This is a genomic window from Rhizobium sp. G21 (genome assembly GCF_014158035.1).
Lineage (GTDB): Bacteria > Pseudomonadota > Alphaproteobacteria > Rhizobiales > Rhizobiaceae > Rhizobium_E.
Window position 1 is genome coordinate 172,146 of record NZ_JACFXW010000003.1, and the last position, 56,080, is coordinate 228,225.

The 56,080-nt window shown below is 62.5% G+C and carries 52 protein-coding genes and 5 pseudogenes (2 of these 57 only partly in view); 29 read left to right on the forward strand and 28 right to left on the reverse strand.

What is annotated here, in order from left to right:
• Together H2O14_RS28205 and uxuA are read right to left on the reverse strand one after the other, a co-directional pair.
• Positions 1-1,404, reverse strand: the 5' portion of a protein-coding gene (locus H2O14_RS28205; RefSeq protein ID WP_246697814.1) for an agmatine deiminase family protein. It extends 696 nt beyond the left edge of the window; only the first 1,404 of its 2,100 coding nucleotides appear in the window; the start codon lies at positions 1,402-1,404; its stop codon lies off the left edge, out of view.
• Between the two features lie 141 nt (positions 1,405-1,545).
• Positions 1,546-2,727: a mannonate dehydratase gene (uxuA, locus tag H2O14_RS25115; RefSeq protein ID WP_182830059.1), complete on the reverse strand. Its 1,182-nt coding sequence runs from the start codon at positions 2,725-2,727 to the stop codon at positions 1,546-1,548.
• Between the two features lie 123 nt (positions 2,728-2,850).
• Here uxuA and H2O14_RS25120 point away from each other — a divergent pair, with 123 nt between their 5' ends.
• The 6 genes from H2O14_RS25120 to H2O14_RS25145 all read left to right on the forward strand — a co-directional run bounded on the left by H2O14_RS25120 (position 2,851) and on the right by H2O14_RS25145 (position 7,860).
• Positions 2,851-3,570: a FadR/GntR family transcriptional regulator gene (locus H2O14_RS25120; RefSeq protein ID WP_182830060.1), complete on the forward strand. Its 720-nt coding sequence runs from the start codon at positions 2,851-2,853 to the stop codon at positions 3,568-3,570.
• A gap of 2 nt (positions 3,571-3,572) precedes the next feature.
• Positions 3,573-4,355 carry an SDR family NAD(P)-dependent oxidoreductase gene (locus H2O14_RS25125; protein WP_182830061.1) on the forward strand — a complete coding sequence of 261 codons (783 nt, stop codon included), beginning with the start codon at positions 3,573-3,575 and terminating at the stop codon, positions 4,353-4,355.
• A gap of 94 nt (positions 4,356-4,449) precedes the next feature.
• Positions 4,450-5,523 carry a Gfo/Idh/MocA family protein gene (locus H2O14_RS25130; protein ID WP_182830062.1) on the forward strand — a complete coding sequence of 358 codons (1,074 nt, stop codon included), beginning with the start codon at positions 4,450-4,452 and terminating at the stop codon, positions 5,521-5,523.
• Positions 5,523-6,344: a sugar phosphate isomerase/epimerase gene (locus H2O14_RS25135; RefSeq protein ID WP_182830063.1), complete on the forward strand. Its 822-nt coding sequence runs from the start codon at positions 5,523-5,525 to the stop codon at positions 6,342-6,344. Before H2O14_RS25130 ends, H2O14_RS25135 begins: the two co-directional genes overlap by 1 nt.
• Entirely contained in the window at positions 6,344-7,162 is an 819-nt protein-coding gene (locus tag H2O14_RS25140; protein WP_182830064.1) for an alpha/beta fold hydrolase, read from the forward strand. The genes H2O14_RS25135 and H2O14_RS25140 overlap by 1 nt, the downstream gene beginning before the upstream one ends.
• The gene (locus tag H2O14_RS25145) at positions 7,159-7,860 is read left to right on the forward strand and encodes a ribulose-phosphate 3-epimerase (protein WP_182830065.1); all 702 of its coding nucleotides are present in this window, start codon (positions 7,159-7,161) and stop codon (positions 7,858-7,860) included. The genes H2O14_RS25140 and H2O14_RS25145 overlap by 4 nt, the downstream gene beginning before the upstream one ends.
• A 2-nt stretch (positions 7,861-7,862) precedes the next feature.
• Here H2O14_RS25145 and H2O14_RS25150 read toward each other — a convergent pair whose 3' ends face one another.
• From H2O14_RS25150 to H2O14_RS25170, 5 genes are all read right to left on the reverse strand, one after another.
• Positions 7,863-8,651 (reverse strand): DeoR/GlpR family DNA-binding transcription regulator, encoded by a 789-nt coding sequence (locus H2O14_RS25150; protein WP_182830066.1) that lies wholly within the window; start codon positions 8,649-8,651, stop codon positions 7,863-7,865.
• Positions 8,652-8,787: 136 nt separating this feature from the next.
• Entirely contained in the window at positions 8,788-9,534 is a 747-nt protein-coding gene (locus tag H2O14_RS25155) for an ATP-binding cassette domain-containing protein (protein ID WP_182830067.1), read from the reverse strand.
• Positions 9,527-10,591, reverse strand: a complete 1,065-nt coding sequence (locus tag H2O14_RS25160; protein WP_182830068.1) for an ABC transporter permease subunit — start codon at positions 10,589-10,591, stop codon at positions 9,527-9,529. Before H2O14_RS25160 ends, H2O14_RS25155 begins: the two co-directional genes overlap by 8 nt.
• A 115-nt stretch (positions 10,592-10,706) precedes the next feature.
• A complete protein-coding gene (locus H2O14_RS25165) occupies positions 10,707-11,696 on the reverse strand; it encodes an ABC transporter substrate-binding protein (RefSeq protein ID WP_182830069.1) in 990 nt (329 codons plus the stop codon).
• 140 nt (positions 11,697-11,836) lie between these two features.
• Entirely contained in the window at positions 11,837-12,754 is a 918-nt protein-coding gene (locus H2O14_RS25170) for a sugar-binding transcriptional regulator (protein WP_210275619.1), read from the reverse strand.
• Positions 12,755-13,012: 258 nt separating this feature from the next.
• Between H2O14_RS25170 and H2O14_RS25175 the strand changes: the two genes are divergently transcribed.
• The 3 genes and pseudogenes from H2O14_RS25175 to H2O14_RS28215 all read left to right on the forward strand — a co-directional run bounded on the left by H2O14_RS25175 (position 13,013) and on the right by H2O14_RS28215 (position 15,353).
• Complete coding sequence (locus H2O14_RS25175) at positions 13,013-13,930, forward strand: tagatose-bisphosphate aldolase (RefSeq protein ID WP_182830070.1); 918 nt, start codon at positions 13,013-13,015, stop codon at positions 13,928-13,930.
• Positions 13,931-13,983: 53 nt separating this feature from the next.
• Positions 13,984-14,723, forward strand: a pseudogene (locus tag H2O14_RS28210) (ROK family protein); the annotation flags it as partial.
• A 45-nt stretch (positions 14,724-14,768) separates the two neighbouring features.
• Positions 14,769-15,353, forward strand: a complete 585-nt coding sequence (locus H2O14_RS28215; protein WP_246697836.1) for an AAA family ATPase — start codon at positions 14,769-14,771, stop codon at positions 15,351-15,353.
• A gap of 36 nt (positions 15,354-15,389) precedes the next feature.
• Here H2O14_RS28215 and H2O14_RS25185 read toward each other — a convergent pair whose 3' ends face one another.
• Both H2O14_RS25185 and H2O14_RS25190 read right to left on the reverse strand, forming a co-directional pair.
• Positions 15,390-16,661 carry a D-tagatose-bisphosphate aldolase, class II, non-catalytic subunit gene (locus tag H2O14_RS25185; protein WP_182830071.1) on the reverse strand — a complete coding sequence of 424 codons (1,272 nt, stop codon included), beginning with the start codon at positions 16,659-16,661 and terminating at the stop codon, positions 15,390-15,392.
• Positions 16,658-17,658: pseudogene (locus H2O14_RS25190) on the reverse strand (sugar kinase). The gene H2O14_RS25185 and the pseudogene H2O14_RS25190 overlap by 4 nt, the downstream one beginning before the upstream one ends.
• 227 nt (positions 17,659-17,885) lie before the next feature.
• Between H2O14_RS25190 and H2O14_RS25195 the strand changes: the two are divergent.
• Positions 17,886-18,899, forward strand: a complete 1,014-nt coding sequence (locus H2O14_RS25195; protein ID WP_182830140.1) for a LacI family DNA-binding transcriptional regulator — start codon at positions 17,886-17,888, stop codon at positions 18,897-18,899.
• A gap of 309 nt (positions 18,900-19,208) precedes the next feature.
• Complete coding sequence (locus H2O14_RS25200; protein ID WP_182830072.1) at positions 19,209-22,229, forward strand: calcium-binding protein; 3,021 nt, start codon at positions 19,209-19,211, stop codon at positions 22,227-22,229.
• A 96-nt stretch (positions 22,230-22,325) separates the two neighbouring features.
• Here the strand turns inward: H2O14_RS25200 and H2O14_RS25205 are convergent, their stop codons facing one another.
• Positions 22,326-23,021, reverse strand: coding sequence for a GntR family transcriptional regulator (locus H2O14_RS25205; RefSeq protein WP_182830073.1), 696 nt, complete (start codon positions 23,019-23,021; stop codon positions 22,326-22,328).
• A gap of 97 nt (positions 23,022-23,118) precedes the next feature.
• On the opposite strand from H2O14_RS25205, the gene H2O14_RS25210 reads away from it, so the two are divergent.
• The 11 genes from H2O14_RS25210 (at position 23,119) to H2O14_RS25255 (ending at position 32,127) form a co-directional block, all read left to right on the forward strand.
• Positions 23,119-23,721: an amino acid synthesis family protein gene (locus tag H2O14_RS25210; RefSeq protein WP_182830074.1), complete on the forward strand. Its 603-nt coding sequence runs from the start codon at positions 23,119-23,121 to the stop codon at positions 23,719-23,721.
• Positions 23,603-23,920 (forward strand): alpha/beta fold hydrolase, encoded by a 318-nt coding sequence (locus tag H2O14_RS29130; protein ID WP_312858733.1) that lies wholly within the window; start codon positions 23,603-23,605, stop codon positions 23,918-23,920. The genes H2O14_RS25210 and H2O14_RS29130 overlap by 119 nt, the downstream gene beginning before the upstream one ends.
• The gene (locus tag H2O14_RS25215; RefSeq protein ID WP_312858739.1) at positions 23,806-24,507 is read left to right on the forward strand and encodes an alpha/beta hydrolase; all 702 of its coding nucleotides are present in this window, start codon (positions 23,806-23,808) and stop codon (positions 24,505-24,507) included. Before H2O14_RS29130 ends, H2O14_RS25215 begins: the two co-directional genes overlap by 115 nt.
• The gene (locus tag H2O14_RS25220; RefSeq protein WP_182830075.1) at positions 24,497-25,420 is read left to right on the forward strand and encodes a flavin reductase; all 924 of its coding nucleotides are present in this window, start codon (positions 24,497-24,499) and stop codon (positions 25,418-25,420) included. Before H2O14_RS25215 ends, H2O14_RS25220 begins: the two co-directional genes overlap by 11 nt.
• 3 nt (positions 25,421-25,423) lie before the next feature.
• Positions 25,424-26,461 carry an LLM class flavin-dependent oxidoreductase gene (locus H2O14_RS25225; RefSeq protein ID WP_182830076.1) on the forward strand — a complete coding sequence of 346 codons (1,038 nt, stop codon included), beginning with the start codon at positions 25,424-25,426 and terminating at the stop codon, positions 26,459-26,461.
• 10 nt (positions 26,462-26,471) lie between these two features.
• Entirely contained in the window at positions 26,472-27,935 is a 1,464-nt protein-coding gene (locus H2O14_RS25230; protein WP_182830077.1) for an aldehyde dehydrogenase, read from the forward strand.
• A 4-nt stretch (positions 27,936-27,939) separates the two neighbouring features.
• Complete coding sequence (locus H2O14_RS25235; protein WP_182830078.1) at positions 27,940-28,278, forward strand: NIPSNAP family protein; 339 nt, start codon at positions 27,940-27,942, stop codon at positions 28,276-28,278.
• Between the two features lie 30 nt (positions 28,279-28,308).
• A complete protein-coding gene (locus H2O14_RS25240) occupies positions 28,309-29,319 on the forward strand; it encodes an ABC transporter substrate-binding protein (protein WP_182830079.1) in 1,011 nt (336 codons plus the stop codon).
• 66 nt (positions 29,320-29,385) lie between these two features.
• A complete protein-coding gene (locus H2O14_RS25245) occupies positions 29,386-30,243 on the forward strand; it encodes an ABC transporter permease (RefSeq protein WP_182830080.1) in 858 nt (285 codons plus the stop codon).
• A 10-nt stretch (positions 30,244-30,253) separates the two neighbouring features.
• Complete coding sequence (locus H2O14_RS25250) at positions 30,254-31,054, forward strand: ABC transporter permease (RefSeq protein ID WP_182830081.1); 801 nt, start codon at positions 30,254-30,256, stop codon at positions 31,052-31,054.
• Entirely contained in the window at positions 31,051-32,127 is a 1,077-nt protein-coding gene (locus H2O14_RS25255; RefSeq protein ID WP_182830082.1) for an ABC transporter ATP-binding protein, read from the forward strand. Before H2O14_RS25250 ends, H2O14_RS25255 begins: the two co-directional genes overlap by 4 nt.
• 85 nt (positions 32,128-32,212) lie before the next feature.
• Here the strand turns inward: H2O14_RS25255 and H2O14_RS25260 are convergent.
• Positions 32,213-33,585: pseudogene (locus H2O14_RS25260) on the reverse strand (amidase).
• Between the two features lie 140 nt (positions 33,586-33,725).
• On the reverse strand, positions 33,726-34,184 hold the full coding sequence (locus tag H2O14_RS25265; RefSeq protein ID WP_182830083.1) for an Lrp/AsnC family transcriptional regulator: 459 nt from the start codon (positions 34,182-34,184) through the stop codon (positions 33,726-33,728).
• A 136-nt stretch (positions 34,185-34,320) separates the two neighbouring features.
• Here H2O14_RS25265 and H2O14_RS25270 point away from each other — a divergent pair, with 136 nt between their 5' ends.
• Entirely contained in the window at positions 34,321-35,076 is a 756-nt protein-coding gene (locus H2O14_RS25270; RefSeq protein ID WP_182830084.1) for a tryptophan 2,3-dioxygenase family protein, read from the forward strand.
• A 64-nt stretch (positions 35,077-35,140) separates the two neighbouring features.
• On the opposite strand, the gene H2O14_RS25275 is transcribed toward H2O14_RS25270, so the two are convergent.
• Positions 35,141-35,404, reverse strand: a complete 264-nt coding sequence (locus tag H2O14_RS25275; protein ID WP_182830141.1) for a WGR domain-containing protein — start codon at positions 35,402-35,404, stop codon at positions 35,141-35,143.
• Between the two features lie 249 nt (positions 35,405-35,653).
• On the opposite strand from H2O14_RS25275, the pseudogene repA reads away from it, so the two are divergent.
• The 5 genes and pseudogenes from repA (at position 35,654) to H2O14_RS28670 (ending at position 41,020) form a co-directional block, all read left to right on the forward strand.
• Positions 35,654-36,851 (forward strand): annotated as a pseudogene (repA, locus tag H2O14_RS25280) (plasmid partitioning protein RepA).
• Positions 36,848-37,834, forward strand: a complete 987-nt coding sequence (gene repB / locus H2O14_RS25285) for a plasmid partitioning protein RepB (RefSeq protein WP_182830085.1) — start codon at positions 36,848-36,850, stop codon at positions 37,832-37,834. Before repA ends, repB begins: the two are co-directional and overlap by 4 nt.
• A 152-nt stretch (positions 37,835-37,986) precedes the next feature.
• Positions 37,987-39,204 (forward strand): plasmid replication protein RepC, encoded by a 1,218-nt coding sequence (repC, locus tag H2O14_RS25290; protein WP_182830086.1) that lies wholly within the window; start codon positions 37,987-37,989, stop codon positions 39,202-39,204.
• A gap of 314 nt (positions 39,205-39,518) precedes the next feature.
• Positions 39,519-39,902, forward strand: a complete 384-nt coding sequence (locus H2O14_RS28665; RefSeq protein WP_281410066.1) for an FGGY family carbohydrate kinase — start codon at positions 39,519-39,521, stop codon at positions 39,900-39,902.
• On the forward strand, positions 39,902-41,020 hold the full coding sequence (locus H2O14_RS28670) for an FGGY-family carbohydrate kinase (RefSeq protein ID WP_182830088.1): 1,119 nt from the start codon (positions 39,902-39,904) through the stop codon (positions 41,018-41,020). Before H2O14_RS28665 ends, H2O14_RS28670 begins: the two co-directional genes overlap by 1 nt.
• A 54-nt stretch (positions 41,021-41,074) precedes the next feature.
• On the opposite strand, the gene H2O14_RS25305 is transcribed toward H2O14_RS28670, so the two are convergent.
• From H2O14_RS25305 to H2O14_RS25370, 14 genes are all read right to left on the reverse strand, one after another.
• Positions 41,075-41,881 carry a GntR family transcriptional regulator gene (locus H2O14_RS25305; RefSeq protein ID WP_182830089.1) on the reverse strand — a complete coding sequence of 269 codons (807 nt, stop codon included), beginning with the start codon at positions 41,879-41,881 and terminating at the stop codon, positions 41,075-41,077.
• A 22-nt stretch (positions 41,882-41,903) separates the two neighbouring features.
• Positions 41,904-42,659, reverse strand: coding sequence for a creatininase family protein (locus H2O14_RS25310; protein ID WP_182830090.1), 756 nt, complete (start codon positions 42,657-42,659; stop codon positions 41,904-41,906).
• A 5-nt stretch (positions 42,660-42,664) separates the two neighbouring features.
• Positions 42,665-43,639 carry a phosphotriesterase gene (locus H2O14_RS25315; protein WP_182830091.1) on the reverse strand — a complete coding sequence of 325 codons (975 nt, stop codon included), beginning with the start codon at positions 43,637-43,639 and terminating at the stop codon, positions 42,665-42,667.
• Position 43,640: 1 nt separating this feature from the next.
• Positions 43,641-44,594: an ABC transporter permease gene (locus H2O14_RS25320; RefSeq protein ID WP_182830092.1), complete on the reverse strand. Its 954-nt coding sequence runs from the start codon at positions 44,592-44,594 to the stop codon at positions 43,641-43,643.
• Position 44,595: 1 nt separating this feature from the next.
• Positions 44,596-45,534, reverse strand: coding sequence for an ABC transporter permease (locus H2O14_RS25325; RefSeq protein ID WP_182830093.1), 939 nt, complete (start codon positions 45,532-45,534; stop codon positions 44,596-44,598).
• Positions 45,527-45,790, reverse strand: a complete 264-nt coding sequence (locus H2O14_RS25330; protein ID WP_182830094.1) for a hypothetical protein — start codon at positions 45,788-45,790, stop codon at positions 45,527-45,529. The genes H2O14_RS25325 and H2O14_RS25330 overlap by 8 nt, the downstream gene beginning before the upstream one ends.
• Entirely contained in the window at positions 45,718-47,058 is a 1,341-nt protein-coding gene (locus tag H2O14_RS25335; protein WP_182830095.1) for a sugar ABC transporter ATP-binding protein, read from the reverse strand. The genes H2O14_RS25330 and H2O14_RS25335 overlap by 73 nt, the downstream gene beginning before the upstream one ends.
• Positions 47,059-47,166: 108 nt before the next feature.
• The gene (locus tag H2O14_RS25340; protein ID WP_182830096.1) at positions 47,167-48,162 is read right to left on the reverse strand and encodes an ABC transporter substrate-binding protein; all 996 of its coding nucleotides are present in this window, start codon (positions 48,160-48,162) and stop codon (positions 47,167-47,169) included.
• 79 nt (positions 48,163-48,241) lie between these two features.
• The gene (locus tag H2O14_RS25345; RefSeq protein ID WP_182830097.1) at positions 48,242-49,444 is read right to left on the reverse strand and encodes a hypothetical protein; all 1,203 of its coding nucleotides are present in this window, start codon (positions 49,442-49,444) and stop codon (positions 48,242-48,244) included.
• A 137-nt stretch (positions 49,445-49,581) separates the two neighbouring features.
• Positions 49,582-50,367: an ABC transporter permease gene (locus H2O14_RS25350; protein WP_182830098.1), complete on the reverse strand. Its 786-nt coding sequence runs from the start codon at positions 50,365-50,367 to the stop codon at positions 49,582-49,584.
• Entirely contained in the window at positions 50,364-51,545 is a 1,182-nt protein-coding gene (locus tag H2O14_RS25355; protein ID WP_182830099.1) for an ABC transporter permease, read from the reverse strand. The genes H2O14_RS25350 and H2O14_RS25355 overlap by 4 nt, the downstream gene beginning before the upstream one ends.
• Positions 51,542-52,606 (reverse strand): ABC transporter ATP-binding protein, encoded by a 1,065-nt coding sequence (locus H2O14_RS25360; protein WP_182830142.1) that lies wholly within the window; start codon positions 52,604-52,606, stop codon positions 51,542-51,544. The genes H2O14_RS25355 and H2O14_RS25360 overlap by 4 nt, the downstream gene beginning before the upstream one ends.
• Positions 52,607-52,687: 81 nt before the next feature.
• The gene (locus tag H2O14_RS25365) at positions 52,688-53,728 is read right to left on the reverse strand and encodes an ABC transporter substrate-binding protein (RefSeq protein ID WP_182830100.1); all 1,041 of its coding nucleotides are present in this window, start codon (positions 53,726-53,728) and stop codon (positions 52,688-52,690) included.
• A 116-nt stretch (positions 53,729-53,844) separates the two neighbouring features.
• A complete protein-coding gene (locus H2O14_RS25370) occupies positions 53,845-54,393 on the reverse strand; it encodes a cupin domain-containing protein (RefSeq protein WP_182830101.1) in 549 nt (182 codons plus the stop codon).
• Between the two features lie 164 nt (positions 54,394-54,557).
• On the opposite strand from H2O14_RS25370, the gene hisD reads away from it, so the two are divergent.
• Entirely contained in the window at positions 54,558-55,856 is a 1,299-nt protein-coding gene (hisD, locus tag H2O14_RS25375; RefSeq protein WP_182830102.1) for a histidinol dehydrogenase, read from the forward strand.
• A 159-nt stretch (positions 55,857-56,015) separates the two neighbouring features.
• Here the strand turns inward: hisD and H2O14_RS25380 are convergent.
• Positions 56,016-56,080 (reverse strand): annotated as a pseudogene (locus H2O14_RS25380) (aldose 1-epimerase); it runs 819 nt beyond the window's last position.

Sequence of the window (56,080 nt, forward strand, 5' to 3'; positions counted from 1 at the left end):
GCCGCGCAGTCGCTCGATGGTGAACGCGTCGCGCTGGGCGATCAGATGCTCGAAAGCGGGGCTGCCGGCGGCGGCCGTCAGCCCGCGCACCAGAAAGCTGTCCTTGGCGGTATAGGGAATCCCGTCGAGCGGCGACAGAACCTCGCCCATTTTGCGACGCGCGTCAGAGGCTTGCGCTTCCTCGATGGCGTCCGGGTTCATCACCACCATCGAATTGAGCGCCGTGGCCGTTCCAGGCGCGTCATAGGCCTCGATGCGGGCCAGATAGGCCTCGACGAGTTCGACGCTCGTCACCTCCCGCGCCTCCAGGGCCGCGCGCAGTTGGGCGATCGATTTTTCGACGACGTCGAAGCGGCTCATCGTGTCACATCCCGGCTGTGACGGCGGGCTGCTGCTGGGTGATGCAGTGAATGCCGCCGCCGCGGGCGAAGATGGCGCGGAATCCACCGTAACGACCTCGCGGCCAGGATAGGCCTGTTGCAGGACGTCTGCGGCGGCGGCGTCCGCCGTGTCGTCGCTGAAGCCGCAGGCGATCACGCCGCCATTCACGGCGAGGTGATTGACATAGCTGAAATCGACGAAACCGTCCTCGTCGCGGATTTGTGCGGGCGCATCGAGATCGAGAATGGTGAAGCGCCGACCGGCCGCGTCGGTGGCTTCGGTCAGCAGAGCGCGGAGATCGCGCATGATCTGATGGTCGGGATGCTCCGGATTGGGCTGATTGTGCAGAAGCAGAACCCCGGGCGAGGCGATCGTGGCGACGATGTCGACATGGCCGCTGGTGCCGAAGTTCTCGTAGTCGCGCGTCAGGCCGCGCGGCAGCCAGATCGCCTTGGTGGCTCCGATCGTGCGGGCGAGTTCGGCCTCGACGCGGGCGCGGTCGGCATAGGGGTTGCGGCGTGGATCGAGCTGCACGGTGTCGGTGACGAGAACCGTGCCCTCGCCATCGACGTGAATGCCGCCGCCTTCGTTGACCAGCACGCTGGAGATCAGTTCCGCGCCGGTATGGGCGGCGATCAAGCGCGCTATGTCAGCCGACTTTTTCCATTCGGACCATTCATGGTCGCCCCAGCCGTTGAAGATCCAGTCGACGGCGCCGAGTGCGCCGGGCCTCTCGTCGTCGAGAACGAAGGTCGGGCCGAAATCGCGCATCCAGAATTCGTCGAGCGGCGCTTCGACGATTTCGATATGGCTGCCCAGCATGCGGCGGGCGCGGTCGAGCTCGGACGGATCGACCACCATGGCGACGGGTTCGAACTCGGCGATGGCGTGGGCGACCGCGGTCCAGGCGGCGTAACCTGTCTCCTTCCATGCCTCACCATCGCCGAGCGTTTCGCCGGCGCGTGGAAAAGCCATCCAGGTGCGGTCGTGGCGGGCGGTTTCTGAAGGCATGCGCCAAGTCATCGTCGAAATCCTAAATCGAAACAGGCCAATTCGTGAACGAGCCCGCCTGATCGAGGCAGCGTTTGGCAGTTCACGCGTTCCAGGCGCTTTCTCGCATTATTTGCGGAAGCTCGTCCATATGTTCCGAACGCTGCCACGACGTCAGGCCGCCAACCGCTCCACCGCCCGCATGACTCCGCGGATCTCGGCCAGGCCTTTCAGGCGACCGATGAGCGAATAACCCGGATTAACCCGCGCCTTGCCGATGTCGTCGGCAAGCAGATGGCCGTGATCGGGGCGGAGCGGAATGCGCCAATCCTGCCGCCCCTCCTCCTTGCGCCGCTTCTCCTCCTTCATCAGCGCCACGATCACGCCGACCATGTCGCCGGAACCGTCGAGATGATCGGATTCATGGAAGGAGCCGTCGGGCTCGATCCGCACATTGCGCAGATGGGTGAAGTGAATGCGGGGTCCGAATTCCTCGACCATGGCGACGAGATCGTTGTCGGCTCGGGCGCCATAGGAGCCGGTGCAGAAGGTCAGGCCATTGGCCGGCGAATCGACCGCGTGCAGGATCGACTGGGCGTCCTCAGCCGTCGAGACCACGCGCGGCAGGCCGAACAACGAAAATGGCGGATCGTCGGGATGAATGCAGAGCCGCGCTCCGCACTCCTCCGCCACCGGGACTATTTCGTGCAGGAAATGATGGAGATTGCCGCGCAAGGCTTCGGCGTCGATGCCGGCGTAATCGGCGAGCGCCGCGCGGAAGGCAGGACGATCGTAAACGCGCTCGGTGGCGGGCAGGCCGGCGATCAGGTTCTTCTCGATCCGCGCCTGTGTCGTTTCGTCCATGGTTTCGAACCGGGCCCGGGCCTCGGCGATGCGTTCTGCGGAGTAATCGGCCTCCGCGGTTTGTCTCGCAAGGATGAACAGGTCGTAGGCGGCGAAATCGATGGCGTCAAAGCGCAGCGCATAACCGGACGACGGCATGCGATACATCAGGTCGGTGCGGGTCCAATCCACCACCGGCATGAAATTATAGCAGATGGTGCGGATGCCGGACTTGGCAAGCGCCCGGATCGTATCCTTGTAGCGGCCGATAAAGGCGCTGCGCTCGGGGCCCCCAATCTTGATCGAATTGTGCACAGGAATGCTCTCGACCACCGACCATTCGAGCCCCTCGGCCTCGATTCGCCGCTTGTAGCTCAGAATCTCGTCTTCTGGCCAGGCGGAGCCGTTATAGATGTGGTGGAGGGCCGAAACCACGCCCGTGGCGCCGGCCTGCTTGATATGGTCGAGCGTGACGGGGTCATTCGGCCCGTACCAGCGAAAACATTCCTGCATCGTCATCCTCCCTTGCGCTATTGTTGGACCACAGAACGAAGATGAGATCAATATGATCTCCCTCCCCCGCCGATGTTGACGATCGAGGGAAATTGGTCCAACAATTCTTCAGGGGAGGACAAGATGCAGATCGAGGCAGCGGATAGCGGCGCTCGCAAGTCCAGCGGCTCGGCCGTCTCGAGGCTGGTGGAGCGGATTCAGGAGATGATCGCCGAGCGGCGCTTGTCTTTCGGCGATCCCTTGCCGACCGAGCGCGACCTCGCGCAGCAATTCGGCGCGAGCCGCAACACCGTCCGCGAGGCGCTGCAATATCTGCGCGCCTATGGGATCGTGGACATCAAGCCCAAGGCCGGCGCAGTTCTCGCAAACCGCCATTCCGACGCGATGTCGTCGCTTCTGACTCTGCATCACGCGATCTCGCCGGCGTCTTTTCGTGAGGTGCAGGGCTTTCGCAAGATCGTCGAGACCGGCGCCGGAGAGGCGGCGCTGCCGACGCTGACGGAGGCGCAGCTCGCTGACCTGGACGTCGCCAATCTAAACATACTGGACAGCGCTACAGTGGCCGAAGCGGCGGAAGCCGACTACGCCTTTCACGAGAAGCTGGTGGCGCTGGCCGGCAATGCGGTGTTGCTTGCGAGCTATCGCTACCAGCGGCAAACCATGCTTGAGCTCATGCGGCTCGGCAAGGAGACGCGGTTCATCAACGAGGAGACCTGGCGGGATCATCAAGCGATCGTCGAGGCTTTGAGAGCAAAAGACCGTATCGCCTATGCCTATCTGCTGAGCCGGCATCTGGATTACGGCATGCGTTTTGTGCGCCCTACGGCGGACAGGGAGGAGTAAGCGTGGAGTTCTCGGGAAAAATCGCCGTGGTGACCGGCACGTCCGGCATCGGCAGAGCATCGGCGATCGCGCTGGCGAATCAGGGCGCCACGGTGATTGCGCTCGGCATCGACCCCAAGGCGAACGCAGAACTGGCCGAGATCGCCGCTGGCGAGGCGCTGCCCCTTGCCGTGCGGCAGGCCGATGTCGCCGATGAACATCAGGTGGCTGCGGCCTTCGAGGCGCTTGGATGCGAGCATGGTGGTCTCGACGTCATCGTCAATTCGGCGGCGGTGCACCCCTATGGCACTGTTGTCACGACCGAGCACGAGACCTTTCTGCGCGCCTATGCCGTCAATGTCGGCGCGATCCAGCTGACCGGCAAATACGGAATACCCATGATGGAAAGGCGCGGCGGCGGCGCCATCCTGAATATCGCCTCGGTGCAAGGACATGCCTGCCAGAAGAATGTCGCCGCCTATGTCGCCACCAAAGGCGCGATCCATGCGCTGACGCGAGCCATGGCGCTCGATCACGCCAAAGCGAATGTGCGGGTGAATTCCATCAGCCCGGGCTCTGTCCGCACGCCGATCCTCGAGCTCGCCGCCCGCACCTTCGACGGCGACGACGCCGATGTCGAGGATGTCTTCCGCCGTTTCGGGGCTGCGCATCCCATCGGCCGCATCGGCGAGCCGGAGGAAGTGGCGCGCCTCGTCTGTTTCCTGGCGTCGGAGAAGTCTGGTTTCATCACCGGCGCGGATTATCGGGTCGACGGCGGGCTGCTTGCAGGTCTCGGCGTTGCTTGATCTGGTTTCAGCATTTATGCGCTTTTCTGCTCATATCGCTTGACATTTCGCAGAAGAGCGCATTTCTTTCCTGACGGATTTTTGGGAGGAAACCGTGAAGAAAGACAGCCGGCAATTGCGGGTCGGCGTATTGGGTTGCGGCCCGATCGCCCAGTTCGCGCATTTCGAATCCGCCGTGAAGGCGTCCAATTGCCGTCTCTACGCAATCTGCGACGCCGCCGAAGACCTCGCCCGTCGCATGGGCGCGACCTATGAGCCCGACAAGATCTATCTCGACTATGACCAGATGCTCGCCGATCCCGAGCTCGAGGCGGTGATCATCGCCACGTCGGACGCCTTCCATGTGCCCGCCTCGATCAAGGCCTTAGAAGCCGGAAAACATGTTCTCTGCGAAAAGCCGATCGGCCTTTCCGTCGAGGAGGTCGAGACCCTCCAGGCGGTGGTGGAGCGCACCGGCAAGGTGCTGCAGATCGGCCATATGAAGCGCTTCGACCACGGCATCGAGGCGGCGAAGCGTTTCATCGACAGGGATATGGGCGAGCGCCTGGCGCTGAAGGCCTGGTATTGCGACAGCACTCATCGCTATACGATGACCGACGCCGTCCAGCCCCTGCCCATTCTCAGCAAGGCGGCGCTCAAGCCGAAGGAGAATCCCAAGGCCGATCTCAAGCGCTACTACATGCTGGCGCATGGCTGCCATCTGGTCGATCTCGCCCGCTATCTCTGCGGCGAGATCACTTGGGTCCGGGCGCGACTGCTCGAACGGTTCGGCGCCTATTCCTGGTTCGTCGAGACGGAATTTGCCGATGGGTCTCTGGGGCATCTTGACCTGACGGTGGCGGTGCGGATGGATTGGCACGAGGGCTTCCAGCTCTATGGCCAGAACGGCAGCGTCACCGCCAAGACCTTTAATCCCTGGTATTTCCGGTCTTCCGAAGTCGAGATCTTCGACGAGCGCACGGCGACCTATCATCGCCCGCTCGGCGCGGATGGTCATTTCTACCGCCGCCAGCTCGAAGGTTTTGCCCGCGTCATTCTCGACGGGGCGCCGATGCAGGGCGCCGATATCGCCGATGGACTGGCGAGCGTGAAGGCCATGGCGGCCATCGCCCGCTCGGCCGAGAGCGGCGACAAGATCTTTGTCGCAGACATCAGGGGAGCCGTCTGATGAGGATCGGCATTTTCGCCAAGACATTTGCGGGCGAGCGGCCCGGCCCTGTGCTCGCGGCCGCCAAGGCTGCGGGCTATGACTGCGTACAGTTCAATTTCGCCTGTTGCGGCGTGCCCTCGATGCCGGACAGTGTCGACGAGGCCGTGCTCGAGGATATCTCGGTGGCGCGCGAAACGTCCGGCGTCGAGATTTCGGCATTGTCTGCGACCTACAACATGATCCATCCCGATAAGGCCGTTCGCGCCGAGGGTCTCGTCAGGCTCGGCGTCGCCATCCGCGCCGCCGCCGATCTCGGCATTCCCCTGGTCACACTCTGCACCGGCACGCGGGATGCCGACAATCAATGGCGGCATCATCCGGACAATCAGACGGAGGAGGCCTGGCGGGATCTCATCAAGGAGATGGGCCGCGCCGCGACGCTTGCAGAAGCGCATGGCGTTTGCCTCGGCATCGAGCCGGAACAGGCCAATGTGATCCGCGACGCCGATGACGCCGCACGGCTTTTCGCCGCCGTGCCCTCTGACAGGCTGAAAATCGTGCTGGACCCCGCCAATCTGTTCGAAATGGCGAGCGTGGAAGAAGCCCGCGCGATCGTGGCTGCCGCGATCGACGCGCTCGGTCCCCGCATCGCCATGGCGCATGCCAAGGATCGCGACGCGCGGGGCGAGTTCGTCACCGCCGGCCGCGGCGTCGTGGATTTCCCGGATATGTTTCGCCGCTTGAAGGCAGCCGGCTTCGATGGTTCGGTGGTGACGCATGGATTGTCGGCTGCGGAAGCGCCTGAAGTTTCAGACTTTCTCCGGAGGCTGGTTGTATGATGGCGGAAAAACTGACGCTGGTCTCGACGCCGTCGCTCCATGTCGTGGATATCGGCTCGGGCGCGCCTGTCGTCTTCCAGCATGGCCTGGGCGGCGACAGAAACCAGATCGCCGACAGCTTTCCCGCCGATTTGCCATGCCGGCGCGTGACGGTGGAATGCCGCGGCCATGGGCTCAGCCCCTTCGATCCCAAAGGGCGCTATTCCATCGCCCGCTTCGCCGACGACGTCATCGCCACGGCGGACAGTCTCGGCCTCGAACGGTTTTCGATAGGCGGCGTTTCCATGGGCGCCGCCGTGGCGCTCAACATCGCCTGCCGTTTTCCCGATCGCATCGACGCGCTCGCGCTGGTGCGTCCCGCCTGGCTGACGGCTGCCGCGCCCACCAATATGCAGCCATTCGTGGCGGTCGCCCATCATCTCCGGGCGCATGGCGCGGAGGGGCGCGACAGTTTCGCCACCTCCCCGATCGGACTTTATCTAGCGGAGCACGCGCCCGACAATCTCGCCTCGCTGCTCGGTTTCTTCGCCCATCCCGAACCGGATCAACTCGCCGCTCTCCTGCTGGACATCGCGCTTGATGGCCCGGGGGTGACGGAGGACGATCTTGCCGCCATTCGCGTCCCGACATTGACGGTCGGGCACGGGGTCGACGTCGTCCACCCGCTGGATTACGCGCGAAAGCTCGCCGCGCTCATCCCCGGCGCGGTCTGCGCCGAAATCACCCCCAAGGCCGTGGACCGCACGGCCTATGCCGCCGAACTCAAGGGCGCGCTCTCCGCTTTCTTCCGAATGACATCCAGGGATTCCCGATCATGAGCCTGAAGCCCAATTCCGACTGGTTCGACACTTTGCCGCGCGAGCGCCTGATGGCGGAGTATTCGCTATGGTCGGCGGACCTTGCCAATCTCGAAGCGGATGTCCGCCGGGTCGACGAGTTCGTCGATCTCTATCACGCCGACGCCGCAGACGGTCGTTTCGCGCCGTCCTTCCTGATGTTTCCCGACCAGATCGCCCGCATCCGCAAAGTCACGGCCAAGCCGATCCATGTGCATCTGATGATCGAGGGCGACATTCTTCTGAGCCAGATCCGCCAATTTGCGGAAGCCGGCGCCGATCTGATTTCCTTTCATCCCGAGACCGGCGACGTCACCAGCGCAGGGCTGGATCTGATCGCGGAATTGGGTGTGAAAGCGGGGCTTGTGTTACGGTTGGAAACGCCGGTGTCGGCGCTGGCGCCTTACGTGTCGAGGCTGGATTTCGTCACGCTGCTCGGCACGGCCATCGGCGTCAAGGGCCAGGGCTTGTCGGAAACCGCCTGCCCCCGGCTTCAGGAAGCCGGCGCGCTCATCGCGGCTTCCGGCCGCAACAATGCGGTTCTGGCGGCGGACGGCGGCATTCGCGAGACGACGGTTCCGCTTCTCCGCCAGGCGGGAGCGCAGACGGTGGTGATGGGCTCGCTCGCCTTCAACGATCCTGATCTGCCGGCGCGCATGGCCTGGCTGCGGTCCCTTTGAGGTCAAGCGACAATCAGCTGGGTTCCCGCCTTCTTCATTGCCTGGGCGATCGGCTCGGGCGGCCATTCATCGGTGATCACCACGCCGATCTGCGAGAAGGTGGCGATCTTGGCGAAGGCGGTGACGCCAAATTTCGAATGGTCGATCAGCGCGATGGCGCGGCTGGCGATCTTGATCATCGCCGCCGTCTCCGAGGCCTCGTCGAGCCGGCCCATGGTGACGCCGGCCACCGATAGACCGGTCGCGCCGATCACGGCGGTGTCGGCGCTGATGCCGGAGACTTCCGGAAAGCCGACTGCGCCGATCGTCACCTGCGACACCGGCCAATAGACGCCGCCGAGAATATGCAGCGCCCTGACAGCATGGTCAGGCGCCACAGGCGGAATGCGGAGATTGTTGGTGATCAGCGTCAAATCGCGGCGCTCGCCGAGTGCTGCGGCAAAATAGCAGGTGGAGGAGCCGCCATTGACGATGAGCGTCTCGCCATTGCGGATGAGCGAGGCCGCCTTCTTGGCGATCCGCTGCTTGGCGGCGGTATAGGCGTCCATGCGGCTGCCCAGCGTGGTGTCGACGCGCACCAGCGCATCGTTGAACACGGCGCCGCCATGGGTGCGCAGCAGAAGTCCACGTTGTTCGAGCTGATCGAGATCCCGCCGGACCGTGTCGCGAGAAACGGCAAGCTGTTCCATCAATTCGTTGACGGTCAGTTGCCCATGCTGCCGGAGAAGATCGATGAGGCGGTTCTGCCGCACCGCCGGCAGCGCGGCGCTGGCCGCCGTCTCTTTCTGCATGTCTATTCCCCTTGAATACGCGGGATGCCGTCGCTCCCGCGCTTTTCGCCTCATATCAAGGGCTGGTCGCCTTTGCCAAGGCTTAAGGAGGACCCGGCGCATGCGCCGGAGCCTCCTGTATCGAAGCGCGGGACGATCAGCCGCCGATCATCAGCTTGACGATCTCGTCATGCGTCGTCTCGGCGATCTGCCTTTCGCCGGCGACGACCCCGCGGCGCAGCACCACGATACGGTCCGAGACGGCGAAAATATCCTGCAGGTTATGCGAGATGAAGATCACGCCTTTGCCCTGCGCCTTCAGCGCCTTGATCAGCGAGATCACCTTGCGCTGTTCCGGCACGCCGAGCGCGGCGGTCGGTTCGTCCATGATCAGGATCTTGGCGTTCCAGTAGACGGCGCGGCCGATGGCCACAGCCTGACGCTGACCGCCGGAGAAGTTGCTCACCGGGGCGTCCAGCCGTTTGACGTGGAAATCCAGCTTGGCCATGGTTTCCCGTGCTGCATCCGCCATCTTCTTGCGGTCGAGCGCCGGCAGGAAGCCGAACAACTTGCGCATCGGTTCGCGGCCGAGAAAGATATTGGCGCCGATGGTGAGATTGTCGGCGAGCGCCAGATCCTGATAGATCGTCTCGATGCCGAGCGCGCGCGCCTCCTGCGGCGAGCCGAACTTCACCTCCTCGCCTTCGATCAGGATTTCACCCGATGTCGGCGGATAGACACCGGAGAGCGCCTTGATCATCGTGGTCTTGCCTGCGCCGTTGTCGCCGGCCAGCGCCACGACTTCGCCGGGGCGGACCACCATGGAGCAACCTTCGAGCGCCCGGACCGCGCCGAAATGACGGGAGAGATTGCGGACTTCGAGAAGCGGCGTTTGACTATTCATCCTGCTTGCCTCCGCTGAACCGGCGCTGGGCCTGGTCGATCAGCACGGAAATGATGATGACGACGCCGACGGCGATGAACTGCCAGAACGGTTCGACATCGATGAAGACGAGGCCGTATTGGATCACGGCGATGACGAGAGCGCCGGCAACCGTGCCGATGATCGAGCCCGAGCCGCCGAAAAGCGACGCGCCGCCGATGACCACGGCTGCGACGGAATCGAGCAGCAGCGGTTCGCCGGCCTGCGCTGCGCCGGCGGTGAAGCGCGCGGCGTATAGCGCGCCGCCCAATCCTGCGCACATGGCCGAGAGGATGTAGAGCTTGAGGATATGCGCCTTGATGTCGATGCCGGCCCGGCGGGCAGCCTGAGCATTGGCGCCGATGGCGTAATTGTGCTGACCGAACCGCGTCTGGCTGAGCACGTAGTGCATGGCCAAGACGAAGATCGCGGTGACGATGACCAGATAGGGCACGCCGAACAGACGGCCATTGCCCAATGCGGCGAACCAGGAATTGCTGACAGGCACGGTGGTGCCGCCGGCGAGAAGAAAGGCCGCGCCGCGGGCGACGCCGAACATGCCGAGCGTGCCGATGAAGGGCGGGATCTTGAGTCGGGAAATCAGCAAGCCGTTGACCACGCCCGGCACGGCGGCCGCGAGAATAGACGCGAGGATGCCGAACAGCATGGCGAACGGCAGCGGCATGTAGACACCGGCGATATTGGTCAAATGCGCGGCGACGACGGCCGCCAGGCCCATGATGAAGCCGGTCGACAGGTCGATGCCGCCGGAAATGATGACAAAAGTCTGCCCCACCGCAATCAGCAGCGGCGCCACGGCGAAGATCGCCACGGACTGCCAGTTGAACGAGGAAAAGGCGAAGGTGCCGCCGAACGAGACGCGGGACCAGATTTCGAAAATGATGATGAGAGCGGCCAGAAAAAGCCAGGCCCTCAGTTGGGCGATACGCTGCAGCAGCGTCTTGCCGGCTTCGGCGTGGTCGGCCTGCGGCGCGACATGTTTTTCGGCCTCGGTCGTCATGGTTGCAATATCCGTCATTGTTTTTCCCGGGTTCAGTCCCGGCGACCGGGCGAACAACATCGCCCCGACGCGTCAAACGAGGAAAAGCGGCGCCCAACGCAAAGCGTGGGCGCCGAGGCTCAGGGAGTAAAAGTTATTCCGAGTAGATGAACTTGGCGACGTTCGGATCGGACAGGTTGGACTTGTCGATCACGGTAAAGCCGGTGCCAATCGCGGTCGGCACGGAATTGCCGGTCAGATGCGCATAGGCGGCCATGACGCCGAAATAACCGATTTCAGCCGGATGCTGGGCGATCGCCATATCCACGAGGCCGCCGTTGATGTTGTCGACAATGCTGCCGGGCGCGTCGAAGGCCACGACGCGGACTTTACCCATCTGGCCGGCCTGCTGAACGCCGTTGGCGGCGCCGAGGGCGGAGAACAGGTTGGCGCCGAACACGCCCGAAAGATCGGGATTGCGGGCATAGACGGCCTGCAGCTGGGACGCGGCCTTGTTGGCGTCGTTGTCGTTGAACTGGGTTTCCAGGACGGTAATGTCGGGATGCTTGGCCATTTCGGCCTTGAAGCCTTCCTCGCGCTGGTCGGTGGTCGAGATGCCCGGCTTGACGTTGGACACATAGACCTTGCCCTTGTCGCCGATCGCCGCGGCCAAAGCGCGGGCGGCGATTGCCCCGCCGAGCACGTTGTCGGACGCCACATAGGAGATCGGGAAATCGGCGTCGCCGGCGCCCGTCTGATACTGGCCGGTGCCGATGAAGGTGTCGACGGTGATCACGGGAATGCCGGCGTCGGCGGCCTTCTTGAGCGGCTGCACGAGCTGCGTCTTGTCGGTCGGCGCAATCAGGATCGCGTCAGGCTTCTTGGCGATCACGGCGTCGAGCACCGGAACCTGGGTGACCGGGTTGAAATCCGGCGCGCCCTGGAACACGAGTTCGGCGCCTACCGCCTTGGCGGCGGCTTCCGCGCCCTTGCGCATGGTGATGTAGAAGGCGTCCGTGGTCAGGCCCGGAATGAGGGCGATGGTGAATTTTTTGTCCTGCGCGCCAGCGCTTCCTGCCGAAAGCGCGACCGCGCTCGCCATTGCGAGCGCACCGGCCGCCTTGAAAAATGAACGACGCTCCATAGTCTCCTCCTCGAGATGTGCGTGTTGGGATAGCCCGATCCACTCCTCCTCGGGATCGTGCATGGCCCATATTCACGCTCGTTCAGAGCCGGCGTCAAGTGAAATATTTTCCTGAAAGATATTTCTTGCGTTTTTTTGCGTTAATCTGGAGTGCGCTCTGCGCTGATGAGGTCGATGACCGCCTGCGCGGTGGTCGTGTCCGTCACCACGGCGTTGACCATGCCGGATCTCACGGCGCCGACAACGCCTGCCGCCTTCTCCGGTGAGGCGACGACGCCGATCGAGAGTGGGGTCTGGCGCAGTTGTTGCGGGCTCGCTGCGATCATCCTCTCCTCGCCATCCCAGGGCAGCAATCTGCCGTCGACCGCCACGTAATGGCGGATCACATCGCCGGCGGCATTGATCAGCGCCTTCTCGCTGGCGGTGGCGGCGCTGGCCTCGGTTGGTTGCGGCGCATGCGTCAGGCCGACGCCGACTATGGCGCAATCGAGCCGGTCCCAGAGCGCGATGGTCTCTCGCACCGAGGCGTCCGATAGAAATGCGTCGCGGAGTTCGAGCGAGGAAAGATAGGGCGCGTGCAGAAATCTCGGCTGGCCGCCGATCTGCTCGGCAGCCGAGCGGACGAATTCATTGATTTGAAAATGCGGCGCCGCCTGTTGCATGCCGCCGTTCAAGGGGACGACTTGAGCATCGCCGAGCGGCGGCAGTCCCGCCAGCACCACCTCGCGCACTGCCCGTCCCCACCCCAGACCGATCACCGCGCCTTCGCCGAGACCGGCCGCCTTGAGAAGGCCGCCCAGCGGTTGGGCCAGCGCGCCGAGCACGCCGCTTTGCGGCGTATCGATCACCGCCGCCGCCTTCAGGCCCAGAGCCGCAATCAGTTCAGCAGTAATCTCTTCGGGCGAGACGAGATCGAGCACCTCGATCCTGACGATGCCGACGGACCGGGCCTTTTGCAACATGCGGGAGACCGTGGCCGTGGACATGCCGAGTTTCCGCGCAATATCGATCTGCGACATGTCGGAGACATAATGCAGCTTGGCCACCATATGCAGCATGGCGCGGGTCGCCGCCGTTTCCTGAGCGGGTTGGGGAGGCAGCTTGCAATTCCTTTCAGAAACGTGTTACACGATTGCTGGAGGAGTTATCGCCGAAAACCATCAGTTTAGCAACGCTTGAAACGACGCTGTTATCAGCGATGAGGGCCGGAAATCACCGCATTTCCGCCAATGGCGCTCTGTTGCCTATGGTTTTCCGGAGGTGTTCGACCTGAAATGCTGAAATTGCGGGCCTAGACCCGCTTTGGGAGAGAAACGATGAGCATGATGACTACGGCCGAATTGCGCGGCTACCAGCAGATCTGTGGCGACAATGGCGCGATGATGGTGATCGCCTGCGACCAGCGCGGCGGCATGCGACAATTGCTGGCGGATGATCCCGAAGCGCAAGCGAAAATCGCCAACGATGTGCTCGGCGACACCAAGGCGGACATCACCCGCTATCTGGCGTCGGAAGCGGGTTGCGTGCTGGTCGATCCTGTCTGTGCGGTGCCGCATCTCGTCGACAACTGGGTCCTGCCGCGCAACACCGCGCTGCTGATCGGCCTGGACGCGTCGGGTTGGGACGTGTCGCCCGAGGGCTACCGCATCTCCAAGCTCTGCGACGGCGTCAATGCCCGCAAGGTCCGCGAACTCGGCGGCACAGGCGGCAAGATCATGGTCTATCTCCGTTCTGACAAGCCCGAGGCCAACACTCGCAATCTGGAAATCCTGAAGGATTGCATCGATGATTTCGCGCGTGAAGAGCTGTTTCTCGTCGTCGAATTCCTGACCTACAGGCTCGAGGACGAAAGCAAGGAAGCCTATGAGGCGATTTTCCCGCAGCTAATTCTCGACGGTTGCCGCATGAGCATCGACCTCGGCGCCAAGGTGCTGAAGATTCCCTATCCGGGGTCGGATGACGCCTGCGCCGCTGTCACCAAACTCTGCGGCGACACACCCTGGGCGGTGCTGTCGGCCGGCGTCGATCATTCGACCTTCCTGGTGCAGGTGGAAAGCGCGATGAAGCATGGCGCTTCCGGCGTGATCGCGGGCCGTTCCCTGTGGAAGGACTGCATTTCACTGGATCGCACGGTCACCAAATCCCGCCTGCAGGAAATCGCCGTTCCGCGCCTGCGCGAGATCCAAGCGATCATCGATCGCTACGCCAAGACCCAGCGCCGCCAGGCGGCGTGACGGAGGCCGGCATGGCGGATGAGGCTATCGGCCTTGACATCGGCGGCACGCGGATGCGCGTCGCCCGGATCAGCGCGGACGGCGTGATCCTCGACAAGAAAATCGTCGAGGGGTGCCGCGAACCGGGCCGCGCGCTCGACATGTTCTGCGACCTCATTCGCGAGTTCGACGGACCTGACGTGTGCGCGATCGGCATCGGCGTGCCTGGCAGGGTCGACGCCCGTAGCGGCGCGGTGCTTTCCGGCGGTTTTCTCGATCTTTCCAGCGTCGATGTGAAGGGCCGGATCGAAGGGAGTTCGGCCGCCCCGTTCGCATCGAGAATGACTGCTCGATGGCGCTCATCGCCGAAGCCAGGGTCGGCGCCGCCAAAGGGCTCGCCAATGTGGTGATGCTGACGATCGGCACCGGCATCGGCGGCGCGGCGATGCTGGACGGCCGCATCGTCAACGGCAAGCAGGCGGCGGGCCAACTCGGCCATGTCGTGGTGCAGGCCGATGGCCCGATCTGCGTCTGCGGACAGGCCGGTTGTGTAGAGCTCTATTCCTCAGGCACAGCGCTTGGAAGGCTGACGGCGGAAGCCGGTTTGCCGTCCGGTCTGCGCTGCGAGGAGATCCTGGAGAAAGCCTTATCCGGCGATGTGCCTCATTGCGCCTTGCTTGCGAGTTGGGCCAAGCCTTTGCGGGCGGCAATCAACACGCTGTCGGCAACGTTCGATCCCGATGTGCTGCTGCTCGGCGGCGGGCTTGGGGGCGCGGCCGGCGCGCTGGATTTCGCGCCTGCGATCGGCCGATGGTATCAGACGCCGGTGCGAACCGCAGCGCTCGGCGATGACGCCGGTATGATCGGGGCGGGGCTGGCCGCGCTCGAACTTGCCGGGCTGCGCCACGTGGGTAAGAAAGTCGTGCTCGTCAATGGCGTGCCGGCCTCCGGCAAAAGTCGGGTGGCCTCGCAAATTGCAAATCGTCTGGGCTGGCAGATGCTGTCGCTCGACATGGTCAAGAACCCCTTCCTGGCCGAACTCGACGATGTCGATCGCCTGTTCAATCGCAGGCTCGGCAAAGCGAGTTATCGGGCGATCTGGGACATCGTGGCGGCCGCGCCGCCCGGCGCGGGCTTCGTCATCGACGCCTGGTTTGGTTTTCAGCCGCTTGAGCAATTGGATGGGTATCTCGCGTCTTCAGGCGTGGATGGGCTGGCCGAACTCTGGTGCTCGGCGCCGCCCGAGGTGATCGGCGAACGCTATCGGGCGCGATTGACGGAGCGTCTGCCGGGACATCCCGGCGAAAGCTATGTGCCGGAACTGATTGAGCTTGCGCGCAGCGCCGCGCCCACTGGGCGGGCGCCTTCCCTGACGATCAACACCACGGCGCCGCTCAATGAGGCGGCGACGCTTGTCTGGCTCGGTGAGAAGCTGAAACTATGATCGGCGCGCCGACTTGCCGGCGGCGTGCGCAGAGGGTCATGTCGGGTCGCCGGCGGCTTGGTCATAGAGGTCGAGCACCTGATCGAACGCGGCGATGAGGATCTCTTCCATCGCCTGCGATGCAAGGATTGAAGCCAGCGACGGGAGATATTGATGAAACAGCGTTTCCGGTATCGTCAGTCCTGACAGGGCGTGGCGCAGATCGTCGACGGCCGCATGGGCTTCCGGCCGGTTCCAGTAATAGCGGATGCGGTCGCTGTAACTGTAGTGACGTTGCAGCGCGAGCGCGGTGTCGTCGCCGTGATAATGTCCGCGCCAGTCTTTGGGATCCGCAGTCAGCAGCGCCTCCATCCGGTCGCGTAGACGTCGGCCGCCATATTCGGCAACGAGTTCTGCCGCGATCATGTCCAGCCCATAGAGCGCCTCGCGATAGGCGAAGGTCAGCCAGGGGCCGACTTTCAGGATCTGGAAGCCGTCTTCCACGAGCGCCCTCAGGGCCTCACGCGACTGATAATCGGTCGAATGCGCCTCGAAGACCAGGTTCGGATGGTTCTCGAGCACGGCTGCGAGGCTTCTGGCCTTCTGACGATCATAGGCGATGACATTGTCGCTGCCGAATTCCACGCCGGGCTGGACGACGAAAGCGATGACGCGTGAGAAAGCCTCCGCCAGACCCGCCTTATCAAATATCTCGGCATGATAGGCGATCGTCGCCTCCGCAGCGTCCGGGCGGGTCGGCTCCACGGTATCCAGCACATGGTCGGCGCCGCCTGGAACAGGCACTTCCGTGCCGAGCACATAGAGCGGTTTCGGCAGGTTCAGACGGGCAGCCATCGCTTCCGCGACGCCGCAAAGGCGCGCGGCGCGTTCGGCGATCACGCTTTCGGCTAGCGATTGGGATTCGCCCGCGCAGGCCATGGACGTATCCAGATGCAGCTTGCCGAACCCGGCGGCGACGTATGCCTCCACCATCGCCTCGGCCTTGGCCATTGCCGTCATGGGCTCCTCGCCCCGCCAGGGATTGGGGCCCAGGTGATCGCCACCCAGAATGACCTGATCAAAGGCCAGCCCCTCCTCAGCACAGATTGCTTCGACGAAGGCGCGAAAATCGGCGGGCGTCATGCCGGTGTAACCGCCGAGATGATTGACCTGATTGCAAGTGGCCTCGATCAACACGTGTCTGCCGCGTTGCTTGGCCCGTCGGATGGCGGCGCGCAGCACGGTCGGGTGGGCCGAACAGACAGAGGCGATGCCGAAAGGGCGTCCGAGACGCCGGGCCTCGGCCAATTGCAGGAGAAGCGCGCTCATGGGGTTAGCTTCCCCTCCTGGCTAGCGATGAAGCTGTCGAGTTCTGCGAAGCCGCAGGTTCCTTCCATCGGGCCGCGACGCGTCACCGTCAGCGCCCCGGCGGCATTTGCGTAGCGCAGCGCCTGCTCCATGGGCATGCCCTTGCGGCGGCAGGTCAGATAGGTGGCGCCGAAGCAATCACCAGCCCCGGTAGGATCCAGTTCCTCGACTTGAAACGCTTCGAGATCCAATCGACCCGATGCGCTGAACACCGACGCGCCGGCCTTGCCGCGCTTGACGACGATCTCGCGCGCGCCTCGCGCCAAGAGACTCTCGATCGCCTCGGCCTCATCGGCGACGCCGGCTGCGGCGGACAATTCTTCGCCCGAAGGCAGCAACAGATCGGCTTGCGCCAGAACCTCGTCCAGCGCTTCCCTCCCCGCCCGCCCGACAGCAATTCCTTTCGGACGTTGGGATCGAGCGATACCGACCCGCCCTTCGCCCTCACCGTCCGCAACGCGTCGAGTACGATCGCGCCGATTGCCGGAATGGCGAAAGCCGAGCCCATCACGTGGAGATGGCCGGCGCGGTCGATCAGGGTTCGGGCCTGGTCGGTCAGACGGACATGACCGGCGGCGGAGCGGGCAATGTTGAACACGAAGTCGCGCGATCCATCCGCCCGATAGCGGACGAAGGCGGAGCCGGTCGGCTGGTCGGCAAGCACCGCGATGGCCGAGACGTCAGCGCCGTCCGCCTCGAGTCGATTGATGTTTAGCCAGCCGAAATCATCGTCTCCGACCGCGGCGATGATGCCGCAGCCGCCACCGAGCTTGGCGATCTGATCGATGAAGATCGCAGGGGCTCCGCTCGGAAACGGCCCGGTCAAGGGTTGCGGCTCCCGAAACCCCTCCCCTATGGTCGTCGCCATGATCTCCACGAGGATCTCGCCGATCGTGATCGTCGGCCCGAGCGTTTCGTCCGCGATGCCGGTTGATGCGTCCAAGGCCCTGCCTCCCATGCCCAGTGACTTGAAATCCAAGGCATCTAAGTCGGTGCGGGCGCTGCGGTCAACAAAAATTGACACGCGTAAACAATTTGCGTGCGGGGTGAAAGGGAGTTGACACTTGCGCCTTCATCCTAGGGCATGAACTCGAAAGAAAAACTGGACATGCGTCAATTATACGCTTTACCTGTCATGCTTGGAGCGGATGAGGGAGCAATTTTTTGGCGGCGGGCATCAAGACCATGGAGGAGTTTTCGCGCTTTGTCGGCCTCTCCCGTCCGACCGTGTCGAAATATTTCCATGATCCGGCGTCCGTGCGTATGACGACGCGGGTGAAGATCGAGGCGGCGATCGCCAGATGCGGCTATAAGCCCAATCTCCTGGCGGTGAACCTCAACCGTCGACGCAGCAATATCCTCGGCGTAATCATACCCAATGCATTGGATCCATTTTTCATGGCGCTGGCGCGGCGCATAGAGCAGGTGGCGGCGGAGGCGGGATTTGTGGCGTTCATCCTGTCGTCGGATGGTCGCATCGAGAAGCAGGAAGAGGCCATCGCCACGCTTTCTTCAATGAATGTCGCCGGAGCGATCGTGGCGCCCACGGGGCATGGCGCCAGCGGCAGGGCGCTGGAGAAACTGCGGCGCGCCATACCGGTCGTACATGTCGACGCGCCGCCCGACAAGGATGCGGCCTTTGTCGGCACCGACAACCGCAAGAGTTTCGCGCTCATCGTCGATTATCTCTGTCGCAGCGGCGAACCGCCGGCCTTTTTCGGTATGCCGCCGGTCAACCACAATGCCGCTGACCGTCGTGACGCTTATGTCGAAGCCATGTCGGCGCAGGGGCATAGGCCCGACATCGTCGAACTATCCGCACATTCCACCTGGGATTTCGAGGAGTTCGGCTTTGAGCAGGCGACCGCGTTTTTCGAGCGGCAAGCCCTTCGGAGCCGCACGCTGGTCTGCGCCAATGACCGGATCGCTTTCGGTGTGCTCGCTGCTGCCTGGCGGCGCGGCCTCAAGATCGGGCATGGAGAGGGTTTCGATCTTCGTATCGCTGGTCATGACGATCATCCGCTGTCACGCTACGCCTGTCCTCCGTTGACCACGGTGGCGCAGGATTATGCCCAGATCGGATCTTTGGCGATGGCGCTCCTCCTGCGGAAACTCGGCGAGACCGAAGGGGACGATCCAAGGCTCGCCCGCGACCGCATACTTTTGGAAGCCGCGCTGATGCTGCGAAATTCGGCTTAAACGCCCTCCCCTTCCGCCCTCCCCTCTCCCTTGCCAAGCCGACTGGAGCCTCAGCTCGCGTCCATCTCGTGGGTTTAGCTGGCGCCGGGAACAAAAAGCCGGGCGCAATCGATCGCAGCGCATTCATTTGCCGCGGCCCGATCGGCTGCACGCCGTGACTGCGCCAGCCCTGTTCCGGCGGAAACAGGCAGGCTTTTTGGCGTATGACACAAGATCCCCATCCGAGCGCAGGGTTCGGAAGACCACGCAGCCGGCGTGAGGGCCCGAGGAGGGTTTGGCCGGCATGCGTCTGAAAAATGGGAAGATATCATGACGACGAAATATGGAACGGATGCAGCGGAAACCATCATCGGCAGCAATGAGACCGACTTGCTGGTCGGCATGGGCGGCGCCGACAATCTGATCGGCCTGTTCGGCAGCGACACGATGTCTGGCGGCGATGGCCGGGATCAACTGGATGGAGGTTTCCAGTCCGACACACTGATGGGCGATGAAGACGACGACCGCTTGAACGGCGGGTCGGGTGACGACACATTCCTCGGCGGTTCCGGCGCCGACACGATGCAGGGCGGTCTCGGCGACGATACTTTCACCGACAACCAGATCGACGACTACCAGGGGGACGTCATCGACGGCGGTTTGGGCAGGGATACGGTGCGCTTCTTTCTCTCCGACCGGGCGTCCGGCGTGAATTTCACCGCGGCGGATCCCATCGAGACCGTGACGCTGTACGGCGCCAGACTGCATGACATCGAGCAGTATTACATCGACGGCTCCAACACTGGCGCCGACACTCTGACCGGCGGACGCTGGAATGATTTCTTCCAAGGCAATGGCGGAGCCGACCGGCTCGATGGCCAGGGCGGAGCCGACTATCTCTCCGGCGGCGCCGGCGCGGACATGCTGATCGGCGGCCAGGGCGACGATTATATCAATGGCGGCGACGACAAGGATCGGCTGCTTGGCGGCTATGGCGACGATAATCTCTCGGGCGGCAATGGCGATGACGCGCTGGACGGCGGCAACGGCGTCGATGCGCTGCATGGCGAGGACGGAAACGACGAACTCGTCGCCGGCGCAGGCAACGATTATCTCTCAGGCGGTCTCGGAAACGACACCCTCGATGGTGGTGTCGGTAACGATTATATCATCACCGGCGACGGAAACGACAAGGTCCTGGCGGGCGCTGGCGACGACGAAATTCTCGTCACCGTAGATTCCGGCAAGAAGATCATCGACGGCGGCGCGGGCGTCGACCGGCTGGAACTGCGCTATATCGACGGCAATTTTACCGCTAAAGCCGAAAACCTGGTCAACAGACTCGCGGACGGAACGACCATCCAGCATGTCGAAGCCTATGATCTCCATGGCTCCAACGGCGCCAACCAATTCACGACGCTCGGCGGCAATGACGATCTCTATGGTTATGGCGGCGACGACACGTTGCGGTCGGGCGCCGGCAACGACACGCTTCAGGCCGGCGACGGTCGCGACAAGCTGTATGGCGAAGCCGGCAACGACACTCTGATCGCCCAGGGAGAGAAGGATCTTCTCGATGGAGGAACCGGTCTCGACACGGCCTATCTGTATGTCGACAGCTACAACCAGAACATGACGTTCAACGTCTCCAAGGGCAAAGGCGTGCTGTCCAACGGCACGACGGCCGCCAACACCGAAATATTCAACGTCTTCACCGGATCGGGATCCGACACTCTGAAGGCGGGCGATGCGCAGCAGGTGTGGTTCAAATCGGCAGCGGGCAATGACAAGCTCTATGGCGGCAAGGGCGACGATTTCCTCGATGCGGGCATTGGACGCGACTTAGTCGACGGCGGCGCGGGCGACGACAAAATCATGGATATGGGCGGCGACAACACGCTGATCGGCGGCGACGGCAATGACGAGGTCGACATCACCGTCATGGAACAGTCGAGCGACGGGCTCAGCAAGGTCAGTCTCGGCGCAGGCAATGACAGCGTCCAATTCAATGCCGGTCTTGGCGACATTTATGGATCGCTGGAGGCCGATGGCGGCAGCGGCGTCGACTTCGCCGAAGTCGATCGCGGCGAAACGACCAAAAATCTGAGTTTCGTGCTGAGCGCCAACGCCCGCCTCGTCAATGGCGACGTCATCCTCAAGAACTTCGAGCAGGTCCACATTTCCGGCGGCTCCGGCGATGACAATTTCACCGGGGGCAAGCTCACCGACACGTTCGAAGGCAATGACGGGGCCGACGCGTTGAACGGCCTCGGCGGCAATGACTGGCTCTATGGCGGAGCCGGCCGCGACAACCTCAAGGGCGGAGACGGGGACGATCATCTCTATGCAGGTCATATGTCGATCGAGGCGGATCGCGACGTTCTGGACGCCGGCGCCGGCAATGACGACATTTACATCAATTCCGGCGACCAGGCCGCCGGGGGCGCGGGTTCCGACCGCCTTCACCTCGATGTCTCCGCGCTCAATGTCGGCGTCAGCTTTACCCTGACCTCGGGAACCGTGAAGGTGAATGCTTCGACCACCGTTTCGGGCATGGAAGCGCTCGACTTCTTTGGAACATCGGGGGCCGATAGTGTGACCGCGGCTGCCGGTGCAGACACCTTGCGCGGCAATGTCGGCAATGACGAATTGAAGGGCATGGCCGGCGCCGATGTCCTTTATGACGGCGCCGGCGATGACAAGCTCTATGGCGGCGATGGCGACGACCAACTCGTTCGCAACGAGTTCACCGGCAAGGATCTGTTTGATGGCGGCGCGGGCCTGGACACGCTGGCCTTCAATTTCTACGGCGACTCATCGGTCAAACTCGATCTTGCCGACAATGCGGAAAATGACGGTTTGGCGAAGGGACTTACCGTCAGGAATGTCGAGCGGGTGACGGGCACGGACAAGGACGACGACATCCGCGGCGCAAACCTCGGCGAACATCTCGATGGCGGCAGTGGCGACGATGTCCTCTTCGGTCGAGGCGGAAACGATACGCTGGTCGGTGGTCTCGACGGCGATCTCCTGAGCGGAGGTTCGGGCAAGGACGTGTTCGTGTTCAGCAGCGCATTCGACGCCGGCGATGAAATCACCGACTTTACCCGCGGCCAGGATCGCCTGTCGGTCAACGCCATCAACTTCGACATGACCGGAAAAAAAGCCGTCAATGTCGTGGTCTCCGATGAAGTGGAGTTCTCCGCCGCCGCTCCGACCTTCCTGTTCGAAAGCGATACGCACCGCCTCTGGTTCGATGCGGACGGCAAGGCGGGCGACGAGGAGGCCGTGCTCCTTGCAACGCTCGATGACGTGAAGACGCTGTCGCAAAGCGATTTCATGCTCGTCTAATCAGACCCGATTTCGGTTTGACTGAGCAGCGGCCGGTTTACCGGCCGCTGCAACGTCGCATCGCGAGCGTGGGTTTTTCAACGTCGAACAACGGCGTCAAACGTCTCCGTGTTCGGCGAGCAGGGTTTCGGCGATTTTGGAGGCCTCGGCGACATGGGCCCGGCATGCGGCGGCGGCGGCTTCAGGGTCGTTTCTCTCGATGGCGGCATAGATTTCGCGCATGCGCGCCGGCCCCGAAACCGTGCGGTTGGCGGTGGACAACGTCATGACGCGGAGGCGGGAAATGCGGCTGTTCAGCCGGTTGACGATCTCCCAGGCGATCGTATGGCCGCTGGTCTCGAAAATGATCTTGTAGAATTCATGGGTGGCGTCGAGGATGGCCGGCGGCGAATTTTTTTTCGATGTCCGGTCGAGCTCGCTCAGCACGGCGCCGAGTCGCGCCTTGACCTTGGCGCCGGCGCGGCGGGCGCAATCGGCCACCGCCGTGGATTCGAGCGCGGAGCGGATTTCGTAGATCTGCCGGGCGTCATCCCAACTGAGCCGGGCGACGATAGGCCCCTGCTTGGCGATGCTCTCGACCAGTCCCTCGGACTCCAAATGCCGGATCACCTCGCGGATGACCGAGCGGGACACGCCGAGCTGTTCACAAAGCGCGCGCTCGACCAGCCGCTGACCCGGCTCGAACAGGCCGGCGATGATGGCGCGGCGCATGCGCTCGAGCGCGATTTCCCGCAACGTTGCGGGGGGCGTGTCGATCCGGAGATCAGCGAGATGAGCGTCCTGTGAGGTCATGATTCCGTGTAGCCGCAAAATTTGTTTCAAGCAAGCTCTTGACACGTCGTCTTATGGTATACCAACATGCAGTCATACGAAGTGACAGGAGGCGGCCTTGGTTCCCGTTATACGCAAAACTCTTCTTCATGTGGAAAACACGCTCATCGAGGGCGGCAAGGAAGCCGCCGTTCCCCTGAAGATGATCGCGGCCATGGCGGTGATCAAAAACCCCTGGGCAGGCCGTGGCTTCGTCGAGGACCTCAAGCCTGAAATCCACGCGGCGGCTCCCGTGCTCGGCGCGCTCCTGACCAAGATGATCCTCGATGTCGCCGGCTCAGGCGAGGCGGTCGAAGGCTATGGCAAAAGCGCTGTCGTTGGCTTGGATGGTGAAATCGAACACGCCTCGGCGCTGATCCACACGCTCCGGTTCGGAAATCACTATCGCCATGCTGTCGGCGCCAAATCCTATCTCGCCTTCTGCAACACGCGCGGGCCGGCCAACGCTCCGATCATGATTCCGCTGATGGACAAGAACGACGAGGGCCGTCGTTCGCACTACCTCACCATTCAGTGCGCCATTCCGGATGCGCCGGCGGCGGATGAAATCGTCATTGCGCTCGGCGCGTCGATCGGCGGGCGTCCGCATCATCGGATCGGCAATCGCTACGAGGATCTCAAGGAGTTGGGCCACGATGTCGCCAATCCCGCAGCGGTGTAAGACGCCCTCGGGCGCGGCCTATGCCGTGGCGGGCGCCGGCGATCCGCTCGTTCTGATCCATGGCGTGGGCATGCGGCTCGAAGCCTGGACGCCGCAGATCGAGGCGTTGTCGAAGCGCTTCGAGGTGATCGCGGTGGATCTGCCGGGCCACGGCGAAAGCCGCCCCTTCCCCTCGGCGCGTCGCTCGAGGATTTCGTAGCCTGGTTCGCAACGGTGTTGGTCGAACTCGGCAGGGGGCCGGTCAGCGTCGCCGGTCATTCGATGGGCGCGCTGATCGCAGGCGGTATCGCCGCCGAGGCGCCCGATCACGTAGCGCGGGTCGCGCTTCTGAACGGCGTCTACATGCGGGACGACGCGGCCCGCAACGCGGTGAAGGCGCGGGCGGCGGAAATCGTCACAGGCGCGTTCGATCGTGAAGCGCCGCTCCGGCGCTGGTTTGGCGAAGGGCATGAGCATGAGGAGGCTTACGCCCTGTCCCGGCGCCTGCTGGCGCTGGTCGATCAGCAGGGTTACGCCACCGCCTATGGCGCTTTCGCCGGCGGCGATGCGACCTATGCGGATCGTTGGCCTCACGTCACCTGCCCGTCGCTGTTTCTGACCGGCGACGGCGATCTGAATTCGACGCCTGCGATGGCCGAGGCCATGGCGGCAGCCGCCCGAAACGGCCGGGCGGTGATCATCGAGGGGCACCGCCATATGGTGAACCTCACGGCGCCGGAAGCCGTCAATGCGGCGCTGACCGAATGGATGACATGGACGAGGGAGGAGGCCCGCCATGACGCTTGAACCGAGAGCTTTGAGAGACGCCTTCGGCGCCTTCCTGACTGGCGTCACCGTGGTCACCACCCATGACGCCACTGGGGCGCCGATCGGCTTCACCGCCAATTCCTTCACCAGCGTCTCGCTCGATCCGCCGCTGCTGCTGGTCTGTCTCGCCAAGACATCGCGCAATTTTGCGACCATGACCACGGCTTCTGGCTTTGCGGTCAATATTCTTTCGGAAGGTCAGAAGGACGTCTCCAACACCTTCGCGCGACCGGTCGAGGACCGCTTCGCCGCCGTCGACTGGCGCAAGGGGCCGCATGGCTCGCCTGTATTCGCGGATGTTGCGGCCTGGTTCGATTGCGCCATGCATCAGGTGATCGACGCCGGCGATCACGTCATTCTCATCGGCCGCGTCGAAGCCTTTGAGAATTCCGGTCAGGCCGGTCTCGGCTATGCCCGCGGAGGCTATTTCTCGCCCGTTCTCGCAGATAAGGCGCTGCTCGCCGGCCAGGACATGCCGCAGCATCTGAGCGCGGTGGCCGAACGGGATGGACAGGTGCTTCTGGTGGAGACATCCGACGGTTCGCTCGGCCTGCCCGGCGTCGAGCTGGCGAGCGGCGAGGGCCTTGATGCGCTGACCGATGCCGTCGCCGCGCTCTCAGGCCTCGCCGTTCAGCCGGGTCTGCTTTATTCCCTTTATGAGGACACCAAGACCCGGCGTCAGCATGTGGTCTATCGCGCCGCTCTCGGCGACGGGCCTGTCGCGTCAGGCGCGCTCTATCCGATCGACGCGCTGCCGATGGAGCGGATCGTGGACGCCGCGACGCGGGATGTGCTCAAGCGTTACGCCGCCGAAGCCAGCCTCGGCAATTTCGGCGTCTATGTGGGTAATCAGGAAAAGGGCCGGGTTCATGCCCAGGCCGTCAGAGGGTGACGCATGAAATTCTCGCTCTTCGTTCACATGGAGCGGCTGGACGCCAGCCAGACCCATCAGGAGCTCTATGAGGAGTTCGTCCAACTGTGCGAGATCGCCGATCGCGGCGGCATGCACGCCATCTGGACGGGCGAGCATCACGGCATGGATTTCACCATCGCCCCCAATCCTTTCATCAACATTGCCGATCTCGCCCGCCGCACCAAGAATGTCCGGCTCGGCACGGGCACGGTGATCGCGCCCTTCTGGCACCCGATCAAGCTTGCGGGCGAAGCGGCGATGACCGACATCGTGACAGGCGGACGTCTCGATGTCGGCATCGCCCGGGGCGCCTATGGCTTTGAATATGAACGCCTTCTTCCGGGACTGGACGCATGGGGCGCGGGCCAGCGCATGCGTGAACTGATTCCGGCGCTGAAAGGCGTCTGGGCTGGCGACTATGCGCATGACGGAGAATTCTGGAAGTTCCCCTCCACGACCTCCGCGCCGAAGCCGGTCCAGACGCCGCATCCGCCCATCTGGGTAGCGGCGCGCGATCCCAACAGCCACGAATTCGCCGTCGCGCAAGGCTGCAATGTGCAGGTGACGCCGCTCTGGAACGGCGACGCCGAGATCGAGAGCCTGATGGGCCGCTTCAACGCCGCCTGCGAGAAGAGCCCCGATATCGCCAGGCCGAAGATCATGCTGCTTCTGCACACCTATGTCGGCTCTGACGAGGCGGATGTGCAGCAGGCGATGAAGGAAGTCAGCGTCTACTACAATTACTTCTTCGCCTGGTTCAAGAACGAGCGGCCCATTCATCAGGGTCTCATCCAACGCCTGACGGACGAAGAGATCGCGGCCAACGCCAATCTCTCGCCCGAGGTCATGCGGGCGAACATGCCGATCGGAACTTCCGACGAGGTGATCACCCGTCTCAAGGCCTATGAAGCGCTCGGTTATGACGAATATTCCTTCTGGATCGACACCGGCATGAGCTTCGAGCGCAAGAAGGCGTCGCTCGAACGCTTCATCGCCGAGGTCATGCCGGCCTTCGGCTGAGGAGAGCCCGATGCAGCGTTTTCAGCTCTATATCGACGGACAATTCGAGGATGGCGGCGGACGCTTTTCCAGCATCGACCCTGCGACGGGCGAGGCCTGGGCCGATATGCCCGAGGCCCGCGAAGCCGAGGTCGACAGGGCCGTCAATGCCGCCGAGGCGGCGCTCTGGTCCGGCCCCTGGGCCAGTATGACCGCGACACAGCGCGGCAAGCTTCTCTACAAGCTCGCCGATCTCGTGGCCGCCAACGCGAGCCGCCTCGCAGAGCTGGAAACCCGCGACACCGGCAAGATCATACGCGAAACATCCTCCCAGATCGCTTATGTCGCAGACTATTACCGCTATTACGCCGGTCTCGCCGACAAAATCGAGGGCGCCTATCTGTCGATCGACAAGCCCGATATGGATGTCTGGCTCCGGCGCGAGCCGATCGGCGTGGTCGCGGCCATCGTGCCGTGGAACAGCCAGCTGTTTCTCTCCGCGGTCAAGCTCGGACCGGCGCTCGCGGCCGGTTGCACGGTCGTGGTGAAGGCCTCCGAGGACGGCCCGGCTCCGCTTCTGGAATTCGCCCGTCTCGTGCATGAGGCTGGCTTTCCGGCTGGCGTCGTCAATGTCATCACCGGTTTCGGCCCGTCCTGCGGCAGCGCGCTGACCCGGCATCCGAAAGTGGCGCATATCGCCTTCACCGGCGGTCCCGGCACGGCGGCTGCCGTGGTGCGGAATTCCGCCGAAAACCTCGCAAGCACCTCGCTTGAACTCGGCGGCAAATCGCCCTTCGTCGTGTTCGCCGACGCCGATCTCGAAAGCGCCGCCAATGCCCAGATCGCCGGCATCTTCGCCGCCACCGGCCAGTCCTGCGTGGCCGGCTCGCGTCTGATCATCGAAGCCTCCGTCAAGGACCGGTTTCTGGCCATTCTCAAGTCCCGCGCCGAGGCGATCCGCATCGGCGAACCGCTGGATATGGCGACAGAGGTCGGCCCGCTCTGCACCGAGCGCCAGCGTGCGCTGATCGAGAAGACGGTCGCTGCCTCGATTGCCGCCGGGGCAAAGCTGGTGACTGGCGGTTGCAAGCTCGGCGACAAGGGCTTCTATTATGCGCCGACGGTGCTCGATTGCGACGGCGTCGCCTCGCCTTCGGTCGAGACGGAACTGTTCGGTCCGGTGCTGTCGGTGCTGTCCTTCCAGACGGAAGAGGAGGCGGTCAGACTGGCCAACGACACGCCGTTCGGTCTGGCCTCCGGCGTCTTCACCCAGAACCTCACCCGAGCCCACCGGATGATCAAGCGCATCCGCGCCGGCGTCGTCTGGGTCAACACCTATCGCGCGGTTTCTCCGATTGCGCCCTTCGGCGGTTTCGGCCAGTCCGGCCAGGGACGCGAGGGCGGGCTTGCCGCAGCGCTCGATTACACCCGCACCAAGACCGTCTGGGTTCGCACCTCCGACGATCCCATCCCCGATCCATTCGTGATGCGGTGACGCTATGTATTACGAGATCCGCACCTACAGGCTGAAGAATGGCGCGATCCCCGATTATCTCAAGGTCGTGGGCGAGGAGGGCATCGCCATCCAGAAGTCGCATCTCGGCGAGCTTGTCGGCTATTTCTTCTCGGAAGTCGGCCCCATCAACGAGATCGTTCATATCTGGGCTTTTGACAGCCTTGATGACCGTGACGCGCGCCGCGCCCGCCTGATGGCGGACCCCGCCTGGCGCGCCTTTCTGCCAAAGATCCGCGACCTGATCGAGGTTGCGGAAAACAAGATCATGAAGCCGGCGGCGTTTTCGCCGCTCGGCGGGAGTGCGCCTATCCAAACCACGTGAATGCCAAAAATCAAAACAAGGAACGGGAACATGAAAAAATCATTCGCAATCGCCGCTCTCATGACTGTGGTCGGCTTCACCGGCGCAGCGCAAGCCGAGGACATGGTGTTCGCAAGCTGGGGCGGCACCACGCAGGACGCGCAGAAGGCCAATTGGGCCGATAGCTTCAACGCCAACACCAAGATTAACGTCATTCAGGACGGCCCCACCGACTACGGCAAGATCAAGGCCATGGTCGAGGCCGGCAATGTGACCTGGGACGTCGTCGATGTCGAAGGCGACTACGCTGTGCAGGCCGGCAAGGCGGGACTGCTCGAGAAGCTCGACTTCTCGGTGATCGACAAGTCCAAGCTCGATCCGCGTTTCGTCACCGACTACTCGGTCGGCAGTTTCTATTATTCCTTCGTCATCGGCTGCAACAAGGACATCGCCGGAAATTGCCCGAAGACCTGGGCCGATCTCTTCGACACCGCCAAATTCCCCGGCAAGCGCGCCTTCTACAAGTGGTCGGCTCCGGGCGTGATCGAGGCCGCGCTGCTCGCCGATGGCGTGTCTGCCGACAAGCTCTATCCGCTCGATCTCGACCGCGCTTTCAAGAAGCTCGACACGATCAAGGCCGACATCGTCTGGTGGGACGGCGGCGCCGCTTCGCAGCAGTTGCTCGCCTCCGGCGAAGCGCCGTTCGGCTCGTTCTGGAACGGTCGCCTGACCGCGCTCGCCGCGACTGGCGTCACGGTGGAGACCTCCTGGGACCAGAACATCACCGCCGCCGACTCGCTCGTCGTGCCCAAGGGCGCCAAGAACAAGGACGCGGCGATGAAGTTCATCGCGCATGCGACCGCCGACATGCAGCAGGCTCAGTTCGCCATGACGACCGGCTATGCGCCCACCAATCTCGACTCCAACCTGTTGATGGAAGAAGCGATCCGCAAGACGCTGCCCGACATTCAAGCCGACAGCCAGGTCAATGCCGACATGGACTATTGGGCCGAACACCGTGATGAGATCGGCAAGCGCTGGTACGACTGGCAGGCGAAGTAACCTTCACACCACATAGCCGGCCGATCTCTGAGCTCGGCCGGCTCATTCTTCACCGGAATCATTGCCATGACCACGAGCGCCACAGTCGCGCTGAGACGGGGACCGGCGCGGCGCGGAAACGCCCTCGCCTATGTCGCGCCGGCGCTCATTCTCATTGTTCTCTTCTTCTTGACTCCCGTCACGGGTCTGATGCTGCGCAGCCTCACCGAGCCGCAGTTTGGCCTGCAGAACTATGCCGAACTGATCGGGTCCGGCACCTATGTGCGAATTTTCGCCAATACCTTTCTCGTCGCCGGCGTGGTGACGCTTCTATCCGTGGTGATCGCCTATCCCGTCGCCTGGGCGCTGGCGGTCATGCCGGAGCGCTGGTCGCGGCTGGTCTTCGCCATCATCATCCTGTCGATGTGGACCAATCTTCTCGCCCGCACCTATGCCTGGATGGTGCTGTTGCAGCGCACCGGCGTCATCAACAAGACGCTGAAGGCGCTCGGCCTGATCGAGCAACCCCTGGCGCTGGTCAACAATCTCGTCGGCGTCACCATCGGCATGACCTATATCATGCTGCCTTTCGTGATCCTGCCGCTTGTCGGCGTCATCAGGTCGATCGACCCCGCGATCCTCAGGGCTGGCGCGCTGTGCGGCGCCAATAGCTGGCAATGTTTCACCCGCATCCTGCTGCCGCTGTCGCTGCCCGGCATCGCCGCCGGCGCACTGATGGTGTTCGTCATGGCGCTCGGCTACTACGTCACTCCTGCCCTGCTCGGCGGCACGGCCAATATGATGCTGGCGGAAATGGTGGCGCAGTTCGTCCAGTCGCTGGTCAATTGGGGCATGGGCGGCGCTGCGGCCTTCGTGCTGCTGGTGGTGACGCTGATCCTCTATGGCGTACAACTGCGCTTCTTCGGCGCCGGCCGGACGAGCTGAGGAGGACGCGATGCTTCTGGATTTCGAAAAACTCGGCGCGTGGAAATGGCTGCTCCTCGGCGTGACCACGCTTGTGTGCCTCTTCCTCATTCTACCGATCGTCTTCATCGCCGCTCTGTCCTTCGGCTCGTCGCAATGGCTGATCTTTCCGCCGCCGTCCTGGACGACGCGCTGGTATGCCGAGCTGTTCGCCGATCCGCGCTGGCTGTCCTCGGCCTGGACCAGCCTCAAGATCGCGCTGATCGTCACGGCGCTCTCGGTGGTGATAGGTTTCCTGGCCGCGCTCGGCCTCAATCGTGGACATTTTTTCGGTAAGGAGACGCTGCGGGCGTTGTTTCTCACCCCGATGATCCTGCCGGTGGTGGTGCTGGCGGTGGCGCTTTACGCTTTCTTCCTCAAGATCGGACTGGCGGGCACGACGCTCGGCTTCATCATCGCCCATCTCCTGATCGCCCTGCCCTTCTCGATCATTTCGATCGGTAATGCTTTGGAAAGCTTCGACAAATCCATCGAGGACGCCGCCATTCTCTGTGGCGCATCCCCTTGGGAAGCGCGGCTCAGGGTCACCGTTCCGGCCATCAGCCATGGGCTGTTCGGCGCGGCGGTGTTCTCCTTTCTCGCCTCCTGGGATGAGGTGGTGCTGGCGATCTTCATGGCGAGCCCGACGCTGCAGACGCTGCCGGTGAAGATCTGGTCGACGCTTAGGCAGGATCTGACGCCGGTGATCGCAGCCGCCTCCACGCTTCTCATCCTGTTCACCATGCTTTTGATGATCATCGCGGCTTTTGTCCGCAAGGGACGGAAATCATGACCTCACCCTTTCTCGAAATCCGCGGCATCCGCAAGGATTACGGCCCCGTCACCGCCGTGAAGGACGTGACGCTCGATGTGCGGCAGGGCGAGTTCATGACTTTTCTCGGACCGTCCGGGTCGGGGAAGTCGACGACGCTCTATATCCTCGCCGGTTTTCAGGATCCGACCCAGGGCGATATTCTGCTCAATGGCAAGACGCTGCTCGACACGCCGTCGCACAAGCGCAATATCGGCATGGTCTTCCAGCGCTACACGCTGTTTCCGCATCTGACCGTGGGAGAGAATGTCGCTTTTCCCTTACGCATCCGGAGGCTGCCGAAGGCCGATGTCGAACGCCGGGTGAAGGAGGCGCTGCGTCTCGTGCGCCTCGAAGGGTTCGAAGACCGTAAGCCCGCGCTGATGTCGGGCGGCCAGCAGCAGCGCGTGGCGCTCGCCCGCGCGCTGGTCTATGAGCCGCCGGTGCTGTTGATGGACGAGCCGCTTTCGGCGCTCGACAAGAAGCTGCGCGAGGAAATCCAGTTCGAGATTCGCCGCATCCATCAGGAAACCGGCGTCACCATTCTCTATGTCACCCATGATCAGGAAGAGGCGCTGCGCCTGTCCGACCGCATCGCCGTGTTCAGCCATGGCAAGATCGACCAGATCGGCACGGGCCAAGAACTCTATGCCGATCCGGCGACGCGCTTCGTCGCGGGCTTCGTCGGCGATTCCAATTTCGTCGAAGCGGATATTGTCCAGGTGGATGGCGGCATGAGCACGCTCGCTCTGCCCGGCGGCGTCACGGTCTCGGGCGTGCCGCTGCACAGCCAGGGAACAGGGCGAAAGGCCTCGCTCCTGCTCAGGCCGGAGCGTATCGAACTGGCGCGCGGGACGAGCGATGGCGCACTTTCAGGACAGGTGCGCGATCTGACCTTCCTCGGCAACAACACCCATCTTCTCGTCGATATCGGCGCAGGCGAGCCGATCTCGGTGCGGTTGCCCTTCGGCCATCCGATGCTGGAAGGCCTGGGTCACGGGGCGAACGTGCATCTGCGTTTCAACCCGGCTTCGGCGCATGCCTTCAGGGATTGATGTGCGGCCAGAGTGAAATGCCGCTGGCGAGCGAGATGAAGCGCTTAGGATGTCGAACAGTTCGCCAATAAACGGCGTGACTTTGTCACCTTGAGGTAATATCTGCTCGAACAACAGGTTCTGCCGCAAGGGCTGCCGCCAGCAGAACATCGTCGTCTCCCGCTAAGGCCGATATCATCAGCCCTACCGGCATGCCGGCGTCCCCGGATCCGCATGGTATCGAGACACCGCACCAGTCCAGAAAATTCCCGATCAACGTATTGCGCAACGTTTTGCCATTTGTGGCGAAGAAAAGGTCGTCATGTCGGAGAAGCGGTTCGATGAGCGGCGCGACATGCGGCAATGTCGGCGTCAGCACCAGTTCCCCTGGTTGAAGCGCGGCGGCGAATTCTGCCTGCATTGCCTGCCGACGCTCCAGAATATGAAGGTAATCCGGCAGGCTGATACGCTCGCCGAGAGTGGCGCGGGCAACGACGCGCGGATCCATGCGCGCCGCTTCCGGACCGGCCAAACGGTCCTTGTGCAAAGCAAAGGCTTCCGCGGTGACCAGTGGCCCACGCTCCGCCATCAGCGCGAAGATGTCGGAGATGACCGGAAAAGCCTGCCGGCGAATAACGGCGCCGGCGCGGGCCAGACGCTCGACCGACGCTTCGAAGGCGTTGGCCACCCCTCTTCCGCGCCGTCGAAAAAAACGGTTTCGGCGATGACGAAGCGTTGGCCAACCAGTGGACGTCGAGATATCTGCGGCGCCGTGAGACCACACATGGCGGCGTCGATCCAGATGGCGTCCTGAACCGTGCGGGTGAGCGGGCCCAGCGAATCCAGGCTCTTCGCCAAGGGATAGACGCCTCTCATTGAATAGCGGCCGCGCGTCGCCTTGTAGCCGACGATGCCGTTGAATGCGGCGGGTATACGGATGGAGCCGCCCGTGTCGGTGCCCATGGCTGCCGGGACGAGGCCCGCGGCGACGGCCGCGGCCGATCCCGATGACGACCCGCCCGTGATGCGATCCTCATTAGTGGACGCGGGGTTGCGCGGCGTCCCGTAATGGGGATTGAGCCCAAGCCCCGAGAACGCAAATTCGCTCATATTGGTCTTGCCGACGCTCACCATCCCGGAAGACGCCAGCGCCTTGACGACATCGGCGTCGGTGCGCGCGGGTTCCTGATCGGAAAGCACGACCGAGCCTGCGGTCGTCGTCACGCCCTCGATGTCGAAGAGATCCTTCCAGGCGAAGGGTACGCCGTCGAGAAGACCGAGGGAACGTCCCTCTTTCAGCCTGCGTGCTGCGGCGTCAGCCTCCGCCCTCGCCCGATCCTGCAGGAGGCATGTGAAGACGGCTCGATCGGAATGATTGGCGATGGCGTCGAACGTAGCTTCGATCAGGTCGCGTGGAGCGAGTGCGCCGGTCTGGAGCATGGCCGCGAGGCTCGCAATCGATTTTCCTTTGTATTCGATGCTCATAACTGATCTTCCTTTTCGTCTATAGATGTCCGAACGTCCGCACTGCGTCAGGCTGACAGAGCTTGTCGGATCTGAGGTGTCAAGACGCGGCGCGCGATTCCGGCGCAGAGGGCCCTCCCCTCAGTGACGAATTGTCAAAGCCCGTCGGCGGCGTACATCATCCGCGCCGCCGGTTTTACGTCGCGCGTAATCAAGGACGTCACGAATTTGCGCACGCCCGGCAGCCGACAGATCACATCCCTCAGAAGGCGATCGAGACCGGGCATGTCGGCTGCGGCGATGTGCAGAGTGTAGTCTGCGTCGCCGGTGGTGGCGTGACATCGCAGAATCAGCGGCTGCTTTATGACCGCGGCCTCGAACTGTTCCGCCATCGTCAGGTCGACGGAAACATGGATGAAGGCTTCCAATGAAAATCCCAGACGCTTGGAGTCCAGAAGAGCATGGTAGCCGGTTATGTAGCCCTCCGCCTCCAATGTCTTGACACGTGTCCAGCACGGTGTTTTCGACAATCCGACCATGTCGGCGAGATCCGCGAAGGAGGTCCGCGCATCTCGTTCGAGCGCATGGAGGATTTTGCGATCGATCTGGTCCATGGAACATCGTCCTGATGAAATGAGCGAATGAAAGACGTTGGCCTGCACTTTGTCGGATTGGGCGATGTTTTCAAGACATTGTTCGCAGGCATGCAGGATATGGTTGACGCTCGAAATGTTGAGCGGAGAAGCAGGAATGAAGACCAAGCGCGATTATTACGACATGATCGAACAGCCGCAGATGCTCGATTACGGCGTCTATTTGAATTGCGATCGCCTGCTGACATGTCAGAAGCCTCTGGACGATCTCTGCAATGCTGACGAGTTGCAGTTTCAGATCGTCCATCAGGTCGAAGAACTCTGGATGAAGCTGATCTGTTACACCCTCGTCGATGTGATCGAGTATCTGAACGCGGCCAACACGCATCGCGTGGTGACGCTTATGGGGCGCGTCCACCGGCTGATGCGGCTGATGACCGAACAACTCGATGTGCTCGAGACCATGTCGCCCAAGGAATATCAGGAAATCCGGCTCCAGCTCGGCAATGGCTCAGGCCAGGAATCGCCGGGTTTCAAGCTTCTGTTGCGTATGCCCTATGATCTCTGGGACGCGTTCAAGGCCAGCTATCTCGACGGCAAGGGGCTGACGGTCAAGGATGTCTATGACAGCCGATACGATCACGGCGACAGCTACGTGGCGGCCGAAGCGCTGGTGGAATTCGACGAACTTTTCCAAAAGTTCCGCGCCAATCACGTCTACCTCATTCAGCGGTCGATCGGGCTCGGCTCCAAATCGCTCAAGGGCCGCCCGGTGGATATTCTGCAGGCGGGAGCCCGACACCGGTTCTTTCCTGAATTATGGGATGTGAGGGCGGAGATGACCGATGCCTGGGGCGCGTCATACGGCGTGGTGCGCGACGCCATTCACGACAAGAGCCGCGCTGATCGCTGAGCGTGCCGGGTCTATCCGCTTGCATTGGATCGAGAGAGGAGGGCGCGTCTGGTTCGACGGGCCTTCAACGTTTCAGGTCCTTCGGCAGGTAAGCATTGGACGATGTCGAGAACTTTCGCGCCCTCCAGGCATCCAAGGCCCTTTTTGCCTCCGAGGCTGACGAATACATTTCCACGGCCAACCGCCCATGTTGGCCGATCCGTCCCCATCGACGCTCGAAGCGAAATCCCCCGAGGAGATCCGTGGTAATTTCGAGGGCATAAAAGCGCGCCATGTTGCGACGCGTGTCTCGCCTCTCGCCATAGAGAGTATAATCATTTGTGGTCATGACGGCAGTATCGACCGCCGTCGGTTTCTCGTCCAATCAGTTGTTTGAATCAGTTCGCGGCATCGATTCACGATCGTGATGAATGACTGCCGCCAAGCTCTACCTACGAAAAAAGCCATGTTGGCCGCGGCCAACTTTTTGTCGTTTGGCGCCAAATCCGAATCGTGCCATAAGGGCGGTACGGTTTTTTTACCATAAACGTCTAGTTTCCGTATCAGGGCGTAAACCGTTTTACGAAGGAAATTCGACTTGACCGCAAACACCGTTTCGACGACCGATGTTCGTATCGAGCGCCAGGCCAGACAGCTTTCGCGACAGCTGAAACTTCTGTCGGAACATCTCTTTCCGCCGCAATCGCAGAAAAACCTCCGGACGTTTTCCTCCGGCGAAGCCGCGCAACTGATCGGCGTGTCCGACGGCTATCTTCGCCAGCTCTCGCTCGACGGAAAAGGCCCGTCGCCGGAGGTGACGAGCAGCGGCCGCCGTTCCTATACGCTGGCCCAGATCAATGAGCTTAGGCGGCATCTCGCCACGGTCAAGCCGAAAGACGCGCTGGCGCTGCTGCCGCATCGCCGCGCCGGTGAAAAGCTGCAGACGATCGCCGTGACCAATTTCAAGGGCGGTTCGGCCAAGACGACCACGACGCTCTATCTCGCGCAGTTTCTGGCGCTGAGCGGCTTTCGCGTTCTGGCGATCGATCTCGATCCCCAGGCGTCGCTGTCGTCCATGCTCGGCGTGCAGCCGGAATTCGATCTGCGCGACGGCGATACTCTCTATGGCGCCATCCGCTACGACAATGAGCGGCGCAGTCTCAAGGACATTGTCCGCAAGACCTATTTCGATGGTCTCGATCTGGTGCCCGGCAATCTCGAACTGATGGAATTCGAGCATGAGACCCCCGCGCGCTGGCCGAGCGCCGCAGCACACAGAGCGAGCCTTTTTCCGACGCGTCGGAGCGGCCATCGCCGAAGTCGAAGCCGATTACGACATCGTCGTGATCGATTGCCCGCCGCAACTCGGTTATCTCACGCTCGGCGCGGTCTGCGCGTCGACATCCATGCTGATCACCATCCATCCGCAAATGGTCGACGTCGCGTCGATGTCGCAGTTTCTGCTGATGACCTCCGATCTGCTCGCCGTGGTTCGTAAGGCGGGCGGAGACCTCTCGCACGACTTCATCAAGTACGTTGTCACACGGCATGAGCCCTTCGATGGTCCTCAGTCGCAGATCGTCGCTCTTTTGCGCAGCTTGTTTTCCGACGATGTGCTCACGGCCACCATCCTCAAATCGACGGCGATTTCGGATGCCGGCCTTTCCAAGCAGACGCTCTATGAAATCGAGCGCGGGCAGGTCCGGAAGTCGACTTACGACCGCGCGCTCGAATCCGTCAATGCCGCCAATTCCGAAGTGTTGGCCAATGTGCTCAAGGTCTGGGGGCGCAAATGAGCAGAAGAACCACCCTCAGCGGTATCTTTCAGCAATCGGTCGAGGGGTTGGCCGCGGCCAACTTCGATGAACGAGAGGAGCCGCGGGGCCATGCAGGCCCGGTCAAATCCATGGCGCTGACCCTGGGTCGAATGGAAGATGAGGCCAAGGCGCTGCAGGAAGCGCTGAAATCCGGCCATCACGTTCAGGACCTCGACCCCGCGTCGATCGATCCATCCTTCGTGCGGGATCGTCTCGAGGACATCGAATTCAGCGAAGACGATCCGTTCGTTCGGTCGATTGCGGAGAATGGCCAGGAGGTTCCGATCCTGGTGCGTCCTCATCCGACAGAGCAGGGGCGTTACCAGGTCGCCTATGGCCACCGTCGACTCAAGGCCGCCATGGTGCTGGGCATCAAGGTCAAGGCTGTCATTCGCGAGTTCGACGATCAATCGCTGGTGATCGCCCAAGGTATCGAAAACGGCGAGCGCAAGAATCTGTCCTATATCGAGCGCGTCGCCTTTGCTCTGGCGCTCGAGCAGAGAGGCTTTCCCCGACACGTCATCATGAAGGCCCTATCCACCGACAAGACGGAGCTGTCGAAAATGCTTTCCGTCGCCGCCAACGTGCCATCCGAACTGATCCGGCTGGTCGGATCCGCGCCGGGTATTGGCCGCCGGAAGTGGCTGGCATTGTCGGAGGCTTTGTCGCCGAGGACGCTGGCGACGGCGACTGCGCGGCTCGGAAAAGCGGAGGCGCGCGCACTAACCTCGGATGAGCGGTTCGAATTGGCCCTGGCGTCGGTTACAGCCAAGGGCGGGCGCGAAGCCCCCGCCGTTCAATGGTCTCCCAAAGCAGGCGGCGATATCGCCGCAAGTATCAAGACCGGGAGGAAGACATTCGTACTCTCCCTCAAATCGACGGAGGCTGCGGCCTTCGGAAACTATCTCTCGAAGAGGCTCGATGAGCTCTTCGAGGACTTTTTGAAAACCAGAGGAGACTAACGCAAAGAAAAAAGGCCCCCAAAACGTCGCCGTCGTGGAAGCCTCTCTTCGATTGAGCCCCTAGAGAATCGCATCCCCACGAAAATTAGTCAAGCGTATTCGGCGCCTCTTTGGCGGAGAAATTTCTTTTGCCTTTAGAAAGGTGAAAGACGATGAGGATCGGAGATATAACGACGCCCTTTGGGCGGCGGCCGGCGAAGCTTGCGCTGATCAAACGCCAGATCGACGTCAACGACGCCCCTAGGAACAGGGTGGTGGACAAATGGAAAGTGTTCCGCGACGTCTGCGAAGCGCGCAGCCTGCTCGGTCTCAATGACCGACCGCTCGCGGTGCTCAATGCGTTGTTGAGTTTTTATCCCGATGCGGACTTGATGGAAGGGCAGGGACTTGTGGTCTTTCCATCCAACGCCCAGTTGTCTGTGCGGGCGCATGGCATTTCCGGGGCTACGCTGCGGCGCGCTTTGGCAGCGCTGGTGGACGCCGGACTGATTTTCCGTCGCGACAGCCCGAACGGCAAGCGCTACGCCCGCCGGGATCAGGACGGAGATGTCGAGACGGCCTTCGGCTTCAGTCTCCTACCCCTGCTGACGCGTGCGAACGAGCTTGCACTGCTTGCCCAGCAAGTCGCCGCCGAGGCCCGCAGCCTGCGTATTTCGCGAGAACGGCTGACCCTGCTTCGGCGCGATCTCCGAAAGCTGATATCAGCCGCTCTGGAAGAGGCCGCGCATGGCGATTGGGCAGGGTTCGAAGACCGCTATATCGGCATTCTCAGCCGCTTGCCGCGTTCCGCCTGCCAGAGCGATGTCGACGCTGCCGTCGAAGCGCTTGCGCGGTTGATGGACGACGTCTCCAACGCCTTGGAAAAGCATCTTAAAACGAGTATTGTGACCGGCAATGACCATCACGATGAGCAGCACATACAGAATTCAAATACCGAATCCTCCATTGAACTTGAACCCGCTTCTGAAAGAATGCAGGAGGAGAAATCCGCGCCAGGCCAGAAAAGCACGTCGGTGGGGCTGAAGGCGTTTTCATTGGGATTGGTGTTGCGGGCCTGCCCGCAGTTGGCCGACTACGGGCCAGGCGGGACGATTGCGAACTGGCGCGACCTGATGAGCGCCGCCGTGGTCGTCCGATCGATGCTGGGCGTCAGTCCCTCCGCCTATCAGGACGCCTGCGAAGCCATGGGCCCGGAAAACGCCGCCATCTCCATTGCCTGCATCCTCGAACGATCCGGCCATATCAACTCGGCCGGGGGCTATTTGCGAAGCCTCACGGCCAAGACCCGGCAAGGCGAATTCTCGCTTGGACCGGCGCTGATGGCCCTCCTGAAGGCGAATGGTCAGCCGTCGTCACTGCGGGCCGGGTAGGGGGCGAGGCTTTTGGCGAGGGCCAACCCAGATGTACGGCGGAGGCAAAAGCCGAAGATAATGGCCGGAATTCATCCTGCCCGAAGGGTTGGTCGAAACCGGGCGCCCGCGTCGTCGGACGGCTTGGCCGTGGCATCTGCTACGACCTGCGTCCTTCTCCTCGCGGATCATCCCGGTTTGGACCAACAGAATGAGGCTGAAAAGCTGAGTCATGCTCTAAAGTTCGATCGCCGGCAATTGCAGCACGGTGGGACTTGAGATTTGCCGTCGATCAGGCCATAACTTGACTACATATATAGTCAAGTAAGGGCATCATGTATCTCGGTCTGGATATCGGCACATCGGTGATCAAGGCGGCGCTGTTCGATGGGGACGGTCGCGAATGCGCAGAAGCTTCGCAACGCATGCAACTGCTGCCGGCGCCGGTTGGCTGGTCGGAGCTCGATGGCGATGCTGTCTGGCGGGTCGTCGTCGAGGTGATCCGCGCGCTGTTCGCCGGTTCGACATTTTGTCCGGAGCAGGTTCGCGGCATCGGCGTTACCGGCGTAATGGTCGGCGCCTGGCTCGTGGATGCCGATGGAACGCTGCTTCGCCCGCCGATCCTGTGGAACGATGCGCGGGCGCAGGCCTTGGTCGACGAACTGGCGACGCAAGAGCCTGCTTTTTCTCGAAGGTTTTTGCTCTTTCCGGCTCGATGATGCAGCTCGGCTGCACGCTGCCCGTCATCGCCTGGCTGCAAGCCAACGAGCCTGAAGCGCTGGCCAAGGCGCGCCACCTTCTCTGCGCCAAGGATTTCATTCGCTACCGCCTGACCGGCCAACTCGCGACCGACGAGTCGGAGGCGGCGATGGCGCCTGGATCGGCGGCGGATCGCAATTTCCATCCCGACCAGGCAAAGCTTCTCGGGATCGAGGCGCATGTTCATCTGCTCGCGCCTGTCCGGCGCGGCGAGAGCGTGGCGGGCAAAGTCACGGCGGATGCGGCCGCGCTCACCGGGCTTGCAGCGGGGACGCCAGTGGCGATCGGCACCGGAGATACCGGCGCCTGCGTGCTCGGCGCCGGCGCCCACAAGCCGGGGCAGGCGGTGACGGTGCTGGGGACCACCTGCCTCAATGGCGTGCTGTTCGATCACGCCATGTATGAGCCGCGCGATCTCGGCTTGCTGTTTATCATTCCCGGCCGGCGCTGGATGAAAACCATGGTCAATGTCGCCGGCACGACGGTGCTGGACTGGTGCCTGAACACATTGTGTCCCGACATTGCTGCTGGCGAAAAGCCTTATGAAACGCTCGGCGCCCTGGCCGAGACCAGTGCTGCGGGCAGTGGCGGCGTCACCTTCGTGCCCTATCTCTCGGCGAGCGGCGTGATCGCGCCGCGGATCGAAGCGCGTGCCCGCGCAGGATTCCACGGCCTCGCGCCGCATCTCGGCCGGGCCGAGATGGTGCGGTCGATCTACGAGGGCATGGCCTATGCGATCCGCGATTGCTACGAGCAGATCGGCGGGGCAGGCGAGGGGGTCAGGCTCTCGGGCGGCGGTGCGCGCAGCCCATTCTGGGCGCAGATGATTGCCGATGTCACCGGCTATGTCGTCGAGGTTCCCGAGGGGACGCAGTTCGGGGCCAAAGGGGCCGCGCTCTGCGCAGCGGTGGCAATCGGCGATTTCGGATCGATCGGCGAGGCGGTGGACGCCACCTATCGCGCCCGGCGGCGGCATGTGCCCGACGCGGCTCTCAAGCCGGCCTATGACGCGGGGTTCGCGCGATTCAAGGTGGCGAGCGCGGCAACGCTCGGCGTGCTCAGGGACGCGGCTGTATAAAGAGCGTCCTCTATTCCTCTGTCCTTCAGGACGAAGGGTATAAACGCGACATTGTCAGCGATGAAAGTCGCCGAAGCCGACGGTGTAGGTCCATTCGCGGGCTTCCGGCGTCAGTTCTTCCTGTTTCGGACGCGTGAAGCCGACATTGCGGATCGAAATGTCGAGCGGCACCGGCAGCATGACGATACGTGACAGCTCGATCGGCGCGCCGGTCTGGTCGGTGGCGCGGCGGATGGCGACAAACACGGGGCTGCCGACGGCTATGCCGAGCAATTCGGCGGTCTCTTCATCTGCGATGGCCGGAATATACTGGTCCTCGGCCTGAACGATCGTGCGGCCGAACTGGCTGCGCATGGTCTGGTAGAGGGACTGGGAGAGATGGCTGAGTTCCAGCCCTTCGAGGAATTTCAGGTTCAGGCTGGTCTCGACCACAGCCAGCGCACGACCCTCGGCGGCAACCAGCCGTTTGTGACGATATGTCTGATCGGCGGGGTTGATGCGGAAGAAGGCGCGCTCGTCGTCGGTGGCTGGCGCCGGGCCGCTCGACAGGACCGTGAATTCCGGCTTCAGGCCCTGACCGATAATGCCCTCGGTGATCGAGGTGATCGCACGGTAGCGCTTTTCCACGCCCTTGCGGTTGATGAAAGTTCCCATGCCGTGCTGGCGCACGAGCAGGCCTTCCTGCACCAAAATCTCCAGCGCCTGCTGGATGGTGCGTCGGCTGACCTTGAATTCGCCGGCCAAAGGCAGTTCGCCATCGACCTTGTCGTCGTAATAGCCGGAAACGATACGCGCCCTCAGCGTCTCGGCGATCTGGATATAGACTGGTCTATGGTCCTTCGCCGCTGCCTGGCTGTTCACGTATCGGTCCTCGTGCCGGAAATTACTCGAATTGCCGCTTATAGAGCGCGGCAACCTGATTTGCCATATTGGCGAGCACGGCAGTCAGGATTTTTCCGCCCTTTTCGGCAGTTGCCGCTCGCGCATCGCCGAGTATCGGGCTTTTGGAGAAATCCGTCCAGCGATAAGCGATGGTGCCGAAATCCGCGGGGAAGGTGGGATAGTTCTCGATCGCCTTGTCCATGTCCACCGCCTCGGGCGCGAGATGCAGCATGTAGGAGGTCTCGATCTCGTCGGCATGCATATAGGCCGGATGCGCCTCGGGCCTCTCACGCACCTCGTCCACCACCTTCGAGGCGCCGGGATAGAAGAAGTTTGCGATGGTGACGCCCTGCTCGCGCATGATGCGCTGGGCGTCGCGGATCGCATTGGCGTTGCCGAGATGGCCGTTGATGACGACGACGATCGACAGACCCTTGGCCTTGGCTGATTGTGCGATCTCGACGATCGTGCGGGTGACCGTCGCGTTGGAAATGCCGAACGAACCCGGCGCATCGCCCAGCGACCAGACCTGGCCGAAGGGCAGGACGGGCAGCCGCAGCATCGGCGTAGAGCCAGCCACGACACGCGCCAGCTCTTCGGCCATCCGGCCGGCAAGGATATTGTCGGTCCCGGCGGGGATATGGTCGCCATGGCTTTCGACGGCGCCGATCGGCAGGATCAGCACCGGCTTTTTCGCCAGCGCCGCTTCCATGTCGCTGTCGTTGAGCAGGCTGATGTCGGTCTTGTCAGGTGTCATGCGGGTTACTGCTTGAAGACGAAGGCGCGTTGCGGGTTCTTGACGAAGAAGGTCTCGATCAGCGCCTTGCCGTCGAAGCCGGCGTCGCCGGCCTGCTCTATGAAGCGCGGCGCCCAGCTTTCGAGGATGTAGCCGAGCCCGAGGCCGCCTTCGCCATAGTTCCTGAACATCGTGCGGCGGGCTATATCGCCGCCGACCAGGATCTGGTCCTCATGGCCGTGTCGCACGAGATTGAGGATGCATTCGATCAGGATGCTTTCGGGATGGTACTTCACCCGGCTGATGCCGTCGAAGCACATGAAGACGCCTGTTTCGGCGGCCTTGAGATGGATCCAATGGTCCGGATTGCGGTCGACATGGGCGATGGTCAGCCGGGTTGGGTCGACGCCTTCTTCCTTGACGATCTTCAGCTGTTCGAGGATCAGCGTGCCGAGTTCGGTATGAGAATGCAGCGGCGAGCCGGTTTCCTTGTGCGAGTCGAGAACGGCGCGCATGACCTTGTCCTCGGCTTCCGAGATGGTGTTGTAGCCGGTGCCGAACTTGGCAACGCCGCCCCTCAGCTCGGTGCCGTCCATGCCGACGGTGATTTCGCGCACCACATGGTCCCGAATTTCGGCGCGGCTATGCCCGTCGATCCACTGCTGGAACGTGCAGCCGGCGCCCGCCATCTGTCCCGGCCACATGATGGCCTTGTTGAACCCGGCTGTGGCGATGATCTTGATGCCGGTGCGATCGGAGATCGCCTTCAACGCCACCGGGTCGCGGCCATAGTCGATAGCGGTAGCGTCATAGACGGCCTGGCCGCCTTGGGCGGTAAACAGTTCGACATCCTTGATCGACGCTTCCAGGTCGTCGATCATGAAATCATCGATCTTCTTTTCCTTCCACAGCGGCGGAATGCAGAAGAGGTGATCGTGGGCGTAAGTGCGGCCGAGTTCCTCTGGGGCGATGTCGCCGTTCAGGGTGCGGATGAAGCTCATGTCAGCGGTCCTTTTTCAGGTTGGCGAGCGCGAGTGCGATGATGATGATCGCGCCCTGCATCACGAAACGCGCCGCCGGCGGCAGCGACATAACGTAGAGCAGGCTCTGCAGGAAGAAGAGAATGAGGGCGCCGGCGGCTGCGCCGAGCGGCAGGAAGACGCCTCCGGAAAACAGCGCCCCGCCGATGACCACGGCCGCGATCGTATCGACCGTATAGCTGTCGGCGATGCCGATCGAGGCCATGCCCGTTATGGCGGAAAGCAGGATGCCGCCTATGGTGGCCATCAGGCTGGCGAGCACGAAGGACAGGATCACCATGCCGTCGGCGGCGATGCCGTTGAGCTTCGCGGCGGTGGCGTTGGCGCCCGACAGCAGCATCTTGCGGCCGGCCAGCGTGTAATGCACGAACAGCATCAGGATCACGCCGCAGGCGATCCACATCACCACCGACCAGGGCAGGATGCCGAAGAGCCAGCCTTCGCTGATCGTGCGGAAGGCTGGCGGGATCGAGCCGCGCGGGCTGCCGCCGGTATAGACCAGGATTGCACCCGCCAGCACCAGTGAGGTGGCGAGTGTGGCGAGGAAAGCCGGGATGCGCAAGGCCACGACCAGCAGGCCGTTGACCACACCAACCGAAAGACCGAGCGCCAGGGTGAGTCCCAGCGCGAAGGGCATGTGGGCCATATTGCCGGTAAAAGCCGTTGCGAGCACGACATTGGCGAGGCCTGCCGTGGCGCCGACCGAGAGATCGAGCCGACCCATCATCAGGATCAGCGCCTGGCCGAGCGCGATGATGCCGAGCGGGGCTGCCTGCCGGGCATTGTCCATGACCTGCTGCAACGACACCGTGCCGGAGGCGACGAAGAGAACCACGAGCAGGACGGCGAGCAAGCCGAGCGCGCGCAGCGTGGCGGCCGCGGGCCTGGCATTGGCGAGGGCGACGGGTAGAGCCATCCTATGCCTCCCCCGCCTTGCCGCGCATGAAGAAGACGAGCGCCAGCACGAAGATCAGTCCCTTGGCGATATCCTGCAGATTGGTGTTGAGATCGAGCAGGTTGAACATGTTGTTGACGAGCACGAGCGAGACGGCGGCAAAGAAGACGCCGATCAGATTGCCGCGCCCACCCTGGAGCGCCACACCGCCGAGAATGGCGGCGGACACGGCATCGAGCGTGTAGGATTCGCCGATCAGCGGATCGCCCGAGAGGATGCGGATCGACAGCACGACGCCGGCGGCGGCGGCCAGGAAGCCGGACAGGCCATAGACCGAGAGGTCGACCTTCCAACTCGACACGCCGTTGGCGAAGGCTGCGCGGGGATCCGATCCAAAAGCGTAGATCGACCGGCCGAAGCGGGTCCAGCCCATGGCCAGCACGAAGATCGCATAGGCCAGAACGGCAAGCAGCAGCGGCAGGGCGAGCAGCCGCTCTGAGCCGAACAAGACCTCGTAAAGGGCGTAGTCCACCTCGCCGCCCGGGGAGGGCAGCACGAGCAGGGTGATACCCTTCACGACCGCCGCAGTGGCGAGGCCCATGACCAGAGGATTGATCCTCAGCATGTTCACACCCGCAGCGGTAAACAGGCCGCAAACGACCCCGGCGGCGAGCGCAAGCGGAATGGCGAGCCAGCCGAGCGAGGCCGAGGTCAGGGCCATCATCGCGGTGGCCAGGCTCATGATCGAGCCGACGGAGAGATCGATGCGGCCGGCGAAAAGCACCAAAGCCTGGCCGAGCGCCACCAGTCCGAGCGGCAGCAGCCGGGTGGCGAGGTTGGCGAGATTGGCTTCGGTGAGGAAGCTTGGCGACAGCACGCCGGTGACCGCGATCAGCAGCGCGGTGAGGATCAGCGCCGGCAGTGTCAGCAGCAAGTTGAAGCGGAGCGAGCCTTCAAGCATGGACGGCCGCTCCCTCGGTCGCGGCGATGCCGGCGGCATGGCGCATGATCTTTTCCTCGGAAAATTCGGCGCGATCGATCTCGCCGGTGACGCGGCCCTCGTAGAGGGTCAGGATGCGGTCGGAAAGGCCGATCAGTTCGAGCATGTCGGAACTGATCAGCAGCACGGAAACGCCCTGTCGCGTCAATTCGTCGACCAGATGATAGATTTCGCTCTTGGACTGGATGTCGATGCCCTTGGTCGGCTCGTAGAGCACCAGGAGTTTAGGCCGATGCGCCAGCCAGCGGGCGAAGACGACCTTTGCTGGTTGCCGCCCGAGAGCTGGCCGACCGGCTGTTCGAGATCGGTGGAGCGGATCGAGAAGCGCTTGCGCGCCTCTTCTCCGAAGTGGCGTTCGCGCGCCAGCGGCAGAAAGCCGAAGCGGGTCCAGTCCGATATGGCGAACAGGCTCATGTTCATGCGGATCGGAAGGCCGAGCGCCAAGCCCTCATGCTTGCGGTCGTCGGGGATGCTGGCGATGCCAGAGGCAATGGCCCGCGATGGGGTGGCGAGCTTGGTGATGTCGCCATTGATGCGAACGGCGCCCGATGTGAAGGGACGGATGCCGCAGAGCGCATCGGCCAGCGGTTTCTGGCCCTGTCCCTCGAGCCCGGCAATGCCGAGGATCTCGCCCTTGCGGATCGCGAGATCGATCGGCGGCAGGTTCGCGTTGGCGGCCTGCTCGAGCTGGAAGACCGTGTCGGTCGCCGAGATGCGCGGTCGCTCGGGAAAGATGTTGGAGAGCTTGCGGCCAACCATGGCCTGGATCAGGTCGTCGCGGCCGAATGCGCCGCGCTCGGCTTCCAGCGTCAATTCGCCGTCCTTGAGCACGACGGCGCGGTCTGCCGCGTCCATCACCTCGGTAAGGCGATGGGAAATGAATATCACCGACGTTCCGGCGCCTTTCAACTTCGCCATCAGGCCGAGTACGATACCGGCGGCCTGGGCGGAGAGCGAGGCGGTCGGCTCGTCGAGAACCAGCACCTTGGGCTTTTGCACTACGGCGCGGGCGATCTCCACCATCTGCCGCTCGGCGGCGGAGAGGGAGCGGCCCATCCGGCGTGGTTCGATGTCGAAGCCGAGTTCGGCAAGCCGGGCGCGACAATCGTCATGCATCCTGTTCTGACGGAAGAGGCCGAATGCGTTCCTGGGCTCGCGTTTGAAATAGATGTTCTCCGCCACCGTCAGGTCCGGCATGATCGCCGTTTCCTGATGCGCGATGGCGACACCGCGGCGGATGGACTCCGCTGGGCTCGCGGGGCGATAGTCCTGACCTTCGAGCGCGATCGTTCCGCTGTCATAGGACAGATTGCCGGAGAGAATATTCATCAGCGTCGACTTGCCGGCCCCGTTCTCCCCCACCAGCGCCAGCACTTGGCCCGGCAGCAGCGAGAAGGAGACGTTCTTCAAAACGCCGTTGCGGCCGAAGGCCTTGGAAAGGCCGGAAACGGCAACCAGCGGCGTTCTGATGTTGTTATCGGCCATATCGGTCAAATCCTCAAACCTTCGTCCGGGGCGGCCTTGCCCTGCATGGCGCCGCCCCGTCCGCACCCTATTTTCCGGCCGGAGATACCCAAACTCCGGCCGGAACCGTCAATCCTTGAACGTCGCACGAACCTGGTCGTCGGTCATGCGGGTATTGACCCAGAAGCTGTCAGAGAGATCGGACCGCACCGACTTTGCGACATTGCTGTCATCGATAATCGGCGGCGGGAAGATGGTTTCCTTCTCGACCGCTTCGCCCTTAAGCAGCTTGAGCGCGACGAGCAGCGATTCAGAACCGAGCCAGGTCGGCTTGGACGGCGCGACGGAGGTGTAGCCTTTGTCCGCCAGCGCGACCCAGCGCTTGAGGTAGCCGTTATTGTCTTCGCCCGTCATCGGCGCCAGTTTGCGCTGCGCCGCGTCGAAGGCGTCGATCGCGCCGAGCGTCATGCCGCCGCCCTGCGACCAGACGCCGTCGATTTCCGGATTGGCGGCGAGCAAGTTGGAAACAGCGACCTTAGCCTGGGCGTAGTCCCAAGAGGCGTCGACTGCGCTCACGACCTGGATATCGGGATAGGCTTTGAACACTTCCTGCGCGCCGGCCCAGCGATCGTCACTGGCCGAAATGCCTGAAATGCCGTTGAGCGCGATGATCTTCCCCTTGCCATTGAGCTTCTTGGCCAGCCATTCGGCGCCAGCTTTGCCGAAATCCTCGTCGTTGACCGTGACGAGCGCGTCATAGTCCTGCGACTTGATCTTGGAGGCGAGCAGCACGACCTTGACGCCCTTGGCCTGCGCTTTCTTCAGAACCGGAATGACCGCCGTGGGCGAGATCGGGGTGATGATGATGGCGTCGACGCCCTTGGTGATCAGGTCTTCGATATTGGCGACCTGCTTGTCGGCCTTCAGTTCGGACTCGGTATAGGAGACCTCGACTTCGTCGGAATGCTTTTCGGCTTCCGCTTGGAACTCCTTATAGAGCTGCACGGACCAGGAATTGCCGCCGAAATAGATGTCGTAGCCGATCTTGTACTTGTCCGCGGCCGCGGCGGGCGCCGCGATGCCGAGCGCGATGGCCGCAGCCATCATGGTATTCTTCAGGTTCATGGTGGTTCCCCTATATGTCCTGAGACTTGGTTTGACGGTTGGATGCTATCTTGTCCACTCAAGTAGTCAAGTGAGAATTTCAGACGTCCGATGACGCTTTGGTCAATCCATTTACCGCCTGCCGCACCCAGTCGAGCCGCTTGGCGGGGATAAGCCCGTAATTGTAGAAGTTTATGCCATCTGCCCCGGCATCCGCCGCCGCCTTGGCGCGCGCTGCGATATCGTCGGCCGAGGTCACTTCCGGATAGAATACGCGATAGCCCGCGCCGAGATATTTGTCCGGACCGAGCGCCGCACGCCCCGCCCTCATCAGAGCGGCGGTCTCGGCGGGCGGCATGAAGTAGCAGCAGAGGATGGCGCCGTCGCAGACCTTGCCGACCGCTTCGAGATCGACGCCACCGAGCCATCCATCCTTGAGGTCGATCAGCACGATCCTGGTTGCGGGATCCGCATTGTCCTTGATCTCTTTGACCAGGCTGGTCACCGGCTCGGTGCGCCAGGCGAGAAAGGCGTGCAGTTCCGGCCAGGGCTTGAAGGCATCGATGCCGGCCATGGGGAAATCGGGGAACTGTATTTCCGGAACCTCGCGCTCGCACATGTCGGCGATGAAGCGGCCGACGGTGGCCTTGGCGGCTTCCATCGGCACTCCAGCCTTGCCGGCGCGCGCCATGCAATGATCGCAAAAGCAGAGCGAGAGCAGGAAATCGTCTTCGGCATTCATGCCGACGCCATCTTTCTCATGGTGGAATTCATGCGCGAAACCCATGAAGTTCGGGCTCTCGAGTTCCAGCATGTCGGGCTTGTAGGCGGTGGTGACATCCTTGACGAGGGTCACGACGTAGTCGCGCGCCGCCGGGCTCGACGGGCACAGATTGTAGTAGTTCGGATTGCCGAAAGCGTTGCGGGTAACGTGGTCCGGATGCAGCATGCCGAGCCGTGTATTGTGCAGGCAGACCGTCCAGCACGATACTTTCATTCCCCCTTTGGCGCGAGCATCGACGAGCGCCCGCAGCATGTCGCCGCGTTCGGCCAGGTTCTGCGCCTCGAGCGGCGTAATCTCCTTGCCGGCCCAGAGCGCGGCGCTCGGCTTGAAATAGACCGTGCCGTCCTCGGGAAAATAGGCCTTCTGGCCGGGGCTGCGCGGCTGTAGGAAGCGGCCGGCGTGATAGGAGGTGGCCAGACTGATCGTGTTTAGGCCGGCGCGGTCCCTCAAATCGCCCAAAGCGCCGTCGATACCTTGGTCCTGGATGTCCCAGGGGTAGGTCCACATGGAAAGATGCATTACATGTCCTCAAGCTACTCGATCGGGTCAAGATAACTTGTCCATACATGTAGTCAAGTCGTGCCGTCCCGTGACGTGATGGCTCCCAGGGCCTTTCGCAGGCTCACGGCGCAGACTTGCGTCGTTATAGGCGATAACTAGGCGCTCACTTTCCTCTTTTTAACCAACAGGACGAGCCCGGCAATAACGACTGTGCTGACGATAAACAGGAAGGCGGCCGCTGCTATGGCAGGGCTGATGTTTTCCCGGATGGTCGAAAACATTTGACGCGCAACCGTACGCTGATTGGGTCCGGCGACAAACAGCGTCAGAACGACTTCGTCCAGAGAGGTCGCGAACGCAAAAACCGCGCCGGAGACGATGCCCGGCATGGCGAGCGGCAGGGTGACGCGGCGCAGCACGACGATCGGCGCGGCGCCGAGGCTGGCGGCGGCGTTTTCCAACCTGCGATCGACGCCTTGCAGCGCCGCGGTGACGTTGACCACCACAAAGGGGATGGCGATGACGGTATGGGCGATGACGACGCCGGGATAGGTGTTGGCCAGGCCATAGCGGGCGAACATCAACTGCATCCCGACGCCGAGCACCACTGCCGGCACGACCATGGGCAGCAGAAAAACCGTCCTGAAAAAGCTGAACAGCAGTGCGGAGGCATGCCCGCGTAGGCCCAGGGCTGCGATTGTCCCCAGAACGGTGGCGAGAACAGTCGTCCCCGCGCCGATCAGGATACTGTTCAGGATCGAGCGGCGCCAGGCGTCGGCCGTGAAGAGTTCATGGAACCACCGAAGCGAATAGGTCTCGATCGGATAGTTCAGGAAGATGCTGTCGGTAAAGGCGAGTGGGAGAATGGCGAACAGGGGAGCCATCAGAAAGATGACCACCATCGCCGCGAAGATCGCCTTGCTGAGAGAGAGGAGCCTCATGCGGGCCTCTCCTCGGAGGAAAGGCGGAGGTAAACCACATAGAGGAGAATCGTCGAGACGAGAAGCACGATTCCCAGCGCGCCGGCCATGCCCCAATTGGCGGCGCCGGTGGCGTAATAGGCGATCACCGAACTGATCATCTGATCCTTCGCGCCGCCGATCAGCGCCGGCGTGATGTAATAGCCCAGTGCGCTCATGAAGACGAGCAGCGCTCCGGAGACCACGCCGCGCAGGCTGAGCGGCAGCAGGACACGCAGAAAGGCTTGGATCGGTGGAGCGCCGAGAGAAGCCGCCGCCGGCATCAGGTTTTTCGGGATGCCGATGAGAACGCTGAAGATCGGCAGCACCATGAAAGGCAGCAGCACATGGGTCATGGCGATCACCACACCGAGCCGGTTGAAGATGAGCGGGACCGGGCCGCTGGTGAGGCCAAGCGTTTGAAGCGTGAGATTGATCAGGCCATTGTCCTGCAGGATGATGTACCAGGCGGCGGTCCGCACCAGCAGCGAGGTCCACAGCGGCAGCAACACGGCGCCCAGCAGCAGCTGGCGCTTCCAGCCCGTGGTCGATGCCGCCACCATGGCGAATGGCAGGCCGAGGGCGATGCAGCAGGCGGTCACAATCGCGGCCATGACCAGGGTGCGGACGAGCGTCGTGCGGTTGGCGGAGGCTCCTTCAGGCGCGTTGACGATGTGTCCGTCGGCATCTCGGGTCAGATCGACGGCCGCAAGCAGATTGCGGTCGGTGAGAGAGGCTCCGGCCGCATCCTGGATCGCCCGCCAGAAGGCAGGGTCGGCCCAACGCTTATCGACCGCGACCAGATCGGCTAGCTCGTGATCCTCGACGACGGCCTTGCGGGTCTTCGTCATCAGTGTGCGAAAGCCGGATTTGGCGCTGTTGAGTCGACGGACGAGATCGCCGAAAAGCTCATCATCGCCGATATTGCGGATGTCGTCGGCAAGGCTCTGCTGCGCGTCGGCAGGCGGCGCGCTGGCGCGGTCCCAGTCCTTCAGAGCTTCGGTGACCGTCGGCAGGGCGTTGGAGGCCACCGGGTCGGACACCGCGGTCGTCATCATCGTCAGAAGAGGCGCGATGAAGAAAAAGATCAGAAACAAGGCGAGAGGGGCGACGAGGGCGAGGGATTTCAGCCGCCTCGAAAACCAGGTTCGGCGGATCATGCGACGATCCAGCCATGTTCGGGATAGAACGAGGCTCGAACGTCCTGTCCGATATGCGGAGCATCCGCCTTTCGCGGCGCCTTGACCACCAGGCTTTGACTTCCGGCTTCGATCTGAACCTGAAGATGGTCGCCATGGTAGACGACGTCGCGGACTTTCGCGATCAACTGGTTCTGCCCCTGGCCTGAGGTTCCGAGTTCAATGCGTTCCGGGCGGACAGAGACCTTGACCTGCTTTCCAGGCTCCATGCCTGTGGACGAGGCGACCCGAATATTCTGGCTGCTGCCGAGCGCAATAGTCAGGATGCCCTCGTCATACGACGTGACCCTGCCGCCGAGGAGATTGGTTTCGCCGATGAATTCCGCAACGAATTGGGTCCTGGGACGATCATAGATGTCGGCAGGGCCGCCGATCTGCTCGATCTTGCCATGATTGAAGATGGCGATCCGGTCCGACATGGTCAGGGCTTCGGTCTGATCATGCGTGACGAAGACGATGGTGAGGCCCAGTCGGTGATGGATGGCGCGAATATCCATCTGCATCTGTTCGCGCAGCTTCTTGTCGAGCGCGCCGAGAGGTTCGTCCATCAGCACGACCTCCGGTTCGAACACCAGTGCGCGCGCCAGGGCGACACGCTGCTGCTGGCCGCCCGAGAGTTGGATCGGCCGTCGCTCATGAAAAGCGCCGAGTTGCACCATGTCGAGCGCCCTGTTGACCCGCTCGACGATCTCGCTGCGTGAGGCCCCGCGCATCTTCAACGGGAAAGCGACGTTCTCCACCACGGTCATATGCGGAAACAAGGCGTAGTTCTGAAACACCACGCCCATGTTGCGTTTGTGGGGCGGCAAGGCGTCTACTCGCTTGCCGCCCACGGAAATGGCGCCGCTAGTCGGACTTTCGAATCCTGCCAGCATCATGAGGAGCGTCGTCTTGCCCGAGCCGGATGGGCCGAGCAGACTGACGAACTCGCCTTTGGCGATCGACAGGTCCAGATTGTCCACCACGGTCATGATGCCGAAGGACTTTGTGACCTTGTCGAAGTGGAGAAACGGTTCGCGCATCATGACCTGTCTTCGCTGAATTGACGATACACGACATCCGCTGCCCGTCAGGAAAGCGGATGTCGTGCCTGCAGCGCCGATTTACTGGGCGAGCCAGGCGTTGAAGCGCTGGGTCAGCTCTTCCGAATTGTCGGTCCAGAAGTCAACATCGAGCGCGATGGCTCCCTTGATGTTCTCATCCGTGGTCGGCAGCTCTTTCTGGAACTGTTCCGGCACGAGTTTGGTCGCGCCGAGATTCGGCAGGCCGTAGGCGATGAATTCCGGAAGCTTGGCTTGGTTTTCAGCCTTGCTGGCATAGGCGATGAAGTCCATACCGGCATCTTTGTTCGGGCTGTCCTTCAGGATTACCCAGCTGTCGATGGCATAGACGCTGCCGGGAAACACGAAGCCGAACTTCTTGCCTTCGCTGCGGTTGATGCCGCTGATGCGTCCGTTATAGGCGGCGGTCATGACCACCTGGCCAGACGAAAGAAGCTGCAGCGGCTGGGCGCCCGCATCCCACCAGATGATGTCGGCTTTCAGTTCGTCGAGCTTCTTGAACGCTCGGTCGACGCCGCCTTCGGCGCTGAGCACCTCGTAGACCTTGTCCGCAGGAACGCCATCGGCCATCAGCGCGAATTCGAGAGCGTATTTCGGACCCTTTCGCAGGCCGCGCTTGCCCGGGAACTTCTTCGTGTCCCAGAAATCGGCCCAGCTCTCCGGGGCGGTTGCGAGTTTTTCGCCATCATAGGAGAGACCTGTCGACCAGACGATATTGCCGATGCCGCAATCGCTGACGGCGGCCGGCAGATAGGCGTCCTTGCCGCCGAGTTTTTCCCAGTCGAGCTTTTCGTAAATGCCGTCGGCGCAGCCGAGCGCCAGTTCTTCCGCTTCGACTTCGACCACGTCCCAGTTCGGAACGCCGGCTTTCACCTTGGCCTGCAGAACGCCGTAGCCGCCGTCCCAGCTTTCGTCGAGGACCGGCTTGCCGCTTTCGGCTGCAAAGGGCTGGAAGAAGATTTTACGCTGTGCATCCTGGAAGTTGCCGCCCCAGGACACGACCGTCAAGTCGCGCGCATGCACATTGAGACTGCCTGCCATCAAGATGGTGGAAGCGATGATCGTGGCCTTGAAGATATTCATTGGGCGTTCCCTCTTGTGTTTTGATCGGTTGCTAGCAAAGCATGTTTCGAAACTTTGGGAAGCTGGCCGGCATCGCATGTTCAATATACTCACCAAGCACGTTAGAAGGAACCGGGCTAGTAGGTCGGCGGCGTGATGGCGCTGAGGATTTCGCTCGGTCCGCTGTGAACATTGCGGAAGCGGTGTGGCAGGCGGCTGTCGAAATAATAGCCGTCGCCGGGCTGCAGGATCTTTTTCTGGTTGCCGACCGTGATCTCCACTTTTCCGGAGAGAACCATGCCGGCTTCCTGAGCGGCGTGTGTGAATTCTTCGCCGGTATCCGCGCCCTCGGCATAACGCTCGTGGAGTATCAGCATCTGGCGGTTCGGGTGATCGAAACCCACCACGCGGTAGGAAATCGTGTCGGCTTTTCCAATTTCGACGAGGTCTTCCGCAGCATAGAAAGGCGAATAGGGCAGGCTGGACTGCAGGTCGGAGAAAAAGCCGGGAAGGGTGGTTCCGAGCGCATCGAGCACTGCGCCGAGTGTATCCACGGACGGGCTCATCTTGTCGCGCTCCATCAGTGAAATCGTCGAATGCGAAATACCCGAGCGCGCCGCGAGCTCCCGGACGCCGAGATCGCGGCGACGTCGCAATTCCCGTAGTTTGCTTCCTAATTTCGGCATGTAGAATTCCTTCCCTGCAAGAGCGCCATGGGTCGAGCGCGGCGGTCAGGTTTGGCCGCCGATCTGATCCTACTGGTGAATATATTAAACATCCATTCTTGAGGCAATTGCTGCGGCCTGCCCCTTGGAAGATGGTGGCGCATCATTCCAAACAGGAGGTTTCGATGTCGTCGCGTCTCGATGCGCTGCAAGGCAAGTTCACCCGGATCAAGGAGCCGACCCGCAATGCCGTGTCTGACACGGCGCCGGTCGAAGCCACCGTCAAAGAGATCATCGCCAATGTGCGCGAAAGGGGCGACGCCGCGGTTCGGGAGTATTCCCTCGCCTTCGACAAAGCCGATGTCGGCGAGTTCGAGGTCAGTGATGCGGAGAAACACAAAGCGATCGCCGATCTCGATCCCCAGACGCGAGAAGACACCGAATTCGCCATCGCGAATGTGCGCCGTTTCGCAGAGGCGCAGCTCGCAACTATTCTGCCGCTCGATATCGAGGCGCTGCCGGGTCTGCATCTCGGCCATCGGGTCATTCCGATCGAGATCGTCGGCTGCTACGTGCCCGGCGGCCGCTATCCGCTGTTGTCCGCTCCGGTCATGACGATCGTCCCGGCAAAGGTCGCCGGTTGCGATCAGGTGATCGCCTGCCTGCCGCCCAATGCGCATCCGGCCATGATCGCCGGCTGCCACCTTGCCGGCGCGGATCGCATTTTCCGGGTCGGAGGCGCTCAGGCGATCGCCGCCATGGCTTATGGCACAGAGACGATTCCCGCCGTCGACAAGATCGTCGGTCCCGGCAACGCCTTCGTCAACGAAGCCAAGCGCCAGGTCTTCGGCCAGGTCGGTATCGATCAGCTGGCCGGTCCGAGCGAGATCTTCATCGTCGCCGACGAAACCGCCAACGCCGCCATGATCGCAACAGACATGCTGGCCCAGGCCGAACATGATGTGCGCACCCGGGTTGGTCTGGTGACGACGGACCGCAAGCTGGCGGAAGAGACGATCCGCGAAGTCGAAAAGCAGCTGGAGACGCTGTCGACCTCGCCCGTCGCCGGCGTCGCCTGGAGAGATTATGGTGAAGTGACGGTTGTCGATGACGAGGCGACGATGATCGCCTATTCCGACTTTATCGCCACGGAACATCTGCAGGTTCACACGCGCGACCCGCATGCAACGGCGAAGAAACTGCGCAACTACGGTTCGATCTTCGTCGGCGAGCTGGCGAGCGTGGTCTATTCAGACAAGTGCTGCGGCACCAACCACACCCTGCCCACCATGGCGGCCGGACGCTACACGGGCGGTCTCTGGGTGGGATCCTATGTGAAGATCGCGACGCATCAATGGTTAGACGAACGCGGCGTCGCCGCCGTCGCCCCTGCCGCTGCGCGCCAGAGCGCGACGGAACAGCTAGAAGGCCATCGCCGCGCGGCGGCTCTCCGGCTGAGCCCGAAGCAGTTCGCAGCAGACTGACAACTCCTCCCAAGCGATTTGTCCGTGGGCCGTCGAAGAGATTCGGCGGCCCTTCGTCATGCGATCGCCGCTGGCGTTTTGATGAGAGGCTCGAGGTCAAGGGGATTGGGCGGCACGCGAATATCCGCGCGGCTAAGGACTCAACGCCTGTATCGCGCTTCAGGAAAGTTTGCGCGGCATGATTTTCATCGTCGCGGCGATGGCCGAACCTGGCCCCAGCGCCG

What these genes read in the sequence shown, in the direction of transcription:
- uxuA (WP_182830059.1), bottom strand. Translation starts at nt 2,727, where the DNA reads ATGCAGGAATGTTTTCGCTGGTACGGGCCGAATGACCCCGTCACGCTC.
- H2O14_RS25120 (WP_182830060.1), top strand. Translation starts at nt 2,851, where the DNA reads ATGCAGATCGAGGCAGCGGATAGCGGCGCTCGCAAGTCCAGCGGCTCG.
- H2O14_RS25135 (WP_182830063.1), top strand. Translation starts at nt 5,523, where the DNA reads ATGAGGATCGGCATTTTCGCCAAGACATTTGCGGGCGAGCGGCCCGGC.
- H2O14_RS25140 (WP_182830064.1), top strand. Translation starts at nt 6,344, where the DNA reads ATGGCGGAAAAACTGACGCTGGTCTCGACGCCGTCGCTCCATGTCGTG.
- H2O14_RS25145 (WP_182830065.1), top strand. Translation starts at nt 7,159, where the DNA reads ATGAGCCTGAAGCCCAATTCCGACTGGTTCGACACTTTGCCGCGCGAG.
- H2O14_RS25150 (WP_182830066.1), bottom strand. Translation starts at nt 8,651, where the DNA reads ATGCAGAAAGAGACGGCGGCCAGCGCCGCGCTGCCGGCGGTGCGGCAG.
- H2O14_RS25155 (WP_182830067.1), bottom strand. Translation starts at nt 9,534, where the DNA reads ATGAATAGTCAAACGCCGCTTCTCGAAGTCCGCAATCTCTCCCGTCAT.
- H2O14_RS25160 (WP_182830068.1), bottom strand. Translation starts at nt 10,591, where the DNA reads ATGACGGATATTGCAACCATGACGACCGAGGCCGAAAAACATGTCGCG.
- H2O14_RS25165 (WP_182830069.1), bottom strand. Translation starts at nt 11,696, where the DNA reads ATGGAGCGTCGTTCATTTTTCAAGGCGGCCGGTGCGCTCGCAATGGCG.
- H2O14_RS25170 (WP_210275619.1), bottom strand. Translation starts at nt 12,754, where the DNA reads ATGCTGCATATGGTGGCCAAGCTGCATTATGTCTCCGACATGTCGCAG.
- H2O14_RS25175 (WP_182830070.1), top strand. Translation starts at nt 13,013, where the DNA reads ATGAGCATGATGACTACGGCCGAATTGCGCGGCTACCAGCAGATCTGT.
- H2O14_RS28215 (WP_246697836.1), top strand. Translation starts at nt 14,769, where the DNA reads ATGATCGGGGCGGGGCTGGCCGCGCTCGAACTTGCCGGGCTGCGCCAC.
- H2O14_RS25185 (WP_182830071.1), bottom strand. Translation starts at nt 16,661, where the DNA reads ATGAGCGCGCTTCTCCTGCAATTGGCCGAGGCCCGGCGTCTCGGACGC.
- H2O14_RS25195 (WP_182830140.1), top strand. Translation starts at nt 17,886, where the DNA reads ATGGAGGAGTTTTCGCGCTTTGTCGGCCTCTCCCGTCCGACCGTGTCG.
- H2O14_RS25200 (WP_182830072.1), top strand. Translation starts at nt 19,209, where the DNA reads ATGACGACGAAATATGGAACGGATGCAGCGGAAACCATCATCGGCAGC.
- H2O14_RS25205 (WP_182830073.1), bottom strand. Translation starts at nt 23,021, where the DNA reads ATGACCTCACAGGACGCTCATCTCGCTGATCTCCGGATCGACACGCCC.
- H2O14_RS29130 (WP_312858733.1), top strand. Translation starts at nt 23,603, where the DNA reads ATGAAATCGTCATTGCGCTCGGCGCGTCGATCGGCGGGCGTCCGCATC.
- H2O14_RS25220 (WP_182830075.1), top strand. Translation starts at nt 24,497, where the DNA reads ATGACGCTTGAACCGAGAGCTTTGAGAGACGCCTTCGGCGCCTTCCTG.
- H2O14_RS25225 (WP_182830076.1), top strand. Translation starts at nt 25,424, where the DNA reads ATGAAATTCTCGCTCTTCGTTCACATGGAGCGGCTGGACGCCAGCCAG.
- H2O14_RS25230 (WP_182830077.1), top strand. Translation starts at nt 26,472, where the DNA reads ATGCAGCGTTTTCAGCTCTATATCGACGGACAATTCGAGGATGGCGGC.
- H2O14_RS25235 (WP_182830078.1), top strand. Translation starts at nt 27,940, where the DNA reads ATGTATTACGAGATCCGCACCTACAGGCTGAAGAATGGCGCGATCCCC.
- H2O14_RS25240 (WP_182830079.1), top strand. Translation starts at nt 28,309, where the DNA reads ATGAAAAAATCATTCGCAATCGCCGCTCTCATGACTGTGGTCGGCTTC.
- H2O14_RS25245 (WP_182830080.1), top strand. Translation starts at nt 29,386, where the DNA reads ATGACCACGAGCGCCACAGTCGCGCTGAGACGGGGACCGGCGCGGCGC.
- H2O14_RS25250 (WP_182830081.1), top strand. Translation starts at nt 30,254, where the DNA reads ATGCTTCTGGATTTCGAAAAACTCGGCGCGTGGAAATGGCTGCTCCTC.
- H2O14_RS25255 (WP_182830082.1), top strand. Translation starts at nt 31,051, where the DNA reads ATGACCTCACCCTTTCTCGAAATCCGCGGCATCCGCAAGGATTACGGC.
- H2O14_RS25265 (WP_182830083.1), bottom strand. Translation starts at nt 34,184, where the DNA reads ATGGACCAGATCGATCGCAAAATCCTCCATGCGCTCGAACGAGATGCG.
- H2O14_RS25270 (WP_182830084.1), top strand. Translation starts at nt 34,321, where the DNA reads ATGAAGACCAAGCGCGATTATTACGACATGATCGAACAGCCGCAGATG.
- H2O14_RS25275 (WP_182830141.1), bottom strand. Translation starts at nt 35,404, where the DNA reads ATGACCACAAATGATTATACTCTCTATGGCGAGAGGCGAGACACGCGT.
- repB (WP_182830085.1), top strand. Translation starts at nt 36,848, where the DNA reads ATGAGCAGAAGAACCACCCTCAGCGGTATCTTTCAGCAATCGGTCGAG.
- repC (WP_182830086.1), top strand. Translation starts at nt 37,987, where the DNA reads ATGAGGATCGGAGATATAACGACGCCCTTTGGGCGGCGGCCGGCGAAG.
- H2O14_RS28665 (WP_281410066.1), top strand. Translation starts at nt 39,519, where the DNA reads ATGTATCTCGGTCTGGATATCGGCACATCGGTGATCAAGGCGGCGCTG.
- H2O14_RS28670 (WP_182830088.1), top strand. Translation starts at nt 39,902, where the DNA reads ATGCAGCTCGGCTGCACGCTGCCCGTCATCGCCTGGCTGCAAGCCAAC.
- H2O14_RS25310 (WP_182830090.1), bottom strand. Translation starts at nt 42,659, where the DNA reads ATGACACCTGACAAGACCGACATCAGCCTGCTCAACGACAGCGACATG.
- H2O14_RS25315 (WP_182830091.1), bottom strand. Translation starts at nt 43,639, where the DNA reads ATGAGCTTCATCCGCACCCTGAACGGCGACATCGCCCCAGAGGAACTC.
- H2O14_RS25320 (WP_182830092.1), bottom strand. Translation starts at nt 44,594, where the DNA reads ATGGCTCTACCCGTCGCCCTCGCCAATGCCAGGCCCGCGGCCGCCACG.
- H2O14_RS25325 (WP_182830093.1), bottom strand. Translation starts at nt 45,534, where the DNA reads ATGCTTGAAGGCTCGCTCCGCTTCAACTTGCTGCTGACACTGCCGGCG.
- H2O14_RS25335 (WP_182830095.1), bottom strand. Translation starts at nt 47,058, where the DNA reads ATGGCCGATAACAACATCAGAACGCCGCTGGTTGCCGTTTCCGGCCTT.
- H2O14_RS25340 (WP_182830096.1), bottom strand. Translation starts at nt 48,162, where the DNA reads ATGAACCTGAAGAATACCATGATGGCTGCGGCCATCGCGCTCGGCATC.
- H2O14_RS25345 (WP_182830097.1), bottom strand. Translation starts at nt 49,444, where the DNA reads ATGCATCTTTCCATGTGGACCTACCCCTGGGACATCCAGGACCAAGGT.
- H2O14_RS25350 (WP_182830098.1), bottom strand. Translation starts at nt 50,367, where the DNA reads ATGAGGCTCCTCTCTCTCAGCAAGGCGATCTTCGCGGCGATGGTGGTC.
- H2O14_RS25355 (WP_182830099.1), bottom strand. Translation starts at nt 51,545, where the DNA reads ATGATCCGCCGAACCTGGTTTTCGAGGCGGCTGAAATCCCTCGCCCTC.
- H2O14_RS25360 (WP_182830142.1), bottom strand. Translation starts at nt 52,606, where the DNA reads ATGCGCGAACCGTTTCTCCACTTCGACAAGGTCACAAAGTCCTTCGGC.
- H2O14_RS25365 (WP_182830100.1), bottom strand. Translation starts at nt 53,728, where the DNA reads ATGAATATCTTCAAGGCCACGATCATCGCTTCCACCATCTTGATGGCA.
- H2O14_RS25370 (WP_182830101.1), bottom strand. Translation starts at nt 54,393, where the DNA reads ATGCCGAAATTAGGAAGCAAACTACGGGAATTGCGACGTCGCCGCGAT.
- hisD (WP_182830102.1), top strand. Translation starts at nt 54,558, where the DNA reads ATGTCGTCGCGTCTCGATGCGCTGCAAGGCAAGTTCACCCGGATCAAG.